Consider the following 42,754-nt stretch of genomic DNA (forward strand, 5'->3'; position numbering starts at 1 on the left):
GTCAGTTTGTTTGTTGTCGATGAGTATAGACGCGAAAGCCACGGGGTCACTGTTTTGATCGATCACTCTGCCACTAATACTCACAACTGCGTTTGCTTCGTTAATTGTAGAATTAATACTTGTTTTTAGTACGACCTTTGGTAAAATGGTTGTTTTTACTAGGTTTGAAGCCATTACTTGATTTGCATTCGCGATAAGTCCCGATAAGGTTACGACTAAAGCGAAAATTCCGATCCTGAAAAATTCTTTTCTCATGGCGTACTTTTTTAGTTATTAAATTTGTTAATGAATAAATAGCCCAATCACATACAACTGGGACTACAACAAATTTAAAATAATTTGTGACAAAAACAAGAGAAAAATTGATTTATTTTGAGAATGATACGTTTGAACATTACGCAATAAAGAGGCGTTTTTGAATGTTCGTGCGGGTTTGCACGTGATTTTTATTGTGTAATATATAATGGATATTAATAACATAAATATCCATTAGTCAATTGGAATTAAGACTATTTTTATCTTTATATTTGGAGTACTTTTATTTGATAGAATGATTCTTCGATAGAATCTGGATACATGATATCAATCGCTTCTATATCGAAGTTTCTAGGGAGCCTTCCTTTGTATTTTTTTGACAGTTTAATGTCAATCTGCTTGATCCCTTTTTCTAAAGTTACGTGATCCCGGATGATTCCAGGTTTGTTGTTTTCGACAACGTGAATCAATATCTCTAGCGAAAGGGGAGAAATGATCGGTTGTGATGTTTTGATCGAGTACGTGATTTCCTTACTGAATTTTGAAGTTGAAACACCCGTGATGAATGATTCTAGTTGAATCGTTGCTTTCCGGAAAGATAGCATACACTCTTTTTCCTCGATAGTAGAGTGGTTCTGTTTTAACTGTAAATGTAAGGAAAGTTCCATTACTTTTTCCGGTTTAATCTTGAAAAGGTAAAATTGCCCTGGTTTTAGAAATATGCTATCCTTGAATACTATTTCTTCCGTGGGGCATATCCCGGTTGGAGAAATGATTTGGCTCAAAATACATTCGTGATTTGTTCGTAACGTGCAGGTATCCCGGGTATGTAGAAGGTTTATTGAAAAGATACCGGGTTCCCCTCCAATTGTTTCTTGAGGATGTATGTTTATTCTTTCAGGGGTGTCTTGGAAATTAAAGAAAAATCTTCTATCTCTTTTAAAGTCCGCTATAATTAAATCTATTTTTTTCAGTGTCGTGCTGATGATTAATGATGAGTCCGTTTGCGTGTATTTATTATATGTGTAACCTTGCAAGGGATGAAATATTTCCACGGAAATGGAATCGTTGTTCCTTTTCACGGAAAAGTCTTGGGATAACGTGATTTGAATATGAAATAAAACGAGAAAAAGAAGTGCCACCCGAATAGTAATTTGACGTGAGTTCATATATTCTATATTAAGTTGAAATACTCGATTCAAATGTTTTTATAATCTTGTAATCAACAAAAATATAAATAAATTGATGCTAATGTATTGTGTGTTATTAGCTTGTATGTGTATGTATTTCTTTAAAATTCTATTTCCTCTCTTGTTTCATATTTTGTAAAAGACTTTCTATTTGAACAAGCTATTTAAATAAAGCCGGTCTTGAATTACTTCCAAGGATGTGACCGGTGTTCCTAAACTATTCTTGTTATTATCTATAATTCGAAGATGTTTAGCTTGTTCACTCTTTAAGATATCAATTCTAATAAGGTTATCAAACTTTGGTAATAATGATATACCTTTTAACGAGAAGTCATTATTTATCTTGATCTTGTCGATCGGCATGATTTTAATGTACTCTTCTTTTTTTAGTTCACAATTTAGATAGAGAAAATCCGAGTTAGTTGAGAAACAGATTAATAATATATTCGCATCCGGGTAAAGGGCATTTTGGTACTCGAAATCATATTTTTTACTTGCTAGATTTGATATGGTAACTCGATTCAAATGTCCGTTATCGTAGAATAAAAGAAGCGTGTTGTTTTCTAGATCATCCGGAATGGGTAAGGAGATTCGCGTGTCCTCTCTTGTCGGCTTTTCACGGGTTAATAGGTACTTCCCGTTTTCAAGTATGGAATAATAACCGTTTGCCGAGGGTTGGGAGAATTGCATGCGACTTGTTGCGATCAAGTTTTTTTTATCACGAACATTTACTTGTGGGTCTGGAAGGGTAAAATAACCAGGAGAATCGGGAAATAAAGGATAAGTCGCTTTTACAGAAAGAGAATGTTGTTGCTTTCTTAACTTTAGCAATTTTAAATCCTTTCCCCTGAGCGGTCGTGTAGCGTTCCCTTGACGCTGGTACACGGTACCTTTAAAAGATACAACTTGATGATAACTTGGAACGGAAATCGCACAAATTGTTTTTTGTTTGAATTTCTTGAAGACAATGGTTAGTAGGCCATTAATGTCTTTTGATAGGTTTTCTACCGCGTACTGGCGAAGAATAAGTTGATACTTGTCTTCATCACCGTGAAGATAGTTGAAATCATCTTCAAGACCGACCGGAATCCCGTCATCGGCCACTCCAATGTATATGGTTCCACCTTCCCCGTTTAAGAAACCCGCTACGGCTCGAAATATCGTTTCTAATTGACTCTCGGGGTTTGCACTACCGGTTTTATTGGAAAATACGATAGAGGTTTTAAACTCCCGGTTATCTCCCTCTTTGCCAAAATACACCGATGAAGAGATTTTAGGCTCGTTTGTTTCCTTTTCTTTCTTTTCATGAAAAGACAAAAGGGATAATATCTCTGGTTTCACGAGAGCAGAGATCTCCGGTTTTAGTGAGTTCACGAGATTATTTGTTAAAACCAATCGAGCCAGTTTCACGTTATCGGGATTCACGCTTGAATTGATAATGGATAAGAGATCTTGGTCGTGTTCATTCTTGTTAAACAGGTTCAATATGGATAATGTCTCTTTGGCATTTTGCAACAAGGGATAAGAATTTACCGTTTCGTCCGTGAGCCAGTTTTCTACATCAAGTTTGAAACCTTTCGCGAATTGAAATAGGGTCAGGTAATAGTTTATTTGTATCGTGTAAAATTTTATCGCCCGTTTGTTTCCCGTGATAAGATTGAATAATTTACACAGGTATAGGTCGTTGATCTTATCTATTGTTGCTGAATCTTGACGTGTGTAGGTGTCAAGAAGTAATTCAAGTTCCTGGATAATACTTGGAGCTAGAGGGAATGATGGTTCGTTAGCTTCAGCCATCATGTAGTCGTTAGCTTCATTGCCATCAATATCTATGTAGTGGTATAGGAGATCGGCCACGGCATCATGTATGTCAAAATCATGATCAACTTGTTCTTGAATTTTGGCTTTTATATACCCGTTGAAATTTACATCGGTGAGTTTCAATATATAGCAATCCCCGACTTGTGGGTCGGGCTTCGGGGTGGGAGAGGTGTACAAGGAGTACCCTTCTTCACTGACCCACGTGAGCAAGTCATCCCGCTTGGCCAATAGTTTGGCATTCGTTAGTTCATCTTTATGAAAACGTCCCCCGACGGATGCGTCAAGTTGCTCGATAATGGAAAAAGATAAACGATCCGGGCTGGATTCGACAACTTCGGCGGTCATGATGTCCCCGGGGTTTATAATCCCTTCAAGAGTACGCAAGATCACTCGGGTAATACCTTTTACATGTAATATTCCTTCACCTTCAAATCGTTCATCAACGATTCTCACGAAAGCGAACAACGGGTTGTTGGGCCCGAGTGTTTTGATTTGGATTTTAACCTCGTTTCCTACCACCGGGCGTTCTTTCTTGATAATTATTTTTTCTTTTGGACGATTCGAGTATTCATCAATGAGTGTTCGCCAACTCGTGCTGAGCGTCTCGATATCCTCTGCGTGTAAATCTACTTCTCGGGAGGACGAGAACAAAATTATATCATCTTTGAGGAACGATCCGATATCTGAAACCAAATATTTGGGGGTAAAATTGGGATAGATTTCGAGTACTCCATCATGAAGGATGATCTCCCCGTGTCCCTGGAAATTTTTTTTCTTGGAATCGAGTGTTTCTGTAGCGGACACGGAGGAAATAATTTTTTTGACGAGTTCAGCTAAATCGAAGTCAAGTATTTCTTTCCAGGTAAATTCTATTCCAGAATACTGGTGTATTAATGAATCTTGAGCTTTATTCCTGATAATGTCATGTTTGTAGCCCGATAGAGCGTATATGTACCTGTAGAATGCCGCGTGGGTCGTTATTTGTTCCGTGGTGATCAGCTCTGTTTTATTTAGTAATAATTGAGCACCCAGTAACCGGATTACACTTGCTCCCTTTTGCATTATTTTTTCATCAAGAATTTTAGAATAACGTAAGGTGTCATCTAAATAATCTCGCTCTTTCCTTAGACGTTCTTGAATAAGATTGTTTATCGCGTCACGCTGAAGGTATTTATCAAGGAGTGCGACTAGCTTTATGTATTCGTCAATGGATAGATTTATGATGTTCGAGCTGAATAGAACGAGTGTTGTTAATACTGAAATTTTACGATCCCTATCGAATAAATGACCGGATGTTAATAATTTACGAATGATTTCTGTAATATATTGAATATCTTGATTCGTGTCAATTAACGTGATCGCTTCCAGGTTCCAGTATACCTCTCTTAATTGTTGTTCAAGATTTGTTCTGGTTTCCTGGCTTTCACCAATGGAGTCTAAGTAATCTGAATCTTCCAACACGAAAACCAAAATCTTAGCAAGCAAATCTGACAAATGGCGCCAATTATCAATATCCCCGTGTTTCACGTGTGCCAATTCCTCTTTTATTTTGTTTGTCAAAATTAGAATCCATGAAACACCCTTCTCTTCAATAGATATGTCATATTTATTTATTACTTGTTGTTGGTGAGGTGTGGCTTGTATTAGGCTATAGAATTCTTCCGGGGAAATGAACGTGGTCGGTTTCCTGTTCGTCATAATGTTGATAATATCTTTCATATACCTGTAATAAATATAGATAATATTCTTAGGCCTTTGCTTAAGAGCATAGATTAATACAACTTGTTTGTTCAAGTTGTTAATACTAACTAAGATTACCGTTTAAAGTAATCTACTCCTTTTGCTTGTCTTGCGACTTGTAATCCATCTTTTTTCCATTTGCCAAAATTTATCCTATTTGTATTCTTTGCAAATTTAATAATACAAATGAATAATTATGCTTGTAACGTGTGAAAATAGATATTTATTTATGATGTTTTCGTTCCAATACTGTTTGTTTGAATTAATTTACACACGCCTGATACGCTCATTTTTCATTTTATAAAACATAGAATATAGCGGATAGTTTAGGCACTGTGAGAAAAGCAATGTAAAAGGTAAATGTAGGAGATAAATAAGAAGTTCTTGGTGCGTATAATAGGGGCAGAATTATCCATAAGCTTAATAATAGTTACTTCTAAAGTAGCTTCCCGTATTAAAATCTGATCTTTTTTTCTTGGATTAATTCATCAAAAGTTTTTCTTTTTTGATTCTCAATCCATTCGATTATTTCTATTCTTTTAAACCAAAGACGTCCTGTTTCGGCAAATCTGTAAAATGGTAGTTTCCTTTGTCTCACAAGTTTGTATATAGAATCCCTAGAATACCCGGTAAGAGTCATTAATTCTTTTACTCCAAGACGTTCGTTTATTTCATTTTGTCTGTTTTCGGGTGTAGCCGAATTCATATAGTCTTTGATCATATTGATAAATTGTCCGACTGTTAGGCATGCTATAGGAGTATCTTCTGAAATGTTCATGGCTTTTTATTTGTTTAATACAAATATAATACAAACGAACACATAACAGCCTTTATCCGAAATAATTGAATGTGTATGTATATCTTTTTTGTAGAATAGAAGCGGGATGAAGGCAAGGTGTGTTATTTTACTTCATTTGCAATTCCATTTCGAACCAATGTTGTGTGTGAAGAAGGAGTGTATATACATGTAAATTTATCAATCATTTATATAAGTCTATTGATAATAGGAAATATGGAGTTAAGGTTTACGTATTAATTTTTTACACATTAAATACTAAATTAGTATGGATATTTCGATCGAAAATCTTAATCATTGGAACTGATGAACTAATTATTAGGTGGTTGTTCTTTTTGTTCTTTTGTTAACAAAAGCGCGAAAAATTCTCATTTAACTCAATAATATACACACAAACTTTTTGGTAAATACTTTTTAAATTTATTCACACCTGATAAGGTCTTGTCGGGGTAGAATATATTGAAGCGTGAATCAAATTTTATATATCATTTAAAATGGAAGAATTTTATGAAACGAAGACGGAATAATTTACAGGCTTTCTCTTTACCCGAATTACTTGTTGTTTTGGTTATTATTGGGATTCTCGTGTTAATCGCTTTGCCTAATTTGATGCCCTTGATATCAAAAGCGAAAAGTACAGAGGCACAACAACAATTAGTGTTCCTGCATACCTTGCAAAAGAGTAATTTTTACACTCATTCCCGCTATTCCACTTCTTTAGATGATTTAGGTTTTGAACAGTCGAAACTTGTCACGGAAGGGGGAAATGCGAACTACAAGATAGAGATTGTAGAGGCAAACGAGAAGGGGTTTCGTGCAAGGGCCACGGCGGTGGTGGATTTTGATGGGGACGGTGAATTCAATGTTTGGGAGATAAATCAGGATAAAGAATTGAAAGAAATTACTAAAGATTGAAAGGTATGGGATTGGTCGTGTTGATTCCTTTAATTATGATGATTCGATCTGATTTCCGGCAGCGGGAAGTAAATATGTATTGTTTGGTATGTTTTGGGTTGTGGCAGTTCTGTTATGCGTACTGGTTGTTCGGGATACACGAGATTCTAAAACGAGGAATAATAAACTTGGGAATCCTGCTATTCCTTGGTTTGGGGATAGTTCTTTACTTGAAAGCTAGACGAGTGAGGTGGGCGCAAGTGCTACATAATTATATTGGCTTGGGGGATATCTTATTTTTTATTTTTTTGATCCCAGTTTTCAAAGAATTGGAATTTCCCCGATTTTTAATGGTATCATTTATTTTTAGCTTGATCTGGTGGGGTGTTTATTCTTGGCGAACTAAAGTATTGACAATCCCTCTCGTGAGTACCGTGGGTATATGTTACGTGGTGTTAGTTGTATTCCGTTTTCTTTTTGACGAATTAAAAATCCAGTTGTTATGAAAGATATTCATGTTGTTACCGAGGTTCTTCAGTTATTTTCCACCCGGGAGGCGTGGGAATACCGGCTTGTTCCTTTTCAAGAGAAGGGGAATACTGTTTATTGTTACGGGGAAGAAGGATACGAGTACCAGAGGGTACTCGTGGAGCTTGAAGTGTTGACTGGTAAAGAGATCGAGATCAAGTACCTGGATAAAGAAGAATTTGCTCGATTGTTAAATCGAAGTTACCGCCAAGAACTGGAACGAAAGAATAATTCGAGTACAAGTGGAAAACGGAGTTTTTTACATGGGTTAATTGAAGAGGCTTTTCAGAGTTATGCTAGTGATATACATCTTGAAATATACGAGGATCGTTGCCGGGTACGATTTCGTATAGATGGAAAGTTGATCGAACGGCACGTGATCGAACGGGGAAATTATGCAGCCCTCGTGAATCAAGTAAAAATCTTGGCAAACTTGGATATTTCCGAGAAGCGTTTACCACAAGACGGCCGGATTCTTTATAACGAGGGAGATGATAAATTTGATGTCAGGGTATCCTCGTTACCAACTATTCATGGTGAGAAAATCGTGATGCGCCTTTTAACGCGCCACGTGGAATTGCTGGACTTGAAGAACCTTGGGTTTTCCAAGAAGCAGTTGACTGATTTTCTGGCAGCCGTTCGGAACCCCCACGGTTTGGTGTTGATTAGTGGGCCTACGGGTTCCGGGAAAAGCACAACCTTATATGCCACGCTCCGACTTTTGAACGAGGAGACTAGTAATATTTTAACGATTGAGGACCCCGTGGAATATACCTTGCAGGGAGTGAATCAAGTTCAACTAAAAGAAGAGATCGGATTAACTTTCACTAGTGCTCTGCGCACGTTCCTGCGCCAAGACCCAGATATTATTATGCTGGGGGAAATCCGGGATGCGGACACGGCACATATGGCAATCCGGAGTTCTTTAACGGGACACTTGATCTTGTCAACGATACATACGAATAGCGCTTGGGGAAGCGTGTCCCGTCTGATAGACATGGGGGCACACCCCTACCTGATTGCGGATACTCTTGTCGCGTGTGTGGCTCAACGTCTCGTCCGCCTGTTATGCCCGTGCTGTAAACAGGAAATCAAGGTTAATGATTCTATGCTTGGTGTGCCAAGTAGTGTAAAAACTTTGTTCAAGGCCGTGGGGTGTGAACAATGCTATTATACGGGATACAGGGGACGGAAAGCTATTTATGAGGTGATACCCGTGGATGGAGAGCTTGCCTCCGTGATACGAGAGAAAGAGAGTGACGTGGAACCCTATCTTCGTGAAAGAAAAATCCGAACCTTGGCGGATTCGGCAATAGAGTTACTGGAGACGGGGCAAACATCGTTAGAAGAGGTAATCACGTTACTTCATTGATAAAAAATAGGAGTAAGAATTATAGAATAGAGGAGGATAAAGGATGAGAATTATAATACTAGTGTTGATCGTGATTTTATCCGTCGGTTCCCTGAGAGGACAGACTGAACGCTTGGATTCTATTCAGGTGCGATTGGAACGAGTGGTGCATAGAGATAGTGCCTATTTTTCTGAGATAGATATTTCTGTCGGGAAGTTGTCTTTAGGGGAATTTTTTCGCACGATTGCGCGTGTTAATGGGGTAAACCTTTGTTACAAGGTAAACGAAGATCAAGAGGTAACATGTAATTTTAACCGGGCTAGAGTGGATGAACTACTTTTTTTTCTTTGTAAAGAATATAATCTTGAACTGGAAGTTGTGGGAAATATTGTCTCAATTACAACACCGCTTCCTCCAGTCAATATACCCCGAGAGCCTCGAATTGAATTTGATAGCGTGGAGAGTCTTTTGAGTTACGATCTATTGGAGGATAACCTGGTATCGGTGATCAAGCTTGTTTCCAGCTTAACCGGGGTGCAAGTTGTCGTCCCGAGAAGCTTGTATGATTATCGGGTTTCCGGTTACGTGAACAAAATGCCCGTGGACGAGGCCCTGCCTGTGTTAGCTTCCGTGAACAACTTGGAAATATTTAGGTCTAAAAAAGGGACTTGGACATTAGTAGCCCCGGAGATTCCGGCTGGGAGTGAACAAGGTAAGATGAACTCGTTATATAGGCCCCGGAGAAATTTTTCTCCAGATCAAGTATCTATTGATAGTTTGAGATTAATAACGGCATCCATTAACAAGGGAAATGTACACGATATAGTGCTTGAAATCTGTTCATTACTTGGCTTGAATCGGGTTTTCTTGACCTCTTTAGATCAAGAAACGGCATTACACGTGAAAGGGGTTGATTTGTATTCCTTGTTTCGTGTGCTTTTTGCCGGTACGCCTTTCACGTACAAGGAGGAAGATGGGGTGTTTCTCTTTGGGTCTGCCACTAAAAATAAGGATTTTGCCACGACCCGGGTGATCCCGATGTGTTACCGCTCCGTGGATAAAGTGATCGAGTTAATTCCTACTGTACTCAAGAACGGGATGCAAGTACAGTTATTCCCGGACCAGAATAGCGTGATTGCCACGGGGTCTTCTCGGCAAGTGGATGAGGTGGAACGTTTCTTGAAATCCATAGACCGTAGCGTTCCCCTGGTAACGATTGAAGTATTGATTGTGAATTCGAAAAAAAGTGTAATTCACGAGGTCGGGATAACAGCAGGAATTGGAGAAAAGCCAACTCAAACCCTTGGAACGGTAAGCCCGGGCGTGAGCATGTCCTTGTCTGCAAATTCTATTAATAAATTAATCAATAGTTTTAACGGGTTCGGCTCGATCAACTTGGGAAAGGTGACCCCGGATTTTTACATGAGCTTGAAAGCCTTGGAAGAAGCTGGTAATATCGAATTGCGATCCACTCCCAAACTTTCCACCTTGAATGGTCATGAGGCAACGCTCAAGAGTGGGGAAACGAAGTATTACAAGGAAGTACAGAATAATTATTACGGTTCGCAGATCCCGGTCCCCTCGGAATCTTATACATGGAAAAACGTGGAAGCCAATTTAACGTTAAAAATAATTCCTTTCGTGAGTTTGGATGGTAAAATTACTCTCACGATAGAGATCGAGCAAAGCGAGTTTACAGCCAGAGAAGAAAAAGACGCTCCTCCTGGTACGGCTACTCGAAGTTTCAAGTCTCTTGTTCACGTGCGTAACGAGGAGATGGTATTACTCGGGGGCTTGGATAGGAATAGCAAAGAGAAAACATCGAGTGGTTTACCTTTCCTTGCACGGGTGCCTGTATTGAAATGGTTATTTGGTTCCGTGAAAAACAATAAAGTGGATGAGAAGTTGAACGTGTTTATCAAACCCACGGTCGTGTATTGACGTGTATTTAAATAAAAAACAAGATGATTGGATTAAATAAAATATTAAAGCACCTGATCGTGATTTTAGTCCGAACTCGCCGGGGGGATAGCGCTGTAATTACAGTGATCGAGTGTGTTTTTGAGAAAGAAGAGGTTCGTGTGGAGAAAAGGTTAGAAGAAGTGGATTTGAAAGTTTTTTTTGAGGAGAAAAAACGAGCGCCTGTTGTAATCGTTGTCACGGGTGAAAATGTTATCACCAAAGAATTGAATAATCATGAAAATGATTTGGAACGTATTACGGGTAACGAGGGACTTTTGTGGGAGTATGTTGATCAAGAAGAAGGGAGAAATGTTTTAGCTTTTACACGGAACGATCAAATTGCACCTTTACTTGACGTGATGGATAAAAATGGGATAACTCCTTTTGCCTTTCACGTGAGGCCAGTGCAAGGAGATGATCGAATCTTTGATGGGGAAATGGTTACAGGGGAGGAAAATTTCGTGCTTGAAATAATAAAGAGTTACTATAGAAACAACTTGAGGTGGAGCGTGTTTTTTGAATCTACCGCTAGGGGAAATTATTTTTGCTCGCTTTTCATGAAAAAAATAAAACTACCCTTGCTTGCCTGTTTGTTGATATTGTTGTTTGTCAATTTTTGGATAAATGGTGATTTAAGAGACAAAAGTGCCAACGCACGAGCAGAACTTTCCGTTTTGGAGAAGGACGTTTCTAAAAGAGATAAACTATCCAGAGAGGTTCGGGCAGTAGTAGACGAGTTTTCTAGTTCAGGGAATATAAAGGTTGCTCCCGTTGTCGATAAAATCGCATCGAGGGTGCCTGAGAACATGAACTTGGAGAGTATGGAAGTGAACCCTTTATTAAAGTCACACGAGGAAAACAAACCCTTGCTTATTCGTGAAGGGTTGATACGGTTGAAAGGAACGTGTAGCACGGCAGATGAGATCACGGGGTTTACAAGCACGGTAGGACTTCTTGATCTAGTGAAGGATGTGAAACTTCTCTTGCTTGAAAGGGAAAAAGAAACGGGACAGTTTGTCTTTAAAATGAATGTCTGGTTATGAAAGAATGGATGAAATATAAAAATCTCGGGAAGTTGCTTGGGATGTTATTGCTAGTACCCGTTATTGCTTGGTTTTTTGGGTTCAGGGAAACGATCTCTATATGGCATGATTACAAGGAAATGAAAGAGAGAATTCAACGGTTACAAGCTGGCCCTGTAAACGGGCAAAGTTCGGATTGGGAGAATAACTGGAATGGGGAAGCCGTGTTGCGGGATGGGCGTCTGTTAGGCAAGTTGTCTGGAATACTGGCGAAAGAAAATGTGAATGTTGATAGTTACACGCCTAACGTGGTCCGGGAAGAAAATAGTACCCGGGTTGATGCCGGAATGTTAGTCTTGGCAGGAAATTATATTTCACTCGTGAAATTATTGGATTTTGTCGAGAAAGATAACACGCTGGGGAAGGTGACTTCTGTCACTTTTCAAGTATTCCCGGATAGGGTAAGAAAGTCAAAACAATTAAAGATGACGATATGGATACAACAATTAAGCGTGGTATGGCACGATTGACAAGAAAAATAGTTATGCCTATGATCTTGTGTATGTTTTTGGCGTTTGGATGTGAAGACGTGTTCGAGAAAGATCTATCAAAAAAAGAAGTGGTCTTGGTCGCTCCCGGTGATAGTATCAGAACCAGTTACGGGCAGCAGGTTTTTGTTTGGGAAGAAATCGAGGGGGCTACGAGGTATCGTTTGGTAATCGTGAGCCCGCGATTTGAACGACCTGAACGATATTTGTTGGACACGCTTGTTACAGGAAGACAATTCCCTTTTACCTTGAAACCGGGGGAGTACCAGTGGCGGGTTAGACCAGAAAATTCGGCTTACGAGGGTATTTATTCCACTAGAACTATTATCGTGTTACCTGAAGAGAACGAGTCATGAGAACACTGAAAAAGAAAGGAACGTTATGGATGTTGCTTGTTGTCGCGACGGGAATTTGGGGTGTGATTGTGGTCCGTTTAATCAATCTTACAGACGCTCCCCGTTTGACGAGCGTTGAACCGATTCGACACGAGGATGAAATGTCCGGTTTAAAAGATACTTTATTGCTAAATTACCGTGATCCTTTTCTCGGTTCTATTCCTGTCAAGGTAATATCAAGGGGAAAGAAAAGAGAACCGAGAGTCCTTGTGTCTCCCATGGAGGAGTTAGCCCCATCGTTTATTTTGCTCGGGAAAATCCGGAAAGGAGAAAAGGATTTTCTTTTGGTGGAGTCAGGAGGGGAAAATCGGTTGATTACACCCACTGACAAGATTGACGGTTTCACGATTAAGAAAGTCTATACAGATTCAATCATTGTTTGTAAAGGTAAGAATAAGTACACGATCCAGAGAAATTGAACACTCTTGGGACTCGCTTGTCGGGATAATTTAAAACTTGAAAAATGAGAGATTACATGATACCGGCTTCCGTGCTGGCTACCGTGCTGGTGGTTTGCACGCTTATGTTATTGGGACTCTTAACAGTTATGTCTCTGTGGGATCTAGATTTAATGGTGTCTTACCGTCTTTACGAACGTGAACAGCAACGGGCTAACTTGGAATCAGGGTTCGTGTTGTACATGGATGATAGCACGTTGATGGAACGGTTGGACGAGAGTCGTGGTGTAAAGCTTTATGAAGGAGATTCGTCTTCTCGGGTTCAATTTTTTCGTGAAAGATGGGGATTGTACGAGGTTGTTACCATGACCACGAAAGAAGGAGTACAGGAAAGCCGATTGATCGGAAGGGTCCGTGAAAGTTTTCATGGAGCAAACTTGTATATTCCCGAAAATAATAAGGCTCTTTCTTTGACGGGAAAATCAACAGTGGAAGGGGTGTTGAGGATATCTCGCAACGGTATTGCTTATACCCAGATCCTATCGGAATTTTTTAGCGGAATTCCGTTACGACAAGAGCAAATAACCCGTGGGGCGGAGAAATTCCCAGATGTGATGGTAGAAACGGAAGAGGTGATTGAACGCCTTTTCTTGATAGATGATTTTTCTTCTTTGCTTTCGAGAATTCCGGTTCATCGTGCTTTCACTGATTCCTTGCTATGTTTTCAAGCGAGTGAGTACTTGTCGGGAATGAACGTTTCCGGTAAAGTGATACTGTATAGTACGGGGAGTGTTTTCGTCGAACAAGATAATTGTTTTAAGGATGTGATCTTGGTAGCCTCGAAGGTGGAAATAGCGGATGGTTTCCGGGGCAATATGCAAGTGTTTGCCAAGGATTCGATCCTTCTTGGGGATGATGTGATTCTTTCACCAGGCTCCGGATTATGGATAGGTGGGGAATGTCCCGATCGGTTGATCCGCTTGGGAGAACATTGTGAGGTAAATGGTTTCGTGATTGTTAGTGGAGGAGAAGAAGAAAAAGGGGAAGTACCTTCTGCAAACTACTTTCAACCTGCTACATCAAAAGTACGAGGACTCGTGTACGTGGACGGGGTGGCCGAGGTACACGGGTTCGTGACGGGATGTTTGTACGTTCGGGATTGTTTCTATTTTGCCCCAGAAGGGTATTATTCTAGTATTCTTTATAACATAACCTTGTTGACACATTCATCCGTGAGTTTCCCATTTTGGATGGATGGACCTTATGAAAGGAGGGAAATAAAATGGCTCGATTGAAACATAAGTTACCAGCTTCTTCCCTAGTGGAGTGTGTTGTCGCATCCGTGATCTGGATGGGGACTTTTATGCTTGTGATGGAGATATTGATCCGTGTCACATTTAAAGAGCCAAATCCTGATGAAAACTTGATTATCAGCTTGGAAATAAAACGATGTTATCTGGAATATGTCGAGGAAAATTATAAAGTGGGTAAGTACACGAGATGTTGCGACTGGGGAACGTTGGAAATAGAACTTGAACCTTACTTGGGTAGAGTGCGGCGATTAACTATCGAAGTCTGTCCCTTTAAGGGTGAAAATAAATGGAAGTACAAGTATTTGATAAAATCAATGACAGATGAATGACTATTGGAAAAAAGAGGTATTGATTGCTTCCACGCTGGTGGAGGTATTGATCGTGATGATTATTTCTGGTATTATTTTCTTATCCGTGTTTGAAGGAGTTGGAATGATCCGTAAAGTTACCTCCCGGATGATCGTACGTTTGAACTCTCATTGTGGGTTACAAGAGAAGTATTTTGAATTAGACGGGTTGTTCCGGGAATGTGATAGTATACTGAATCAAAATGAAAGGTTGGACTTTTACAGGAAAGGGATAATTCATGAAACCATTGGATACCGTGATTCTTTGCTTGTGTTGACACGAGGGGAATTTATAGATACACTTTTCAAGAGGGTGAACGGGTGGAGATTGGTGAGGAATGGGGAATGTCGGGTAGACTCTCTTGTGTTGTGGTTACGGGTGAAGAAAGGACTTGTCGAACTTCCTTTCACGATCGGGGACCGGGATGGAAACAAGGTGACAGAATGTATTCGAGAACATGAAAAAAGATATGATAATGAAAAGTAAGATTTATTCTGGCGGAAAGGGCTGGCAATTAAAGAACGGGAAGAAAGAGGTTTTGTTTTCCGAGTTGTATTCTCTCTTGACATCCGGTTTGGATTTTTCTCGTTCTTTTTGTCTATTAATTGATGGGGAAAGTAACAAGAAAGTGAAATCGTTACTGGAATACCTATATGCTTCCGTGATAGAAGGAAATACTTTATGGGAGAGCTTTTCTGCCAGTGGTAAATTTACCTCGTTGGATTGTGGTGTTTTACGTGTAGGTGAAGAAACGGGAAGAGTAGATGAAGCTTTGCTTTTCTTGTCGGATTATTACCGGAAACGGGAAGAACAACGTCGTATGGTATCGGGAGCTGTCAGTTATCCTTTGATTATTCTAGTGACTGCCTTCGTGGTATTAATATTCATGATTCTTGTTATAGTGCCTATGTTTGAACAAGTTTACGCCCGGATGGGAGGGGAACTTCCCGCCTTGACTCGCTGGATTATAACCTTGTCTGGAAATTTTACTTCATATCTTTTAGGGTTTTCATTATTGTTTCTCGGTAGTGGTTTGTTTTTCTTTTTTCAGGGGAAAACGGATCGTGTACGTTTCTTGCTTTCTTTCCTTTTGTTATGTTTGCCGGGAATCGGGAAACTAGTACGGGAAAACCAGGAAGCCCGGTTCTGTAAGTTGCTTTATTTGCTTTACGGTTCGGGTGTGCCGCTACTGAACGGGATCGAGATGTTGCGTGATATTATCACCTTTTATCCTTATCAACAATCTTTTGATATTATTTGTGGTGCTTTGAAACGGGGAGAATTGTTCGCGGACACGTTGGCTCTCTTCCCGACTATCTACGACAGAAAGCTAATCACTCTGGTGCGAGTCGGCGAGGAAACGAATCGTCTTGGGGATATGCTTTTAAAACAAGGAGAAGATCTTACCCGAGAATTGGAGCATGAATTAAAACAACTCGGAAACCTGTTGGAGCCTGTTCTTATTTTGTGTGTCGGGGGACTTGTTGCCCTCGTACTTGTATCTATGTACTTGCCGATGTTCAAGCTAGGTGGGGTCATTGGTTAACTAAAAAAAATGTAAAACTTTAATTCTTGATGCCTATGAGAAAGAAATAATGTATTTGATTAGAAAAAATGATTTTTATAACAATGAGGTCTAATTACTAATGACAAATAATTATGAAACATGGAATACGATTATTATTTTTATGTCTTCTTAGCCTTGTGGGAATAACTAGGGCTCAAAATTTTGAACTGGGGCAGCAGACACAGGGATATTTAAATGACAAAAGTGTGATAATTGACTACACAATTGGAAACTTTTATTACAAAGAGCTTTTGTATACTGTTAAATCTGGTGATTATCTGTTTCCTCTTACTCTTGGATACTCGGTAAATGGTAGCAAGAAAGATATCTATCGAGAGTGATTGGCTATAATTGGCCTCTAATCACCGGTGGAGTTGTTACTAGAACAATTAGAGATGGGGGGCGGTGAAGATAGTTTGTTGGGATATGTTACTCGTGCGGGTAATCCGGCTAGTATTCCTGTAGAAAAATAATGTAGCGAGACTCCCAAGAGCAAGGGATGGTGAATGTGATGTATTTACAGCTTTGTGTTGGAGAGAAACGTTTATTGAATAAATTTTATTATAACATAAACTCTTTGCGTAAATGTAAATTAAAAAAAGTCGCTATAAAACCTATTTTTTACTCGTGATATCCATGATAGCACGTTTATCACGAAATGCTTATCAAATCAATGTATTTACAATTACTAATTTAAATCTATACTTATGAGAATATTATATTTATTATTATGCATTTTGTTCTATGGCGTCATTTCAGGACAAAACATAGAATCTGGCGAACAGGCAAAAGGATACGAACACAATAAAAACGTGTCTGTTGATTATTCAACAGGTTTATTTCACTATACGATTCCCTTGTTCGAACTCAAATCAAATAATTTCATTTTGCCAGTGTCACTAAATTATATAGGAAGTGGAGTTAGACCGAAAGATGAGCAGCCGGGAATAATTGGATATAATTGGAGTTTACAATATGGGGGAATTGTAACTCGGACAGTAAAAGGGGGAATTGCAGACGAGAGTGGCTTGGGTGGTTCGGCTTACACGGAAAATATGTCCAACGCTCTCCCTCTAGCAGAAGATATTGTCGGGGTGAATAAACGCAAACGGGATGGGGAACGAGATATATTCACAGCCGTTTTTAACGGTAGGGTGATCAATTTTCTAGTACGTGGTACAACAAACAGACTTCATGAATACATGATTGAACCTCTCGAAAAAACGAATGTAAAAATTGAATTTGAATCAGATGGTAGACAAATCACAAAATGGATTATTACCGATGAAGATGGAACTCGTTATACTTATTCCGTTCTTGAATGGACGTGCAACTACACGAGACAAGAACAAGTTGGAATTAACAGTGTAATTGACGGAGGGCACATTTCTGCATGGTATATCAGCAAAATAGAGATTCCCAATGACAGAACTATTCATTTTAAATATGACCCTAGGTTCATTTATGATTCATCATTTGATTTGTTCCCTGATCAAATGCCTTTGAGGGACAAAAACTACAATGAATACGTTCAGAATTCTGTCGTGAAATATAAATACGGAAGGAGTATTTCAGAATTAGCACTCAATTTTGATAAATACAAACAAGAATTTGAAAGATACATTCAATTGGCTGGAGAAGAAATAGTACATCAAAGTTTTGTTGATCAAGTGGAATATCTTTATAATTTAAGATTAGACTATCACTCTAACATGGATTATTTTTTCAGGATGAACAAACTTCGATTGAAAGAAGAGCTATTAGGAGTATTGACAGATATTAAAGATGTTGGAGTTGCCTCTCAAGGAATAATTAATGCATTAAATCAAATGATTCGCATGACCAGTGGAATGGCATCAACGTATTTAATGTACGCAAAAGAATGCATGAAACGATGTTTGTCTGAAGAATGTCATTGTTCGGAAAAAACGACAGGATCAATGTGCTATTACAAAATATACTCGCCTTTACTTTGCTCGATATCAAATGACCTAGAATGTATCCGTTTTAATTATAACCCTAATGGAACTTCGCATGTGCTTAAGTCAATTAGCAAACAAGACTATCTTGATAACTCCATAACGATGATAGAATTGAATGGAACTCCTTTATTACATGGTATTACTTGGAAAGGTCATGGTGGCATCCCTTATCAACAACAAACTTTCACGTATCATTTGCCTGAAGTAAATTGTGATAGCGTAAATATGTGGGGAGATTATACCCCACCTGCAAGCAATGAGCCATTCGATCCACGTATCCCTCGAATATGTTACGCCAAAAAGAATAGCTTAGAATCAATATCTTCATCGGGAGCTAAAATATCCATCGATTACGAGTCTAATGAATATTATAAGATTATTACTAACGACTGCGGGACACATGGAGGAATAAGAATAAAGAGTCTCGTTTTCGAGTCTGACGACACGAGGGATTCAGTGCTATTTCGTTATCCTTCCCCGGGAGCTTCGATCTATAGAATTTTGACAGATCGGGAACGAATTCAATATGCATTATTTTCGGATAGTGTTATTTATTCACGAGTAATGTGTCAGGGCAATAACTCTGTCGAAAAAGGGAACCGAGGATTATTTTATCCATGTGTAGAAGAAGTGTTTGTAGGTAAAGGGAAAAATGCTTATTTGTACACCATCCCTCCGACTTCTGATTACACTCCCTTCTGGATATGCGGCCTTCTTGTTGGTAAAGCGATATATGACGAATCTGGCTATTTAGTTAGTTTTATGAAAAGAGAATACTACGGAGATGTTAATCGTTCGTGGGAAAATTATAATGTATATTTGAACAATTATTTTAGAACTTGCATTTCGCAAATACAGACTCCACCAGAACCGTTTCTGTTTTCCCAAGCGGCTGTTCAAATTCCAGCTTATAATTATTACATGGATAGCTTGGAATTAGATAACTCTTATCGGGCCCAACAACCAATCCTAATTTATAATGATTCCCCTGCAGAAATGTGTATTGTCAGACCATACGAAAATATATTCGTGAACAATATTTTACCTAGAACTCGTGTTGTTTTACCTTTTCAAAATTACAAAATTAATTATGGAGGGAAAGTCGTATTAAAAAGACAAATCGAGTATGTTTTCTCTAGCTCAAATTCGAAAAGGGAAATCTTATATCTTATGACAGGAAATCTTCCTTCAAATAAACACATCGTTTCAGACATTGAATACACTTACGATAATCCCATGTATTGTACTCAACCCACGAAGATTATCCAACATTTATCTAACGGAGATGAAAAAATAATTGTCCGCTACACAGCAAATGATTTCACCTATAGCGCTCACCCTATAATTGCTAAAATGCAACAAGCCAATATCATAACCCCAATTATTAAAGAACAAACTCTGGTAAAAAAAGCCGGAAGTACACAATACCTTCTCCAAAAAGAAAAAGTATCTCTATATCAAGCTTTTCATGACACGCTTCCTCTTTTATCTTGTCATTTATTGTTTAATTCTGGTGATGAAGAAATTCCTATACTCGTAACACCTGGACTTCAAAATTCCTTGTTTACTCGTGATACTAACCTTTATACGAAATTGCAACATATAAGCTATACTCAAAATGAGGAACGTTATTTACCAGAAAAAATAATTTCTAAAAATGAAACGACACAATTCATTTTTGATCCGACCAGAGATAATCTAGTTTTGCGAGTAAAAGATACAGATAAATCTTCTATAGACGTTGCAGATATGTATCGTTACTATCATCTTCATGAAATACGAGGAAATATTATGCAATACGCAGACAAAATGGCAAATTGGAGAAGTGCATGTAACTTATACATGACTGGTTTTGGAAAAATTGATTCTATGCGTTTAAATTCTTACGAATTTGAAAATCTAAAAATTTTGTTTGAATTGTCTCGACAAGTATTAAATAGAGACACTAGTTTATTAGCACTGAACTCGGATAAATTAACTTCGATTGCAAGAGCACTTGGATACCTTCAAGATGTTGGTTATAGGTTTGAAATGGAATATCCACGAACACAACAAATGGAATTCTTATCATGCATAGATGAAATGCTAACAATATTTTATGATGGAGGTCAGCTCCAAGAAATCGCAAGTGTTATTTTAAACATGAATTGGAATCCGGAACTATTGGGTTTAAATAAACCGGAAAAATTGGAAATAAAACCGATCCACACAATAACCAAGTATCAAATGATTTTCGTTTTATACTCAAATGTCGATCAAGCCTTTGTGCCAATATGTAAAAAGATACAAGGGAATCAAGAAATTTCATGCACAATCTCTGCGATTCCTTTAAAGGGTGGTGTATGGCAAGTTGCATGTCAAGAAGTAGAAGTGACGGGGACAGGAATATCAGCTATAAGAGTACAAATCCCTTCAAATTTAAAAACGGCATTAGCAATACTGGCTCCCTCGGGTACGAGTTTTGAAGTTGTATCAACAGATTCATTTGGACAACAATTTTGTCGATTAAACCAAAACGGAAACATGGAGCGTTACGAATATGATGCCGCTGGAAGAGTAAGTAAAATATTTGACCAAGATGGAAACTTGTTAAAAGAGAATAGTTACAATGTAATTTTCTAGTAATATAAAAAATGATTATGAAACGAATTCAATTATTATATATGTTATTCTTGCCTCTATTATCAATAGGACAACAATACACCGTAACAAAAAATTATGTGGTAGTAAAGAAATATCTTGATCCGACCACATCAATTGCAAGTCCCCGTACAACATTTGATATGACTTACCTTGATGGTTTGGGCCGAAAACTACAAGATATTCAAGTTTCTGGTTCTCCCGATGGAAAAGGAGATATCGTTCTTCCCTATCACCACGGACTTCAAGGTAGAATAGAAAGAATGTATTTACCTTATACCAAGAGTGACAATCAAGGGAAATATATTGAAAACGCTTTTTCCTCATCAAATTGGAACGTGTACGGAGTGTCTGACGCTCCTTACGCCTTTACATCGACAATTTACGATAACAGTCCTATAAATCGTATAGTGAAACAAACAGGTCCGGGTAAATCTTGGCACGAAAATGGTAAGGCTACGGTGATAACTTCCGGAACAAATCTTGATAATGAGGTACGTCTTTATCGGGTAACAAGTAACGGATTATCCATTGATGGATATTATCCAGCTGGTACTCTTCAAAAAATTACAACAACAGACGAGGACGGCAAACAGGTTATTTCTTACACGGATAGAGAAAACAAAACGATACTAACAGTAAGCGTCGTTAATAATGAGCGATTAGAAACATTCCATGTGTATGATTCCCGAGGATTATTACGATTCGTTTTATCTCCCGAAGCAAGCTACCAACTCGGGAATTCAATCGATGAAGGCATTTTACAGCGATTGGCCTATCGATATAACTACGATTGCTTTGGCCATTTGATCGAGAAACGTTTACCGGGATGTGACCCCATCTACATGGTTTATGACAAGCGAGACCGACTGGTGATGAGCCAAGATGGTATACAACGTTCGGAAAACATAAACAAGTGGAGTTATTCTTTATATGACAATTTTAACCGAGTGATTGAAAGCGGGGAAGTTATATCTTCGGTTGCAGTTCACTCGACACTTCTCTCTCTAGCTGCTAATAGTACTAATTTTCTCCCGACAGGGGAGCGTACTCCTTTACAATATACATTGTATGATTCCTATATAGCCTCATCTGATGTTCCTGTTCTTGCATTTCAATCAATTCCCGGATATTCGAATGATTATCACAAATTTGTAACGGGATTAGTAACTAGCATGAAAACAAGGATACTTGGAACCAACATATGGCTAACGACCTCAACATATTACGATAGCCGCTGCCGTGTAATCCAGACCGTAAGCAATAATCCTCAAGGAGGAACAAGTCTGGTAAGTATGAAATATGACTTTGCAGGCAATATTATTCAACAACAGGAACGTCATCAAGTCGATGACGAGACTAATGTCTTGGAAAACATAAATTTATATGACAATCGGAATCGATTATTATCATCTTCCAACAAACTAAACGATGGAACTCCTGCCTTCATTTCTTACACGTATGATGAAGTAGGGCGACTTGTAAAAAAGAAATATGGGAATATTGAAGAGACGATGACTTATAACATCAGGGGATGGTTAACAAGCAAAGAAAGTATTCCTTTCAAGATGAAACTTCGTTACGAGACCCCAGAAGGGGGAACAACAGCCTATTGGAACGGAAACATCAGCGAGTGGGAATGGCAGCATGCAAGTTCAACCACTTTAGGTTACGGGTTCACGTATGACGGATTAAATCGATTGATAGAATCTGTTCAAATACAAAAGAGTGATAACTCTTGGTATACCTTTGAGAATAATTATATTGAAAATGGTATTACTTATGACCGAAACGGGAATATTAAAAGTTTACAACGAACGGCCGAAGGTGTGATTGTGGACAATCTTACCTACACGTACAATGGTAACCAATTGTCTAGGTTAACAGAAAACGGACAGACATCCTCGACTAAAGATGTTTATGCTAGAGGAAGTACTGCTTCAGGAAGTTACACGTACGACAAAAATGGTAATATGATAAATGATAGCCGCAAAAATTTGAACTTATCATATAATATACTAGATTTGTTGAGTGAAGTCAAATTCGGAAATGTAGCTAAGGTAAAATATAGTTACTTGAGTGACGGGACCAAATTACAAGTTCGTGATGATAATAATAACGGATTTGACTATCTGGGTTCTTTGACATACAAGAATAGTAGTACCGGGTTACAGTTGGAATCTGCAAGTGTCGAGGGGGGAGTCATTCGTGTGAATAATACAAATAATGGCAATATCGAGGTAAATTATTTCCTAACTGACCACTTGGGTAGTATACGGGCTATTATCAATGGCAATGGTGTTGTACAAGAACGTAATGATTATTATCCTTTCGGGGCAAGACATCTAAGAGATGATTATCCACAATTAGCAGCCAATCGTTTCAAGTATAATGGGAAGGAGGAACAAGTCACAGGAAATCTGAATTACGTGGATTACGGGGCTAGAATGTACGATAGTGCTTTAGGACGTTGGTTCTCTACCGATCCTTTGTTGGAAAATTATATGTCTCATAGTCCTTACAATTATTGTGTGAACAACCCTCTGATATATTTGGACCCCAATGGTAACTATGTCACGAATTATGTTGATGAAGACTATAATTTATTAGTACGGACAAATGATGGAAGTGAAGATGTTGTGGTAGTTCCTAAGGAGCGTCAAGAAGAATTTCTTACGAATTATATAATTAGCACCCGAGATCCGGGACGAGTGGAAAAAGCAGGTTGGAATAATTACTGGAAAGATGAACTTGGCGTGGCTAGAACATTAACCAATGAAGAGATGTTCTGGATTAATCAGTTTTCGAGTAAATGGTCTCGGGGGCGAGCCCTAAAGTTTGTATTGAACAACTCTGGATCAAATCAATTAATGTTAGGTGTAGCTCATCTCGTGTCTTCGTATGCCAGTCCAACGGGAGTGTTAATGATTGGGATGGGAATAACGATGCTACCCTCTGTCAAACCTGCTAAACTCGTACCACGAGAATTTCCAGTAATCTCTGAAATCCCAGGAACAAAAGTACCACGAACTTTAAGACCAGGAGAGATAATCGATCGATTTGGAGAACCGACAGGCAACTGGGCCTCGCCTATTGGAACTTCTTACGAGGCAAGATCTATTCGTCCCGGATCGACTCCATATAACAGATATAAAGTAGTAAAACCAATAAAAGTTGAACAATCTTTAGCTTCACCAGGAGAATTACCAGGACAATACGGTTACGGAGTTCAATATCAATTCACGAAACCCATTAAATTTTATTTAAAAGAAGGGTACTTGAAAAAAATAAATTAATAAACTATGACAAAGGATGAATTTTTAAAATTAATGCAAGAGTGGGGTGTTATGCCCCATGCATATTCAATTAATGGAGAGGAAAAAGAAGATTCTTTAAATATAAAAAAAGAATCAGATCATAATTATTCTGTCTATTATTTAGAACGTGGTAAACGAAAAGAATTGAAAAGGGTTAGTTCTATAGAAGATGCTTATAACGTAATCGCTCAGGAAATAAAAGAATGGCTAGATTTAGGAATAAACGTGAATCCTGTGAGCAAAGATTTTATCGAGAATTACGATGAAATAACCAAACAATGGTTGAAAGAATGGAAACTAAAGAATAAATAACTAAGAATTATCGAGGTGAACAAAGATTTCACCTCGATTTCGTATTCACAAACCTTACACGTGATTCATAAATTTTGGAAGAAATTTGAACTATTCCCGCCCTCTTCCGACATTGATTTAAATTCTGATTTATCAATAAATTAGACAAAGATTTCATGTTCGTTTTCTAGGAAAATTTATTAAAAAATCAATTGTATCTTGATTTTTACTTCAAAGTATAAAGAGAGTGATTTCTCGAATTTGACGTGAGGATCTATTGGGGTAAATGGAGGAATATTTCTTGGCAAATATGACGAAAATCTTGGCGAGAAGGAGTTAGAAAAATATAAAATTTGAAATTATTGGTAGTATTTGAAAGGTAGAAAGTTCTATTTGAGAAAGTATTATTTTTTTAGTCTGCTATAATAATATCTTGAAAAATAGGAGATATATATATACTTCTCTTCAGAATTGATAAATAGGATTGTATTTTTGGGCTAAAATTGACGAAAAATGACTTCTATACTTATTAAACGGAGACCATGATATGAATAGTTGTGCCGGGCTCTAATTTACACAAGGCTGGACGCTAGTCCTACTACATCTTTTCGTGAGTTTGTGCAGAAAAAGGAGTGGGCAAGAGACTTCTTTGTCCATTTTTTGAAAATAGATAAAAACTTTAATGATCAAAATCTTTGTCAAGTATTTCAATTTTAATGTATAAATAGAATTAATATTGTTTGAATTAAGTATTTTATTATATTTCTCTATTTATTGAGAATAAGTTTTTCTTGAAGATGAGTTTATAATAAAGTATAACTTTATACTCATTTCTTACAATTATCGTAATGCTTGTTCGCATTTGTACAAACCAAACTTGCATAATAACCATTTATAATTCAATGTTTTTTGTCGTAAAATATTTATGTTATTCAACTTTTGATATATGGATAAAATACACACATTATTCAATTTATTACATACATTTTTATTGAGCATCTCTTTTTAATTTTACTTGTATAGAATGATAGATAATGCAAGTTAAAGTATGCTTGGTATATTGAATTAGAAGTTGTTTTTGAATTCATTTGGATAATAGAGATCCTGAATAATAGGGAAATAGATTCTAAAACATACTTGATCTTGAATCGATTGAATTAACAGGATGTTGAATTTAAATGTGTATGCCTATGAGAGTAAAATGTTAGCAAGTTCGTGTGACGTATTTTTTTGAGTGTTAAATAAAATTAATAGTTGAATATGAAAAAGAGTGTACTATTTGTAAAAAATAAGTATTTGTTGAGAAGCTTATACTATATCGTTTTTTTGATCGTTTTACCCCATTGGGGAGTAGCACAAGAGTTTTATGTTGGAGCATTTTCCATTCCTCCTTCTCCAGAATCTTCCTCATTAATTAGAAGTATTAATGTACCCGTAGACAAATACACGGGAGCGGCTAATATTCAAATTCCTCTATACACGATAAAGACTCAAAATATACAAATACCAATAGTCTTGACATACCAGTCTTCAGGGATTAAAGTACAGGACGTGGCCACATGGGTTGGTTTGGGGTGGAATTTGTCTGTTGGAGGAAGGATCACGAGGGTTGTTCGACATCTTCCGGATGAAACGGGATATTCAAGCCAAGAGAATAGTCATTGGAGTCAAATTCAAAGTTTGAGTGGTTGGAATAAAAATAATTTTGAATCTAGGTTGAAAAATATGGATACGGAACCGGATGTATTTTATTTTGAAATTCCAGGACGTTCAGGTATGTTTATCGTCGATGGTAACGGTGTGGCTCATACAATACCTTACCAAAAGATAAAAATAGAATGGATAGGAAGGAATAATTTTATAATAACCGATGAGCAAGGTTGTAAATACATATTTAGGACCAAAGAAACAACGGAGTCTATGGTTAAAGACGGGGCTGTAACCAAAACTGTAAGTTTTACATCCTCTTGGTATTTGGACGAAATAAAGACGATGGCGGGTAATAATATTAACTATTCATACACGAAAGGGAATGATTACGAGTTCTATAATTATAATAAAAGGTACGTGTTGAAATTTCATGATATCGGGGATCGAAAAGTGGAAATAGATCAACAACAAGAGCAAAATACTCTAGTAAAAATTAAAGAACCGAAGTATTTGAATCGGATTTCATGGGGAAATAAATCATTAGTTTTTGAATCAGCGGAAGGTCGTCCTGATGTGGAGGGAGCGAGGAAATTAACTAGTATCAAGTTGGCTGTAAATGGCAACGTATACATGAAATCCATGTTGTTTACTTATTCAGCTTTTCCTGGGTCTGCATCGTACGCGCATACAGCGTTAAAGTTAGATAAAATTGAAGAAGTCGCTTATGCCGGAGAGAAACGTTTATTGAATAAATTTCAATATAACGTGAATTCTTTACATAAACGTAATTCTAGTACATATGACCACTGGGGGTACACGAATGTTACGGGAGGGGTTTTGACAGGGCATCCTCGCTTTGCATGTGGAGTGCAAAACTCGTCTACTGGGGGGGTACATTTCGGGTACCTCGATGGGGAGTCTAGGGAAGTGGATACCGTTTTTAATCAATTTGGAATGTTAAAACGAATATATTATACCGAACGTAGTTTTAAAGAATTTGAATTTGAATCTAACCGGGCGTTAATTAACGGATATGATAGATTTCAGGGTGGTTTAAGGATAAAAAAAATAAAAGAGTATGAAAATGCTAGTGCAAAACCTCTAGTTACATCATATTATTACATGACTTCCAATGGGAAATCTAGTGGTAAGGCTTTTATGAATGATCCTTATTACTTGTATCCGATATATTATTCTTATGAAAAAATGAAAATACTAGGCGTGACTCAAAGTTACACGGCATATTATTATGTGGCATTTGATCAACCCATTCTTTCGCCCTTTGATTTGAATGGAGCATCGGTTGGATATTCCGAGGTGAAAGAGGTATGTCCTAATGGTTCTTGGAATGTATACAAATTTCTTACTTCTAGTGACGTCCCGGATGAAGTTCATTCATGTTATGATGTTTATTCTGGTAATAGTGGCGGTATTGCATTATTTACTCCGAGTACATCTAAATTTTGGGCCCGTGGATTATTGAAAGAAATGATAAGTTATAATGCGCAAGGAGACGAGACGTACAAACAAGAATTCTCGTATAAAACAGACTTGCGTGCTAGAGAAGAAATTTCTGCTTATATCCCTTATTATTACGGGGAGGGAATGAAAATTGGTAGTGCAGATTTAAGGATTCCTAAAATTGGCGTTTATAAATGGATATCACAACCTATTGTGACATCATCTATCAAGGAATCGGGAAAAGAAATTTTGTCGAAGACGACTACTTACCTCTATGATTCCAATTATTTAGTTCCTAAAGAGATAACGTTGACTGATGCAATGAATACCGTGTACCGAAGGACGTTGACATATCCATTTAATTATACTGTCGCTAATGCTGAAAAAACGAATGTTAACGCCTATGCTTTAAAAGTCATGAACCAAGAAAACATGATTAATTACCCGATAGAGATAATCCAGTATAAGGATAATAAAATTACGGGGGGAACAATAAACGAGTATAAATGTATTGTTGCTGCATATGGACAAATTGAAGCACCAGTATTGGATAAAATTAAAGAATTGAAGCTGACTGAGCCAGTAGCCTCTTTGAACCCATATTATGTAGGAGGAAGGGAAGATCCTAAATACGAGGTAAGTAGATATTTCGATTCATATGATGAGGTGGGTAAGCTTATACAGTATCATGATCAAAATGGGGATACCATTTCCTATATATATGGTGGTGGAGATCAGCCGATAGCAGAAGTTATTGGTGCATCTTACTCGAAGGAGAGTCAGAAAAGTGAAGTGTTTTTTCAAAACTTCGAAGATTATTCAAATTGTGATTTGACATGGGGGAAAAGTGGACGAAAAGCTAAACAAGGACCTTATTCAATATCATTTTACACGTTAAAACCGGGGACGTACAAACTATCTTACTGGAAAAGTACGAATGGAGGAAAAACATGGAATAAAGTAGAATGCCCACTAGTTTTAGATGCGTATAATCCTGTTAATAATATGCTAATTGGTGATAAGTCTTGCTATATTGACGATATCGTTATTGCACCGGAAAAAGCGAGAATAAAATCATGTTGCTATTGGTGGGGTTTTGGAAAAGTTTCAGAAACAGATCATAACGGGAATACCACGTATTATGATTATGATAGCTTTGGACGTCTAATTGCGATCTATGATAATGAACGAAATTTGAAAACCCGTTACATGTATCATGACGCCACGACGTACTAAAAAATAACGTGAATTTAATAAATGATAGCTATGAAAAGATTATATTTTATATTAGGATTTATATTAATTTCCATGTTCACATGGGGACAAGGTTTGGACGGGATTACTCGTTTTGATCCAGAAAGGATTGATACTGATGGACGTGAAAAATTCGTGGAAGTAGAATTCATGTATCGGTATGATCTAGGAAATTATCCCGCATACCAAATGGAAAGAGATATTTCTGAATATAGACGGACTAATTTTCATCAACTTGGAGCAGAAGTTGAAGTTCAATACACGAGTAATACGACAGGGAAATGGAGGATTTATATTCCCGAGAATTCAACTTCGGATACCCGGGGATTTGAGTTTCATTGTCAATATGCTCATTTGGTGGTAGTCCAAACTTCTTTACCCACTATTTCGGTCTTTAATCTTTCCGGTGGGGGAACTTGTATGCCGGGAGTAACGTTACAGTTTACCTTAAGTGGCTCCGAAATCGGTGTCGTATATTCATTGGTACAAAATAGTACCAATCGTACGGTAATGAGTTTAAATGGTAATGGAAAACCTCTTCAGTTTGATGTTGCATGTGAACGTGGGAGCTATAAGGTCGTGGCTTGGAAGGAAGGATACAGTAAAGATATGAGTGGTGTTGTTAATGTTACTAATCCAAGTATATTTTCTTCAATTGTATCTATAACACCTTCTGAGTATTTTTTTCCCAAAGAAGGTGGAATGGTTGAAGTTACGATAGAATCCTCAACAGATATTATGGAAGAAATTGACATTTTTCGACAGTATGCCGATATGTGTAACCAAGGACTGATTCGTGATTGGGATAATTATTATCAAATAAAAAATGTGAGACAAATAGCTCGTAATAAGGTGGTATGGAGGATCTCGGCTGATCGGAATTTTGATTACTTGGCCCCTAGAAATGATTGGTATTGGGGATATGATTGGTATCTTTATTTAGATCAGAAAAGTGGTGATGGAATTTCAATTTTTGATATTTCTGGTGGTGGAGTCCTTTATAATTCGTCCTCTTCTGTGTACATAAAATTGTCAGGTACTCAAGAAGGTTACACGTATCGTTTATTGAAGAATGGAGAAGTTGTAAAAACGTTTACGGGAACAGGGCAAGAATATAGTAATAGCGTTTCAGAACCGGGTAGGTATACGATAGAATGGTATTTTAATAACCGATATGTAGCCATGAGGGGAAGTGCTTTTGTCGAGAGAGCTGATCCCAATTCCTACACGTCTAACAAGAGCTATATCCTTACGCGGGATTATATAGAAGCAAACACGATGAATGTTGATGCGAAGTATAACACGATGGTATCTTACGTGGATGGCTTGGGACGGCCACTTCAAGATGTTCTCGTAAAAGCTTCGCCTACGGGAAATAATCTTTATTCGTTCCATGTTTATGACAGTACCGGTCGAGAGACGAAAATGTATTTGCCGTTAACCATCTCTGGTAATCCAACTTACAATCAAAATATTATAACAGAGCAAGCTGCTTTTTACCAGAATCTCTACGGGGTTGCTAATCCAGCCTATGCGGAAGTTCGATATGACAATTCTTCAAACGATAAGATACTCGAACAAGGTAATCCTGGGGCCTCATGGAAAATGGGAGAAGGACACACGACCCGTTTTGCTTATCGAAAAAATACAACAGAAGATCAGGTGAAGAGATTTATTTTAAGTGGAACTTCTCTTGTTTTAAATGGTTTTTATCCAGCTAACACGTTAGTCGTGTCTGAAATAACAAATCCTCAAGGAGATATTTCTTTTGAATTCAAGGATTCACGAGGGCATGTCGTCGCAAAAAGAACAAAATCTGGTACCGAACAAGTATCAACTTATCAAGTATTTGATGATTTGGAAAGGATTCGCTACGTGATTCCGCCTGCTCAAGAACAATTGTTTACATCAGGAACAAAGACATTACCAGAGCTTCAAAAATATTGTTTCTACACGGAATACGATGAATATGGTAGAGTATATAAACAATATATTCCTGGTGCCGGCTATAAAATAAACTTGTATGATAAACGGGGGCGTTTAGTATTATCGCAGAATTCACAACAACGACTTGATGATAAATGGGAATTTATTAAATATGACGAATATAATCGTTCTGTTATAACCGGATTATGTAGTGGCTCTGAAACAGAACATCGAACTGCTTTGGCGTCTCAAACTGTTTTTGGAGAACGAAGGGGTACGGCGTTACACGGATATACGAATATTACTTACCCAGTTTCTGTAACAGAGAATGAATGTCTGAATATCATGTACTTTGATGATTATGATTGGGTCGGACAGTCAAGTGTTGCTTTTTCAGATGGAGATGCTTTTGATCAGGAGAAGAACGATAATGTTGTCGGAAAAGCAACGGGGAAGAAAACGAAAATACTGGGAATCAACTCAAACCAGTGGTTGCTGTCTGCTATCTATTACAATTCAAGATACGAAAGTATTCAACATGTGGAACAATTATATCCATCAGGAATTAGTATCGTGTCAAATCTGCTAAATTTTAAAGGGAATGTTATTCAGGTGAAACATAAACAAACACTTGGAAATGTTGTGAATGAATTGAATAAATACTTTACTTACGATGATCAAGGGCGTCTTTTAAAAACGGAACAACAAATCACGGGAGATAATGTTAATGGTAGAGTCCTTTTATCCGAATGTACTTATGACGAGTTTGATCGAATGAGCACGAGTAAAATTCATAACGGAGCCCAAACAATAACGTATTCTTATGAAATCGGGGGGGCAATCACTAGCGTATCTTCGCCTTCTTTCAGTTATTATCTAGATTACGATAAAGTAAATGTATCTGGTGCTTCCGCTCGTTATGACGGAAATATAAATGCAATTCGGTGGAAAAATGGTAATGGAGTGGAAAAAGCCTATATTTACACTTATGATAAAATGAATCATTTAAATTCTGCAGTGTATAAAGAGAATAAGGGGGGATGGACAAATGATAATCGATACAAGGTTAGTGGGTTAACATACGATCAAAACGGGAATATAAAAACTTTAATTCGAAATAATTCCAGCGGGACTATTCTTCATGATTTAACTTACACGTATGCGAATGCAAGTAATGCTAACGCCGTAAGTAGTATCGTAAATAATGGGAATACGAAAAACTTTAGCTATGACGAAAATGGTAATATGATCTCGGATGGGAATCGTGGTGTAACTATTTCCTATAACGAAATTAATTTACCGAAAGAAATAAGCAAAAGTTCTGAAATAATTTCATATATTTACAATGCAAATGGCGAAAAATTAGCCATGAAAGTCGGGAGTTCTTTGACATATTACCGAGGATTAATGATTTATAATAATGATAATTTATCTTACATTATTCATCCGGAAGGATTGACCAGAAAAAGTGGTAATAGCTTTGTTTATGATTATGCATTATGTGATCATTTGGGAAGTACTAGAGTTTTACTTGAAGCATCTGGAAATACATTAGCCACGATTCAAACGACGGAATATTACCCGTTTGGTTTGGCATTCCAAAATAATAATCTTGATAAAAACAAGTATTTGTATAACGGTAAGGAATATCAAGATGCATCTATTGGAGGAAGCGTGTTTGGAACCTATGATTTTGGGGCTAGACTTTATGATCCCGTTGTCGCAAGATGGTTCTGTCAAGATCCGGCAGTTCAAATGATGAGTCCTTATTGCTATTGTGGTAATAATCCTGTGATAATGGTAGATCCCAATGGAGAATTCTCGTGGTTAGCTTTTGGTATAGGTGCTGCATTTGGAGCTTTTTCTGGGGGAATGTTGGCTAATGATGGACAAGTAAATCCTTTTAAGTGGGATTGGAGCTCTGGTAATACTTGGGGAAAGATATTGGGTGGTGCGGTTATTGGTGGAATGTCGGGAGCAATTGGTGCAGAGATTGCCGCTAGTGGAGGTTTTATGGCAAACACTATCGGTACTATGGCAGGATCTCTCAACTCTTCTCTTGGAATGTCTCTATTAAGTGATGGCCTAATAGATCCAGGAATTTCATTCGGGTTCGGTAACTTGAATTTGCGAAGTGGAAAATTTGATTTTTTCCTTGATGGAAATAATAAATGGTACGAGGATCTTGGATATGGTTTAGGCGCTTTTGCAACACTATCTGATGTTTGGTCCGGAATTAAAGGATCTTATAATGCCACAGGGAAATTAAGATTAGAAACGGACGGACATTCACAACTTTACAATTATCAAGATAGTAAAACTTTTTCTTGGGGAGCAATGGTTGGTGGGGAAGGTAGTACAGAGCGTTATGCCCGTACATTGCCGAATGCTTTTAAAAGTTTAGATCCGGTTGTTGATTACTCAAATTCAGTAAAAGGGTTACTAGCACGCTCTGTTGATATTAAGGGCGTTAATCTGTCAGGTTATCAAAAATATATAAATACTCTTCCCGGTGGTATAAGATATAAGATGGCGTTAATTACACCTTTGAAGAATATGCATTGTACAATTGCGGCTTCTAGGGCTCTTTTATCTGGGGGTGTTTTTAATATTCCTATTTTGAGAACGCCAATGTTTTTGGATTTACAAATGCGAATTAGAGATTACGCATTTATGGGATATAATTTAAATAACTTGAAACAATGAAAGGTATTTTTGTTTTTTTGTTCATATCGTTTTTAGGGACGAATTTGAAAGCCCAACAGTACATTTTGATTGAAAATCGTGGACAAGTTCATTTTTTTGACTATCAAACGGTAAAACATGAATATGGAACTTATAGAATATCTAAAGATCATATGCTGGCTGAGGATATTAGCGGGTATCATTTAGTAGGATATGCTTGGAAATTAGATTCTTTGATTCTTTATTTGGAGAGAGAAGGTGTTGTTGCAGAGAAAAGTGTGTTTTGGGATTCGAGTATAGTTGTTCCTCAACGAGTGTCATTGCAAGGAACTAATTTGATGTCATATTATCGACAATTGAAAGATCCTGATGCCGTTTATCAATGTGAAGATCTTACAATAAAGGTTCGGGATAGGGGACATGTAACTTGCTATAAAGGGGACAGTTTGTTGTGGGAAAAATTGCCTCGTGTCAGTTCTTTCGGGATTGGTACGTATGGCTTGGGATTCCAAAATCCAGTAATATCGCAAGATAAAAAAAAGTTGTTGTTTCAATACGCAACTAATTTTAAGCACTATCTGGTAGAAATAGATGTTCTTACCGGAAAAGAGACTAAAATTGGACGAAATGCGGAAGGAACACCTTATTTTTATTCGCCGGAAGGGAATTATATTTTATATCGAGCACGAAATCATCAATTTGTTATGTATGATAAAATGGACCCTAAACGGAAAACGCCTTTAGAGTGTTCATCATGGAAGAATGCTTTTTGGCTTTATCGGTAGCAAGTTGATTTAAGCAAAGTATGATATTAGTGGAATTAGCCACAATCTTTAGTATTATATAATTGGGGGGTCGGGATATAGTTGAGAATCTATGTCCCGATCCTGTCTTTAATTCAGTATTAATTTATCTAGGATGATTTTTCTAATATTAATTAGGATTTCTATGTGAGTGTTTTGATTATGATAAAAATGTATTCGAAAACAATTCTAAGTCTGCCAAATAGTACTTTTTTATTACAACTTTATTTTGTAAGTTTGTTTGTAGGAAGGTTCGTTATTCCTAATTATTTTGTTTAATTAAAAGAAAAAAGAGATGGAGTTTTTAGGTATCTTTTTGTCACGAAAACGTCACGGTAAAAAAAAGAAGCACTCACGATCTTTCGTAAGTGCTTGGTTTTCAGTGAGCGGAAAACGGGACTCAAACCCGCGACCCCCAGCTTGGAAGGCTAGTGCTCTATCGACTGAGCTATTTCCGCGAATGTGGGGAGAGCAGGATTCGAACCTACGAAGACGATGTCAGCTGAGTTACAGTCAGCCCCAGTTGGCCACTTTGGTATCTCCCCTTTGTTCAAAGAACATTTGTTTCGGCTGCAAATATACAGCTTTTTGGTTTTGACGCAATAGTTAGAGTTATTTTTTTTTTGTAGTTTTTAGCGATAAATCTTGGGGTTAGAATGAAAACTTTAGGCGGGCGAAACCGAACCACGCTCTCACGTCGATGGGGATGGTGTCGCCTACTGTGGTGAAATACTGTGAGATAATGGAGAAATCGAGGTTGTTCCACAGGGAATAATCCATGATAAATCCGGCAAAACAAGTTTCCAGTCCGGACATGTACATCCCCGACAGGGATAGTGACAATCGGTCGGTTGGGGGATAGAAGACCATCGCGACGGCGTTCCAATCGTTCATGGCGGTCATGATGTTTGCCGACGAGGGATTGAGTACGAATTTGAGGATATTCTTCAACGAGAAAATACTCTCTTTATTATTGTACATCACTTCTCCCTGTAACATGATTTTATTGGAAAACAGGTAATCGGCACCGAAGGAAGCCTCGATGATACCGCTCGATTTACCGAAGTTGTCCAGTGGTTGGCGATAAGCGAGTTCCCCGCGCAGGTTCACGCCCCTGATATCTCCGGTCATGGCCCCGCCGATGACAAAGTCGTCTTCCGATTGAATCCCTGCCATGACTTGGAAGTCGAAGTTTTTGATCGTACCGTGGTGTAAAAAGGCGGCGGTAACCTTTTTCGAGTTGTCGAGAGAAACAACGACTTCGCTGAAAGAAGTTTCGTCGTGATAATACGTTCCCCGGAACGCGTCGCAACCGGGACGCTCGATGTAGTCGAAGTCGAAGAACGAGTAACTGTTGAAGAGATCATTCGCGTTCCACACGAAAGTTTGTCCCCAGTTTACCCGTTGCCTGCCCAGTTTCAGGCACCATCTCCCTTTCTCAAAAGTGAAATAGAGGCGGTCGCAGGTCAGGTTCAACAGGGCATTCTTTTCGTCCATGATGTTCCACGATAAATCCATGTAGCCATTGTCCGTTTCCATTCTTTTGGCGTACCCGGGAATGTCGAGAAAGTCGCCGCTAAACAATCGGTTTCGTATTCCTGCGTCGATTCTCCAACATTCCCCGGGTTGCCAACCGAATGTCAGGCGGTTGTGCACGATGTTTTGCCAGTACCATGAATCGTCCAGATTCTCGGTGAACATGGAAAACATTTCGTTCACGTAGCCCGAGAATTCGGGTTTTTGAACCTCTTGCGAGAAGAGGTTCTTTGACAAAATGATAACACAAAAAAGAACAATATATTTTTTCATTTCACGATGTCGTTTATGATTTTACCGTCTTCAAGGGTAATGATTCGCCTTGCTTTTGCCATGATTCGAGGGTCATGCGTGGAGAACACGAACGTGATATTCTCCTTCTCGTTCAGCTTTTCCATCATGTCCAGAAGATTCTCCGCGGATTTACTATCCAAGTTTGCTGTCGGTTCGTCGGCGAGGATGAATTTGGGTTTTGATGCCAGCGCGCGGGCTACTGCCACGCGTTGCTGTTGTCCCCCGGAAAGCTTGGAGGGGCGGCTGTTGGCGCGATCTCCCAAACCGACGGATTCCAGCAATTCTTGGGCACGCTCGTCCCGTTCGCTTTTTTTGCGTCCTTGCAATTCCATGACGAACGCGACGTTTTCCTTGGCGCTCAACACGGGGATAAGATTGAAAGACTGGAATACAAACCCGATATTGTGTAAACGGAAATCGACCATTTCTTTGGGTTTCAATAGCGAGATATCCTGCCCGTCGATATATAAGTTGCCGGAGGTCGGCGTGTCCAGTCCCCCGATCAGGTTCAACAAGGTGGTCTTCCCGGAACCCGAAGGTCCCACGATGGCCGTGAATTCTCCCTCGGAGATACTGATATTGACATCATCGACAGCGTGTACTTCAGACATTTCGTCTTTGTAAGTCTTGTATAAGTTTTTAGTTTCTATAATTGGCATGACACATTAATTTTAGATTTTAAATTTTAGATTTTAGATTTCTCCCCACCTGCCAACGCTTCATTCTACATTCTTGATTTCTATTACCGTCTTTCAAGCTCTCTTTAACTCTTTGTAGCTTCCCATGAATTGATCTTCAGCGCTTTTCGGGCGGGGTAGATCGCTGACACGATGCCCGTGATAACCACGAGTATAACGATTTCCATGAAGGCTTTAGGGAATAAGAACGGGTAGACGACCGAACTGAACCCGAATCGTTCGTAATTCGCGTTGAGCATGAACCCGAGATCTATACCATGTTGCCCCGTGTACCCGATTACCCAGAGTGCCAGCAGGATACCGGCGGCACTCCCCACGACGGTGAGGCATAGTGTCTCGAACATCACCATTTTGAATATGTTTCGTTTGTTCATCCCGATGCAGGCGAGTACCCCCAGTTCTTTCGTCCGTTCCAGTACAGCCATGAGCATCGTGTTCACGATACCGAACGAGAGGGCTATCAGGAATATCGACAGAATGATCACGTTGATCAGGTCTGTCCACGCGTACATCAGCCCGAGGGCGGGTTGGAGTTTGTTCCATCCTTGCACGTCCATGTCCGGGAGCGCGGCAGTCACGGCTTCCGTGACCTTTTTCCCCTCGTCAACACTGGCGGCGAGTATCGCTACCTCGTGGGCGGCGTCTTCCGGCAGACCGGTGTAGGGGAGGATGTCGCTTTTCCTGACAAAGATCGTGGACTCGTCGAACATGCTGTTATTTGTTTTGAATATTCCGCCCACGCGGAACGCCATGCTTTGCATATCACCGTTCACGTCTTGAATGGAAAGTACTACTTTTGACCGCAAGCGCGCTTTCAGTTTCTTGGCTACCCGTTGGCTGATGACGACGGGTAATTTGCCGCTTTCCAGAAATGTCCCCAGCGAATCGGGGATATACTGGTGGAGCGTGGTGGTTGCTTTCTCTTCCGCCGGGTCGATAGCGTGCACGAAAGCCCCCACGGTATTCGAGGCGGAGGCAAGCACCCCGTACAGTTTCAAGCGGTACGTGACGCTTTCCAATCCCGTCACGGAATCTATTATCGGTTTCACCCTATCCCGCGTGAAGTACGAGTTGATGTCGTAATTGTAGCTAAATTCCGGCGTGTGTATCTGCGTGTGCGATAGTTGATTGCATATTTCTGTCTCGATTGTTGCCCGTCCCCAACCCGTGACGAATGCTATGGTGAAGGTTCCCGCGAACAACCCGATAGCTATTGCGCTAAGGATAAGTATACTGCGGAATTTATTGCGCCAGATGTTTTTCCATGACAGGCGCACGAGCATTAAAGTTATTTTCATGGGCGTATGGCTTTATTGACTTTTAAACGGAGTATTTTACTGATGGGGTAAATGCTTGTCAGGCACGTGATAAACAAGATCACTAAGGCTTGGTTCACGTAAATATACGTGCTTGTCGCCGTGGGTATCACGGGCTCCATGCCGTAACCGAGGGCGATTTCCGCCAGTTCTCCCGTGAGCTGTATCGGGTAATAGCTGAAATAATACGTGATAGGAATGCTCACCGCGATAGCCAGACACGCGCCCAGCAGCGTCATGAAAAACAATTCAAGGCATACCACGTTTGAGAGGATTTGCCGTTTCATTCCCAGTGCCACGACCACCCCGAACTCGTGCCGGCGTTCGTTCGTCATCATGATCACCGTCCCGAGGATGCCGAAACCCACGATCACGTACAGGATAAACATGATGATTTTCGAGAATACTTTGTTCGCTCTCGACTGTGTCAGCAGGCTTTCCATTGATTCCTGCCATCGCATCACGTCGTACGGTGCGCCTGCCACTCGCTCCTGCACGGCGGCAAAGGCTTTCTCTTGGTTCTCGTCCTCGTCAATGGATATGAGCATCCCGCTGTACCCGTCCGGCATATTGATGTACGCGTGGGCGGCGGGCAATGTCATGTAGAGGAATCCTTTGTCCATTTCCGGGATGATGATCGACACGATCCCGCGTACGGGGAACAACCCGATAGCGTTCGTCCCGTGGTATCCCTGTCCCATGAGGGCTACCGTGTCGCCGACTTCCACTTGCAGGTATTCGCTCAACCCCTTGCCGAGCAGTATCCCGTCATCGTCTTGCCGGAGGTATTTCCCTCGTGTCACTCGTTGTGACAACGACGATTTGAGTTCTTCTTGCGCGGGATCGATGCCCACGATACCGACGCCTTTCGTGGTTTTATCCGAGGAAATCATGGCGAACGTTTCCACCCGGGGCGATACGTTCGTGATGTGGGGGAGGGTGCGGAGTTGTTCGATCATGGCGGCATCCATGGTCATGTAATTGTCGATACTCTTCTCTTCCCAGTATCCCTGCCGGTGAATTTCGATGTGTCCGACTTGCGTGCGCAACAAGTTATCCATTAACTTGTTCCAGCTGCCATCGGACAAGGATATTGTCAAAATGCTGAATAACACGGCGGAAAACACGGATGCCACCGTGATTCCCGTTCTGCGGGAATTACGCCATATATTTCGCCAAGCGAGTTTTATCATGTTACCGGAGTTTTTTCATGTTTTGTTGGGAAAAGAAACTATCACTCATGGGCTTGTCGAACTCGTTCTTGTGTACGGTCAGAACGGTCTTCTGGTTCGGCTTGTCAGCCGGGATGACTTCCAGTCGGGTGGGAATTTTCCGTCCCTGTATTTCTTTGATGTCATGACCGTTGTACGTGTTGATCAGCACGCCGTCCTCGTCGTAAAATTCGGATTTGACCTCGATAAAGTCTTTCTTGGTAATCCACACCACGATTTTGCCCCACACCACGGCGGCGTCTTCCTTGGGAACCAGCGTCAGTTTGTAGCACTCGTGTCCTCTCACTTCTTCCGTTCCGTTCAGCTCGTGCGTGTAGTCTTCTATCTTGGACGAGTGTTTCGTCATATCGTCGTTCGTGAAATCGCTTCCCATCCACGATTGTCCCATAACGGACGAGGACATTTTTACCATCCGGTCGATGCTCGGCATCCAGTTCCACAAGTCTTTTTCTCTTTTCAAGAACGCTTGTCCTTTGTCCTTCGCTGGTGAGGTGATGAGGATGAGTGAATATTTCTCTCCTTTCGTCCAGTTTTTTATACCGACTTCCCTTGTCCACGTCGGGCGTACGATTGTCATGGTGACTTCCGAGTAAAGAGTTTCTCCTTGTTTGTTACTCGTCACTTTCTCCATGATTTCCTTCGCGGTGAGTTCTTGTGCGTGCAGGCTTCCGCCGAATAGCAACACGCAACAGGTAATGATTAATCTTCTAGTCATCTTGCTGTTATTAGTTTAGTTATATTTCGTCTTTCTCGTCTATAACGAACGAGGTCTTAAAATAGGGTACTTCATTTACATTAATTTTTAAAGTCTTATTTACGACAGGAAAAATTAGAAAACGGGTGACAAGATTTAATTGAAAATGGAAAATGGAAAAGACTATCTTCTCCGTCTCGTGGACCTCAACGCAATTTATGGCGCGTGTAGTATGACGCGGTAAGTGTTTGGAATAAAATGAGTCCCAGAATGACCAGTCCCAATCCCACGAGATAGGCCGTCGTGTAGTTCGAGGCTTTGGCGATATACCCGCCGAGGAATACACCCGCGCCTAAACCGATATCCCAGCACGTGAGGTAAGTCGAGTTCGCGGTGCCTCGCTGATTATGCCTCGCGAGGTTGATAAACATGGCTTGGAATGCCGGACAGACGAAACCGTACGACATTCCGATCAAGAATGCCGACAGGTAAAAGAAGTGTATCGTTTTAAGGAATATAAAGCACGAGAATCCCGTGATCATGAACAAGATGCCCAGCAGAATCGTTCGCGTCAAGTGTCCCCGGTTCATCTGGCCGGCGGACAGTAACCGGGAAGTGATAAGCCCGAATGCCATTAGCATAAAGAAAAACCCGGTACCCGATTTAATGTGTACCTCTTGTTCGCCGTAGATAGCGACGTAGGTAGACATGATGCCGTAGATGAAAGACAGGAGAGCGATGTTTATTCCCGCGGGAATGCCTTTCAGAAGGAAGAAACGGTCTAGCGAGATCGGTTCCCCCGCGGACGTGATTTTCTCCGGGGCCTTGATGAGGGAAACACAGATTAGCCCGAAAGTTCCGGTCAACAGGGAACACAGGAATATATAGTCGTAATTCCCGTAATTGTCATGCAGGAAAAGGGATAGGGTGGGACTCAGTGCCATCGCGATATTCGTGGACAGCCCGTAGTACCCGATCCCCACGTTACGCCGGGATGAAGGCATCACGTCGATCGCCATGGTCGAGTTCGACACCGTGACCATGCCGAACGAGAACCCGTGGACGGCACGCAATATAGCGAAAAGCAGGAGTGTCCCCGCGACGATGTACCCGGCGAAGAAGCCCACGAAGACGAAATAACAGGTGACGAGCAACGGTTTCCGAGAGAAGTAATCCACGAGGAAGCCGGAAAACGGACGAGTGAGTAGTGCTGTCAACGTGTAGGAAGCGAGAATCGTACCGATTAATGCGCTGTCTGCGTTAAATTTTTCTATCAAATAGAAAGGAAGTACAGGCAGTAGCAGGTAGAACGCGAAAAAAATCGAGAAATTCCCGAGGAACGCTAAAATGAAATTGGAAGTCCATAGCTTCTCCCGTGTTTGTGTCGTGTACATACTTGCTGTTTTATTTTGTCCTTGGGTCCTGTGGTGGGCGGAGGGCATTGTTCGGGGGACAAAGATAATGTATTTTGGCGAAAAAGAACTTTAATCTAGTGATGGAAGCAGGGGAATTAATTTTAGATTTAACAATTGTAGATTGCTTCCCACCTACCAACGCTTCTTTCATTTTTTATATCTTTTCCCCGTGTATCCCTAGGGATATTCTAAGGTATCTCTGGTTGTAATTTACTAATTATTTTATTGTTATTCTACTATTACTCTATTAAAATAGTATAATAATAAAATAATAATAGAATGACAATAGAATAACAAGGCATGTATCCACTGTGAATCAATAGGATATATATGGGGTAAACCTATTGTACGCGAACTTTTTTATAGTCGCCTTCGGCGAGTTACAGGTTGCATTTGCCTTCGGCAAGTTACAGGTTACTTTTCCTGCATTGGAGATAGTATTTCAGATCCTCCTCTGTTTATAGAGGAGGAGGAGGCGTAGCCGACGGAGGAGTTTATTAATTAAGTGATTGAGTGATTTTAGATTGAATGATTTCTCTCCACTTGCCAACGCTTCGTTAATCACTAAATCGACAATTATTGAATCACTAAATCCAAGAACTCCCTCCCGGCTTCGCCGTACTCCCTCTATAAACAGAGGGAGAGCTAAGTTACAGTCCCAAACGCCGGTAACACAACTTGTGACTCGCCGTAGGCGAATGTAACCTGCAACTTTTCAAGTCGCCGAAGGCGACTTGAAAATCTACTTTTTGTACCCGATAGGTTGGGTGTAGATCACGAAGTTGTTCTTGGGTAAACCGATCACTTTCGCTAGAGCCTCTCTGTTGACGGAACCGATTGTCACGGTTGCCATGTCCTTGGCGGCACAAACGAGGTACACGTTTTGAGCCATGTACCCGGCGTGGTGGTTGGAGTACAGTAGCTTTTGCTCCGGATCGGAGATACGTCCCTCTTTGTCGTGGTTGGCTACATAGATGAAACACACGGGAGCTACCGTCATGAAAGGTTGCGGGCCGCATTCTTTCCGGTAGTCGCCTTTCTTCACGAGTTTCAGTTCGTGTTTTTCGGCGTTGTAGCGGTAGATGCCGTCGGCTGTCGCCACGTAGAGTACCATTTCCTGCCAGTTCGTGGCGGTCGGAACGGTACGTTTGCCGATCTCCGGGCGGTTAAGGCCGTTCGCTGCCCACACGAGGTCGGAAAGGTCTTGCAGGGATAGTTTTTTCGTGTCAAAATCACGGGATGTTTGCCGTTCGTTCAGGCATTCGGCGAGTGATTTTCCCCCGGTTTTCTGCGGTGCGGGTAACTTGATGTTTTGAGCATTCATGGCGCTTCCCATGAATGTAAGCACGAGCATTGTAATAATTGTTTTCATTAGTTTACTACGTTAGTTGGTGTACCGTTAAAGAAATTCAGGATGTTATCGACAGCTTC

The 42,754-nt window shown here is 39.6% G+C and carries 29 protein-coding genes and 2 tRNA genes; 18 read left to right on the forward strand and 13 right to left on the reverse strand.

Translation table 11 applies throughout. From position 1 onward, the window contains the following. The 4 genes from Q5866_RS16960 to Q5866_RS16975 all read right to left on the reverse strand — a co-directional run. On the reverse strand, window positions 1-255 hold a 255-nt coding region (locus Q5866_RS16960; RefSeq protein ID WP_303181444.1), incomplete at its 3' end, for a hypothetical protein. 266 nt (window positions 256-521) lie between these two features. After that, entirely contained in the window at window positions 522-1,310 is a 789-nt protein-coding gene (locus Q5866_RS16965) for a hypothetical protein (RefSeq protein WP_303181445.1), read from the reverse strand. Window positions 1,311-1,592: 282 nt separating this feature from the next. After that, on the reverse strand, window positions 1,593-4,985 hold the full coding sequence (locus Q5866_RS16970) for a helix-turn-helix domain-containing protein (RefSeq protein WP_303181446.1): 3,393 nt from the start codon (window positions 4,983-4,985) through the stop codon (window positions 1,593-1,595). Window positions 4,986-5,460: 475 nt separating this feature from the next. Continuing rightward, window positions 5,461-5,784, reverse strand: a complete 324-nt coding sequence (locus Q5866_RS16975; protein WP_303181448.1) for an AlpA family transcriptional regulator — start codon at window positions 5,782-5,784, stop codon at window positions 5,461-5,463. A gap of 525 nt (window positions 5,785-6,309) precedes the next feature. Between Q5866_RS16975 and Q5866_RS16980 the strand changes: the two genes are divergently transcribed. The 18 genes from Q5866_RS16980 (at window position 6,310) to Q5866_RS17065 (ending at window position 34,120) form a co-directional block, all read left to right on the forward strand. Further along, window positions 6,310-6,717 (forward strand): type IV pilin protein, encoded by a 408-nt coding sequence (locus Q5866_RS16980; RefSeq protein ID WP_303181449.1) that lies wholly within the window; start codon window positions 6,310-6,312, stop codon window positions 6,715-6,717. 5 nt (window positions 6,718-6,722) lie between these two features. Continuing rightward, the gene (locus Q5866_RS16985; protein ID WP_303181450.1) at window positions 6,723-7,202 is read left to right on the forward strand and encodes a hypothetical protein; all 480 of its coding nucleotides are present in this window, start codon (window positions 6,723-6,725) and stop codon (window positions 7,200-7,202) included. After that, on the forward strand, window positions 7,199-8,596 hold the full coding sequence (locus tag Q5866_RS16990; protein WP_303181452.1) for a GspE/PulE family protein: 1,398 nt from the start codon (window positions 7,199-7,201) through the stop codon (window positions 8,594-8,596). The genes Q5866_RS16985 and Q5866_RS16990 overlap by 4 nt, the downstream gene beginning before the upstream one ends. Before the next feature lie 43 nt (window positions 8,597-8,639). Continuing rightward, complete coding sequence (locus Q5866_RS16995; RefSeq protein WP_303181453.1) at window positions 8,640-10,517, forward strand: type II secretion system protein GspD; 1,878 nt, start codon at window positions 8,640-8,642, stop codon at window positions 10,515-10,517. Between the two features lie 23 nt (window positions 10,518-10,540). Next, complete coding sequence (locus Q5866_RS17000) at window positions 10,541-11,581, forward strand: hypothetical protein (RefSeq protein ID WP_303181454.1); 1,041 nt, start codon at window positions 10,541-10,543, stop codon at window positions 11,579-11,581. Then, entirely contained in the window at window positions 11,578-12,090 is a 513-nt protein-coding gene (locus Q5866_RS17005; protein WP_303181455.1) for a hypothetical protein, read from the forward strand. Before Q5866_RS17000 ends, Q5866_RS17005 begins: the two co-directional genes overlap by 4 nt. Continuing rightward, a complete protein-coding gene (locus Q5866_RS17010) occupies window positions 12,054-12,464 on the forward strand; it encodes a hypothetical protein (RefSeq protein ID WP_303181457.1) in 411 nt (136 codons plus the stop codon). Before Q5866_RS17005 ends, Q5866_RS17010 begins: the two co-directional genes overlap by 37 nt. Further along, window positions 12,461-12,922, forward strand: coding sequence for a hypothetical protein (locus tag Q5866_RS17015; protein WP_303181458.1), 462 nt, complete (start codon window positions 12,461-12,463; stop codon window positions 12,920-12,922). Before Q5866_RS17010 ends, Q5866_RS17015 begins: the two co-directional genes overlap by 4 nt. 44 nt (window positions 12,923-12,966) lie before the next feature. Beyond that, window positions 12,967-14,196 carry a hypothetical protein gene (locus tag Q5866_RS17020; RefSeq protein WP_303181459.1) on the forward strand — a complete coding sequence of 410 codons (1,230 nt, stop codon included), beginning with the start codon at window positions 12,967-12,969 and terminating at the stop codon, window positions 14,194-14,196. Further along, window positions 14,184-14,543 (forward strand): hypothetical protein, encoded by a 360-nt coding sequence (locus Q5866_RS17025; protein WP_303181460.1) that lies wholly within the window; start codon window positions 14,184-14,186, stop codon window positions 14,541-14,543. Before Q5866_RS17020 ends, Q5866_RS17025 begins: the two co-directional genes overlap by 13 nt. Continuing rightward, entirely contained in the window at window positions 14,536-15,048 is a 513-nt protein-coding gene (locus tag Q5866_RS17030; RefSeq protein WP_303181461.1) for a type II secretion system protein, read from the forward strand. The genes Q5866_RS17025 and Q5866_RS17030 overlap by 8 nt, the downstream gene beginning before the upstream one ends. After that, window positions 15,038-16,108 carry a type II secretion system F family protein gene (locus tag Q5866_RS17035; RefSeq protein WP_303181462.1) on the forward strand — a complete coding sequence of 357 codons (1,071 nt, stop codon included), beginning with the start codon at window positions 15,038-15,040 and terminating at the stop codon, window positions 16,106-16,108. Before Q5866_RS17030 ends, Q5866_RS17035 begins: the two co-directional genes overlap by 11 nt. 728 nt (window positions 16,109-16,836) lie before the next feature. After that, complete coding sequence (locus Q5866_RS17040; protein WP_303181464.1) at window positions 16,837-20,733, forward strand: hypothetical protein; 3,897 nt, start codon at window positions 16,837-16,839, stop codon at window positions 20,731-20,733. Between the two features lie 17 nt (window positions 20,734-20,750). Beyond that, window positions 20,751-24,047 (forward strand): DUF6443 domain-containing protein, encoded by a 3,297-nt coding sequence (locus Q5866_RS17045; protein WP_303181465.1) that lies wholly within the window; start codon window positions 20,751-20,753, stop codon window positions 24,045-24,047. A gap of 6 nt (window positions 24,048-24,053) precedes the next feature. Beyond that, on the forward strand, window positions 24,054-24,380 hold the full coding sequence (locus Q5866_RS17050; RefSeq protein WP_303181466.1) for a hypothetical protein: 327 nt from the start codon (window positions 24,054-24,056) through the stop codon (window positions 24,378-24,380). Window positions 24,381-25,619: 1,239 nt separating this feature from the next. Next, complete coding sequence (locus Q5866_RS17055; protein WP_303181467.1) at window positions 25,620-28,706, forward strand: hypothetical protein; 3,087 nt, start codon at window positions 25,620-25,622, stop codon at window positions 28,704-28,706. 30 nt (window positions 28,707-28,736) lie between these two features. After that, the gene (locus Q5866_RS17060) at window positions 28,737-33,356 is read left to right on the forward strand and encodes an RHS repeat domain-containing protein (RefSeq protein WP_303181469.1); all 4,620 of its coding nucleotides are present in this window, start codon (window positions 28,737-28,739) and stop codon (window positions 33,354-33,356) included. Then, window positions 33,353-34,120 (forward strand): hypothetical protein, encoded by a 768-nt coding sequence (locus tag Q5866_RS17065; RefSeq protein ID WP_303181471.1) that lies wholly within the window; start codon window positions 33,353-33,355, stop codon window positions 34,118-34,120. The genes Q5866_RS17060 and Q5866_RS17065 overlap by 4 nt, the downstream gene beginning before the upstream one ends. 403 nt (window positions 34,121-34,523) lie before the next feature. Here Q5866_RS17065 and Q5866_RS17070 read toward each other — a convergent pair. From Q5866_RS17070 to Q5866_RS17110, 9 genes are all read right to left on the reverse strand, one after another. Continuing rightward, window positions 34,524-34,596 (reverse strand) — tRNA-Gly (locus Q5866_RS17070). Between the two features lie 5 nt (window positions 34,597-34,601). Beyond that, window positions 34,602-34,683: transfer RNA gene (locus Q5866_RS17075), tRNA-Tyr, on the reverse strand. 106 nt (window positions 34,684-34,789) lie between these two features. Beyond that, on the reverse strand, window positions 34,790-35,947 hold the full coding sequence (locus Q5866_RS17080; protein ID WP_303181472.1) for a hypothetical protein: 1,158 nt from the start codon (window positions 35,945-35,947) through the stop codon (window positions 34,790-34,792). Then, the gene (locus Q5866_RS17085; RefSeq protein WP_186978539.1) at window positions 35,944-36,627 is read right to left on the reverse strand and encodes an ABC transporter ATP-binding protein; all 684 of its coding nucleotides are present in this window, start codon (window positions 36,625-36,627) and stop codon (window positions 35,944-35,946) included. The genes Q5866_RS17080 and Q5866_RS17085 overlap by 4 nt, the downstream gene beginning before the upstream one ends. A gap of 104 nt (window positions 36,628-36,731) precedes the next feature. Then, window positions 36,732-37,964, reverse strand: coding sequence for an ABC transporter permease (locus Q5866_RS17090; protein ID WP_186978540.1), 1,233 nt, complete (start codon window positions 37,962-37,964; stop codon window positions 36,732-36,734). Beyond that, on the reverse strand, window positions 37,961-39,175 hold the full coding sequence (locus Q5866_RS17095; RefSeq protein WP_186978541.1) for an ABC transporter permease: 1,215 nt from the start codon (window positions 39,173-39,175) through the stop codon (window positions 37,961-37,963). Before Q5866_RS17095 ends, Q5866_RS17090 begins: the two co-directional genes overlap by 4 nt. A 1-nt stretch (window position 39,176) precedes the next feature. Continuing rightward, entirely contained in the window at window positions 39,177-39,929 is a 753-nt protein-coding gene (locus tag Q5866_RS17100) for an outer membrane lipoprotein-sorting protein (protein WP_099291944.1), read from the reverse strand. A 185-nt stretch (window positions 39,930-40,114) separates the two neighbouring features. After that, on the reverse strand, window positions 40,115-41,302 hold the full coding sequence (locus Q5866_RS17105) for an MFS transporter (RefSeq protein ID WP_186978542.1): 1,188 nt from the start codon (window positions 41,300-41,302) through the stop codon (window positions 40,115-40,117). Window positions 41,303-42,065: 763 nt separating this feature from the next. Continuing rightward, window positions 42,066-42,695 (reverse strand): SagB/ThcOx family dehydrogenase, encoded by a 630-nt coding sequence (locus tag Q5866_RS17110; protein ID WP_227215038.1) that lies wholly within the window; start codon window positions 42,693-42,695, stop codon window positions 42,066-42,068. Between the last annotated feature and the right edge of the window lie 59 nt (window positions 42,696-42,754).

Origin of the sequence: uncultured Butyricimonas sp., assembly GCF_959596855.1 — a bacterium.
GTDB lineage: Bacteria > Bacteroidota > Bacteroidia > Bacteroidales > Marinifilaceae > Butyricimonas > Butyricimonas muris.

Bases quoted from the DNA above. Each gene is read 5' to 3' on its own strand.
- Q5866_RS17000 (WP_303181454.1), top strand. From the start codon at position 10,541: ATGATTGGATTAAATAAAATATTAAAGCACCTGATCGTGATTTTAGTC.
- Q5866_RS17035 (WP_303181462.1), top strand. From the start codon at position 15,038: ATGAAAAGTAAGATTTATTCTGGCGGAAAGGGCTGGCAATTAAAGAAC.
- Q5866_RS16970 (WP_303181446.1), bottom strand. From the start codon at position 4,985: ATGAAAGATATTATCAACATTATGACGAACAGGAAACCGACCACGTTC.
- Q5866_RS17055 (WP_303181467.1), top strand. From the start codon at position 25,620: ATGAAAAAGAGTGTACTATTTGTAAAAAATAAGTATTTGTTGAGAAGC.
- Q5866_RS17105 (WP_186978542.1), bottom strand. From the start codon at position 41,302: ATGTACACGACACAAACACGGGAGAAGCTATGGACTTCCAATTTCATT.
- Q5866_RS17050 (WP_303181466.1), top strand. From the start codon at position 24,054: ATGACAAAGGATGAATTTTTAAAATTAATGCAAGAGTGGGGTGTTATG.
- Q5866_RS17090 (WP_186978540.1), bottom strand. From the start codon at position 37,964: ATGAAAATAACTTTAATGCTCGTGCGCCTGTCATGGAAAAACATCTGG.
- Q5866_RS17110 (WP_227215038.1), bottom strand. From the start codon at position 42,695: ATGAAAACAATTATTACAATGCTCGTGCTTACATTCATGGGAAGCGCC.
- Q5866_RS16975 (WP_303181448.1), bottom strand. From the start codon at position 5,784: ATGAACATTTCAGAAGATACTCCTATAGCATGCCTAACAGTCGGACAA.
- Q5866_RS16990 (WP_303181452.1), top strand. From the start codon at position 7,199: ATGAAAGATATTCATGTTGTTACCGAGGTTCTTCAGTTATTTTCCACC.
- Q5866_RS17045 (WP_303181465.1), top strand. From the start codon at position 20,751: ATGAAACGAATTCAATTATTATATATGTTATTCTTGCCTCTATTATCA.
- Q5866_RS17030 (WP_303181461.1), top strand. From the start codon at position 14,536: ATGAATGACTATTGGAAAAAAGAGGTATTGATTGCTTCCACGCTGGTG.
- Q5866_RS17095 (WP_186978541.1), bottom strand. From the start codon at position 39,175: ATGATAAAACTCGCTTGGCGAAATATATGGCGTAATTCCCGCAGAACG.
- Q5866_RS17100 (WP_099291944.1), bottom strand. From the start codon at position 39,929: ATGACTAGAAGATTAATCATTACCTGTTGCGTGTTGCTATTCGGCGGA.
- Q5866_RS16995 (WP_303181453.1), top strand. From the start codon at position 8,640: ATGAGAATTATAATACTAGTGTTGATCGTGATTTTATCCGTCGGTTCC.
- Q5866_RS17060 (WP_303181469.1), top strand. From the start codon at position 28,737: ATGAAAAGATTATATTTTATATTAGGATTTATATTAATTTCCATGTTC.
- Q5866_RS17005 (WP_303181455.1), top strand. From the start codon at position 11,578: ATGAAAGAATGGATGAAATATAAAAATCTCGGGAAGTTGCTTGGGATG.
- Q5866_RS16985 (WP_303181450.1), top strand. From the start codon at position 6,723: ATGGGATTGGTCGTGTTGATTCCTTTAATTATGATGATTCGATCTGAT.
- Q5866_RS17020 (WP_303181459.1), top strand. From the start codon at position 12,967: ATGAGAGATTACATGATACCGGCTTCCGTGCTGGCTACCGTGCTGGTG.
- Q5866_RS17085 (WP_186978539.1), bottom strand. From the start codon at position 36,627: ATGCCAATTATAGAAACTAAAAACTTATACAAGACTTACAAAGACGAA.
- Q5866_RS17025 (WP_303181460.1), top strand. From the start codon at position 14,184: ATGGCTCGATTGAAACATAAGTTACCAGCTTCTTCCCTAGTGGAGTGT.
- Q5866_RS17080 (WP_303181472.1), bottom strand. From the start codon at position 35,947: ATGAAAAAATATATTGTTCTTTTTTGTGTTATCATTTTGTCAAAGAAC.
- Q5866_RS17065 (WP_303181471.1), top strand. From the start codon at position 33,353: ATGAAAGGTATTTTTGTTTTTTTGTTCATATCGTTTTTAGGGACGAAT.
- Q5866_RS16980 (WP_303181449.1), top strand. From the start codon at position 6,310: ATGAAACGAAGACGGAATAATTTACAGGCTTTCTCTTTACCCGAATTA.
- Q5866_RS17040 (WP_303181464.1), top strand. From the start codon at position 16,837: ATGAGAATATTATATTTATTATTATGCATTTTGTTCTATGGCGTCATT.
- Q5866_RS17010 (WP_303181457.1), top strand. From the start codon at position 12,054: ATGGATACAACAATTAAGCGTGGTATGGCACGATTGACAAGAAAAATA.
- Q5866_RS17015 (WP_303181458.1), top strand. From the start codon at position 12,461: ATGAGAACACTGAAAAAGAAAGGAACGTTATGGATGTTGCTTGTTGTC.